The sequence below is a fragment of the Bacillus sp. RC251 genome, assembly GCF_044908765.1.
GTDB lineage: Bacteria > Bacillota > Bacilli > Bacillales > Bacillaceae_G > Bacillus_A > Bacillus_A wiedmannii.
Genome location: NZ_JBIYDP010000001.1, coordinates 1,499,244 through 1,556,914, shown reverse-complemented (window position 1 = coordinate 1,556,914; position 57,671 = coordinate 1,499,244). Strand labels below are relative to the sequence as shown.

General features: G+C 32.4%; 50 protein-coding genes and 4 pseudogenes (2 of these 54 cut by a window edge). 11 read left to right on the top strand and 43 right to left on the bottom strand.

Annotated elements, in window-relative coordinates:
• The 7 genes and pseudogenes from ABH961_RS07835 to ABH961_RS07805 all read right to left on the bottom strand — a co-directional run.
• Positions 1 to 1,914 carry the 5' portion of an ATP-binding cassette domain-containing protein gene (locus ABH961_RS07835; RefSeq protein WP_404519180.1) on the bottom strand. It extends 1,257 nt beyond the left edge of the window, so the window shows 1,914 of its 3,171 coding nt (coding positions 1-1,914); the start codon lies at positions 1,912 to 1,914; its stop codon lies beyond the left edge, outside the window.
• A gap of 79 nt (positions 1,915 to 1,993) precedes the next feature.
• Positions 1,994 to 2,473 carry an SRPBCC family protein gene (locus tag ABH961_RS07830; RefSeq protein WP_000881622.1) on the bottom strand — a complete coding sequence of 160 codons (480 nt, stop codon included), beginning with the start codon at positions 2,471 to 2,473 and terminating at the stop codon, positions 1,994 to 1,996.
• Positions 2,474 to 2,575: 102 nt separating this feature from the next.
• Positions 2,576 to 3,313 carry a hypothetical protein gene (locus tag ABH961_RS07825; RefSeq protein WP_001182539.1) on the bottom strand — a complete coding sequence of 246 codons (738 nt, stop codon included), beginning with the start codon at positions 3,311 to 3,313 and terminating at the stop codon, positions 2,576 to 2,578.
• 79 nt (positions 3,314 to 3,392) lie between these two features.
• Entirely contained in the window at positions 3,393 to 3,950 is a 558-nt protein-coding gene (locus tag ABH961_RS07820) for a class I SAM-dependent methyltransferase (protein WP_000985677.1), read from the bottom strand.
• A gap of 118 nt (positions 3,951 to 4,068) precedes the next feature.
• Positions 4,069 to 6,309, bottom strand: a complete 2,241-nt coding sequence (locus ABH961_RS07815) for a SpaA isopeptide-forming pilin-related protein (protein ID WP_404519179.1) — start codon at positions 6,307 to 6,309, stop codon at positions 4,069 to 4,071.
• Positions 6,310 to 6,462: 153 nt separating this feature from the next.
• Entirely contained in the window at positions 6,463 to 7,266 is an 804-nt protein-coding gene (locus ABH961_RS07810; RefSeq protein ID WP_000828079.1) for a class C sortase, read from the bottom strand.
• Between the two features lie 92 nt (positions 7,267 to 7,358).
• Positions 7,359 to 9,019 (bottom strand): annotated as a pseudogene (locus ABH961_RS07805) (SpaA isopeptide-forming pilin-related protein).
• 569 nt (positions 9,020 to 9,588) lie between these two features.
• On the opposite strand from ABH961_RS07805, the gene ABH961_RS07800 reads away from it, so the two are divergent.
• Positions 9,589 to 10,815, top strand: a complete 1,227-nt coding sequence (locus ABH961_RS07800) for an AraC family transcriptional regulator (RefSeq protein WP_048547005.1) — start codon at positions 9,589 to 9,591, stop codon at positions 10,813 to 10,815.
• A 298-nt stretch (positions 10,816 to 11,113) separates the two neighbouring features.
• Here ABH961_RS07800 and ABH961_RS07795 read toward each other — a convergent pair.
• The 7 genes and pseudogenes from ABH961_RS07795 to yqeK form a co-directional block, all read right to left on the bottom strand.
• A pseudogene (locus tag ABH961_RS07795) lies at positions 11,114 to 13,526 on the bottom strand (M4 family metallopeptidase).
• Between the two features lie 199 nt (positions 13,527 to 13,725).
• Positions 13,726 to 14,100: a hypothetical protein gene (locus ABH961_RS07790; protein WP_048547003.1), complete on the bottom strand. Its 375-nt coding sequence runs from the start codon at positions 14,098 to 14,100 to the stop codon at positions 13,726 to 13,728.
• Between the two features lie 108 nt (positions 14,101 to 14,208).
• Positions 14,209 to 15,057, bottom strand: coding sequence for a GNAT family N-acetyltransferase (locus ABH961_RS07785; protein ID WP_098131690.1), 849 nt, complete (start codon positions 15,055 to 15,057; stop codon positions 14,209 to 14,211).
• A gap of 102 nt (positions 15,058 to 15,159) precedes the next feature.
• Positions 15,160 to 15,795, bottom strand: a complete 636-nt coding sequence (locus ABH961_RS07780; RefSeq protein WP_098049449.1) for an SDR family oxidoreductase — start codon at positions 15,793 to 15,795, stop codon at positions 15,160 to 15,162.
• A 15-nt stretch (positions 15,796 to 15,810) separates the two neighbouring features.
• The gene (gene mtnN / locus ABH961_RS07775) at positions 15,811 to 16,548 is read right to left on the bottom strand and encodes a 5'-methylthioadenosine/S-adenosylhomocysteine nucleosidase (RefSeq protein WP_137015065.1); all 738 of its coding nucleotides are present in this window, start codon (positions 16,546 to 16,548) and stop codon (positions 15,811 to 15,813) included.
• Positions 16,548 to 17,222: a DUF3885 domain-containing protein gene (locus ABH961_RS07770; RefSeq protein WP_098077162.1), complete on the bottom strand. Its 675-nt coding sequence runs from the start codon at positions 17,220 to 17,222 to the stop codon at positions 16,548 to 16,550. The genes mtnN and ABH961_RS07770 overlap by 1 nt, the downstream gene beginning before the upstream one ends.
• A 13-nt stretch (positions 17,223 to 17,235) precedes the next feature.
• Positions 17,236 to 17,844: a bis(5'-nucleosyl)-tetraphosphatase (symmetrical) YqeK gene (yqeK, locus tag ABH961_RS07765; protein ID WP_404519175.1), complete on the bottom strand. Its 609-nt coding sequence runs from the start codon at positions 17,842 to 17,844 to the stop codon at positions 17,236 to 17,238.
• Positions 17,845 to 18,036: 192 nt separating this feature from the next.
• Here yqeK and ABH961_RS07760 point away from each other — a divergent pair, with 192 nt between their 5' ends.
• The 3 genes from ABH961_RS07760 to ABH961_RS07750 all read left to right on the top strand — a co-directional run bounded on the left by ABH961_RS07760 (position 18,037) and on the right by ABH961_RS07750 (position 21,077).
• Positions 18,037 to 18,732, top strand: coding sequence for a response regulator transcription factor (locus ABH961_RS07760; protein ID WP_001038818.1), 696 nt, complete (start codon positions 18,037 to 18,039; stop codon positions 18,730 to 18,732).
• On the top strand, positions 18,722 to 19,879 hold the full coding sequence (locus tag ABH961_RS07755) for a sensor histidine kinase (RefSeq protein ID WP_098077156.1): 1,158 nt from the start codon (positions 18,722 to 18,724) through the stop codon (positions 19,877 to 19,879). Before ABH961_RS07760 ends, ABH961_RS07755 begins: the two co-directional genes overlap by 11 nt.
• Before the next feature lie 181 nt (positions 19,880 to 20,060).
• The gene (locus ABH961_RS07750; RefSeq protein WP_098077153.1) at positions 20,061 to 21,077 is read left to right on the top strand and encodes a D-alanyl-D-alanine carboxypeptidase family protein; all 1,017 of its coding nucleotides are present in this window, start codon (positions 20,061 to 20,063) and stop codon (positions 21,075 to 21,077) included.
• A 58-nt stretch (positions 21,078 to 21,135) separates the two neighbouring features.
• On the opposite strand, the gene ABH961_RS07745 is transcribed toward ABH961_RS07750, so the two are convergent.
• From ABH961_RS07745 to exsK, 5 genes are all read right to left on the bottom strand, one after another.
• Positions 21,136 to 21,594 (bottom strand): DinB family protein, encoded by a 459-nt coding sequence (locus tag ABH961_RS07745; protein ID WP_048546986.1) that lies wholly within the window; start codon positions 21,592 to 21,594, stop codon positions 21,136 to 21,138.
• A 6-nt stretch (positions 21,595 to 21,600) separates the two neighbouring features.
• Entirely contained in the window at positions 21,601 to 22,341 is a 741-nt protein-coding gene (locus tag ABH961_RS07740) for an alpha/beta fold hydrolase (RefSeq protein ID WP_098077150.1), read from the bottom strand.
• Positions 22,334 to 22,894: a nucleoside/nucleotide kinase family protein gene (locus tag ABH961_RS07735; protein ID WP_098642375.1), complete on the bottom strand. Its 561-nt coding sequence runs from the start codon at positions 22,892 to 22,894 to the stop codon at positions 22,334 to 22,336. Before ABH961_RS07735 ends, ABH961_RS07740 begins: the two co-directional genes overlap by 8 nt.
• Positions 22,895 to 22,945: 51 nt before the next feature.
• The gene (locus ABH961_RS07730) at positions 22,946 to 23,485 is read right to left on the bottom strand and encodes a GNAT family N-acetyltransferase (protein ID WP_180236373.1); all 540 of its coding nucleotides are present in this window, start codon (positions 23,483 to 23,485) and stop codon (positions 22,946 to 22,948) included.
• A gap of 117 nt (positions 23,486 to 23,602) precedes the next feature.
• Positions 23,603 to 23,917, bottom strand: coding sequence for an exosporium protein ExsK (gene exsK, locus ABH961_RS07725; protein ID WP_000535565.1), 315 nt, complete (start codon positions 23,915 to 23,917; stop codon positions 23,603 to 23,605).
• A gap of 798 nt (positions 23,918 to 24,715) precedes the next feature.
• Here exsK and ABH961_RS07720 point away from each other — a divergent pair.
• Together ABH961_RS07720 and ABH961_RS07715 are read left to right on the top strand one after the other, a co-directional pair.
• Complete coding sequence (locus ABH961_RS07720) at positions 24,716 to 25,084, top strand: FtsB family cell division protein (RefSeq protein WP_048546974.1); 369 nt, start codon at positions 24,716 to 24,718, stop codon at positions 25,082 to 25,084.
• A gap of 197 nt (positions 25,085 to 25,281) precedes the next feature.
• Positions 25,282 to 25,338: pseudogene (locus tag ABH961_RS07715) on the top strand (exosporium leader peptide-containing protein); the annotation flags it as partial.
• A gap of 17 nt (positions 25,339 to 25,355) precedes the next feature.
• On the opposite strand, the gene ABH961_RS07710 reads toward ABH961_RS07715, so the two are convergent.
• The 10 genes from ABH961_RS07710 to ABH961_RS07665 form a co-directional block, all read right to left on the bottom strand.
• On the bottom strand, positions 25,356 to 25,622 hold the full coding sequence (locus tag ABH961_RS07710; RefSeq protein ID WP_404519171.1) for a hypothetical protein: 267 nt from the start codon (positions 25,620 to 25,622) through the stop codon (positions 25,356 to 25,358).
• Between the two features lie 45 nt (positions 25,623 to 25,667).
• A complete protein-coding gene (locus ABH961_RS07705) occupies positions 25,668 to 25,883 on the bottom strand; it encodes a hypothetical protein (protein ID WP_000237380.1) in 216 nt (71 codons plus the stop codon).
• A gap of 955 nt (positions 25,884 to 26,838) precedes the next feature.
• Positions 26,839 to 28,779 carry an AMP-binding protein gene (locus ABH961_RS07700; RefSeq protein WP_048546970.1) on the bottom strand — a complete coding sequence of 647 codons (1,941 nt, stop codon included), beginning with the start codon at positions 28,777 to 28,779 and terminating at the stop codon, positions 26,839 to 26,841.
• Positions 28,780 to 28,827: 48 nt separating this feature from the next.
• Positions 28,828 to 30,369, bottom strand: coding sequence for an acyl-CoA carboxylase subunit beta (locus ABH961_RS07695; protein WP_075306983.1), 1,542 nt, complete (start codon positions 30,367 to 30,369; stop codon positions 28,828 to 28,830).
• Between the two features lie 2 nt (positions 30,370 to 30,371).
• Positions 30,372 to 31,160, bottom strand: a complete 789-nt coding sequence (locus tag ABH961_RS07690; protein ID WP_048546966.1) for an enoyl-CoA hydratase — start codon at positions 31,158 to 31,160, stop codon at positions 30,372 to 30,374.
• Positions 31,161 to 31,164: 4 nt separating this feature from the next.
• Entirely contained in the window at positions 31,165 to 32,076 is a 912-nt protein-coding gene (gene mvaB / locus ABH961_RS07685; protein WP_048546963.1) for a hydroxymethylglutaryl-CoA lyase, read from the bottom strand.
• Between the two features lie 21 nt (positions 32,077 to 32,097).
• Complete coding sequence (locus ABH961_RS07680) at positions 32,098 to 32,313, bottom strand: acetyl-CoA carboxylase biotin carboxyl carrier protein subunit (RefSeq protein ID WP_001987345.1); 216 nt, start codon at positions 32,311 to 32,313, stop codon at positions 32,098 to 32,100.
• Positions 32,314 to 32,339: 26 nt separating this feature from the next.
• Complete coding sequence (locus ABH961_RS07675; protein ID WP_098077126.1) at positions 32,340 to 33,677, bottom strand: acetyl-CoA carboxylase biotin carboxylase subunit; 1,338 nt, start codon at positions 33,675 to 33,677, stop codon at positions 32,340 to 32,342.
• 15 nt (positions 33,678 to 33,692) lie between these two features.
• Positions 33,693 to 34,838 carry an acyl-CoA dehydrogenase gene (locus ABH961_RS07670; RefSeq protein WP_000397260.1) on the bottom strand — a complete coding sequence of 382 codons (1,146 nt, stop codon included), beginning with the start codon at positions 34,836 to 34,838 and terminating at the stop codon, positions 33,693 to 33,695.
• 216 nt (positions 34,839 to 35,054) lie between these two features.
• Entirely contained in the window at positions 35,055 to 36,023 is a 969-nt protein-coding gene (locus ABH961_RS07665) for a YbgA family protein (RefSeq protein WP_098077123.1), read from the bottom strand.
• 465 nt (positions 36,024 to 36,488) lie between these two features.
• Between ABH961_RS07665 and ABH961_RS07660 the strand changes: the two genes are divergently transcribed.
• Together ABH961_RS07660 and ABH961_RS07655 are read left to right on the top strand one after the other, a co-directional pair.
• Positions 36,489 to 37,004: a DUF3231 family protein gene (locus tag ABH961_RS07660; RefSeq protein ID WP_087986148.1), complete on the top strand. Its 516-nt coding sequence runs from the start codon at positions 36,489 to 36,491 to the stop codon at positions 37,002 to 37,004.
• A 172-nt stretch (positions 37,005 to 37,176) separates the two neighbouring features.
• Positions 37,177 to 37,476 carry a WGxxGxxG family protein gene (locus ABH961_RS07655; RefSeq protein ID WP_098077120.1) on the top strand — a complete coding sequence of 100 codons (300 nt, stop codon included), beginning with the start codon at positions 37,177 to 37,179 and terminating at the stop codon, positions 37,474 to 37,476.
• A 199-nt stretch (positions 37,477 to 37,675) separates the two neighbouring features.
• Here ABH961_RS07655 and ABH961_RS07650 read toward each other — a convergent pair whose 3' ends face one another.
• The 14 genes and pseudogenes from ABH961_RS07650 to ABH961_RS07585 all read right to left on the bottom strand — a co-directional run bounded on the left by ABH961_RS07650 (position 37,676) and on the right by ABH961_RS07585 (position 53,648).
• Complete coding sequence (locus tag ABH961_RS07650; protein ID WP_098077117.1) at positions 37,676 to 38,329, bottom strand: TetR/AcrR family transcriptional regulator; 654 nt, start codon at positions 38,327 to 38,329, stop codon at positions 37,676 to 37,678.
• A gap of 24 nt (positions 38,330 to 38,353) precedes the next feature.
• Positions 38,354 to 39,373: an ABC transporter permease gene (locus ABH961_RS07645; RefSeq protein WP_098077114.1), complete on the bottom strand. Its 1,020-nt coding sequence runs from the start codon at positions 39,371 to 39,373 to the stop codon at positions 38,354 to 38,356.
• Positions 39,370 to 40,095 (bottom strand): ABC transporter ATP-binding protein, encoded by a 726-nt coding sequence (locus ABH961_RS07640; RefSeq protein ID WP_098630524.1) that lies wholly within the window; start codon positions 40,093 to 40,095, stop codon positions 39,370 to 39,372. The genes ABH961_RS07645 and ABH961_RS07640 overlap by 4 nt, the downstream gene beginning before the upstream one ends.
• A 177-nt stretch (positions 40,096 to 40,272) precedes the next feature.
• The gene (locus tag ABH961_RS07635; protein WP_000548621.1) at positions 40,273 to 40,524 is read right to left on the bottom strand and encodes a hypothetical protein; all 252 of its coding nucleotides are present in this window, start codon (positions 40,522 to 40,524) and stop codon (positions 40,273 to 40,275) included.
• Positions 40,525 to 40,732: 208 nt separating this feature from the next.
• Positions 40,733 to 40,996, bottom strand: a pseudogene (locus ABH961_RS07630) (metallophosphoesterase); the annotation flags it as partial.
• A gap of 115 nt (positions 40,997 to 41,111) precedes the next feature.
• The gene (locus ABH961_RS07625) at positions 41,112 to 42,548 is read right to left on the bottom strand and encodes an MBL fold metallo-hydrolase (RefSeq protein WP_098077108.1); all 1,437 of its coding nucleotides are present in this window, start codon (positions 42,546 to 42,548) and stop codon (positions 41,112 to 41,114) included.
• Positions 42,549 to 42,614: 66 nt separating this feature from the next.
• Positions 42,615 to 43,814, bottom strand: a complete 1,200-nt coding sequence (locus ABH961_RS07620; protein WP_098077105.1) for an FAD/NAD(P)-binding oxidoreductase — start codon at positions 43,812 to 43,814, stop codon at positions 42,615 to 42,617.
• A 554-nt stretch (positions 43,815 to 44,368) separates the two neighbouring features.
• Complete coding sequence (locus tag ABH961_RS07615) at positions 44,369 to 45,013, bottom strand: HXXEE domain-containing protein (protein ID WP_098049438.1); 645 nt, start codon at positions 45,011 to 45,013, stop codon at positions 44,369 to 44,371.
• Positions 45,014 to 45,021: 8 nt separating this feature from the next.
• Entirely contained in the window at positions 45,022 to 45,609 is a 588-nt protein-coding gene (locus ABH961_RS07610; protein ID WP_098077103.1) for a TetR/AcrR family transcriptional regulator, read from the bottom strand.
• Between the two features lie 632 nt (positions 45,610 to 46,241).
• Positions 46,242 to 48,224: a serine hydrolase domain-containing protein gene (locus ABH961_RS07605; protein ID WP_404519321.1), complete on the bottom strand. Its 1,983-nt coding sequence runs from the start codon at positions 48,222 to 48,224 to the stop codon at positions 46,242 to 46,244.
• 907 nt (positions 48,225 to 49,131) lie between these two features.
• Positions 49,132 to 50,334, bottom strand: a complete 1,203-nt coding sequence (locus ABH961_RS07600; RefSeq protein WP_098067822.1) for an MFS transporter — start codon at positions 50,332 to 50,334, stop codon at positions 49,132 to 49,134.
• Positions 50,335 to 50,408: 74 nt separating this feature from the next.
• On the bottom strand, positions 50,409 to 51,458 hold the full coding sequence (locus tag ABH961_RS07595; RefSeq protein WP_060488893.1) for a Gfo/Idh/MocA family protein: 1,050 nt from the start codon (positions 51,456 to 51,458) through the stop codon (positions 50,409 to 50,411).
• 17 nt (positions 51,459 to 51,475) lie between these two features.
• Positions 51,476 to 52,336, bottom strand: coding sequence for an HAD-IIB family hydrolase (locus ABH961_RS07590; protein ID WP_098642372.1), 861 nt, complete (start codon positions 52,334 to 52,336; stop codon positions 51,476 to 51,478).
• Complete coding sequence (locus tag ABH961_RS07585; RefSeq protein ID WP_098642371.1) at positions 52,323 to 53,648, bottom strand: DegT/DnrJ/EryC1/StrS aminotransferase family protein; 1,326 nt, start codon at positions 53,646 to 53,648, stop codon at positions 52,323 to 52,325. Before ABH961_RS07585 ends, ABH961_RS07590 begins: the two co-directional genes overlap by 14 nt.
• Before the next feature lie 98 nt (positions 53,649 to 53,746).
• Here ABH961_RS07585 and ABH961_RS07580 point away from each other — a divergent pair, with 98 nt between their 5' ends.
• The 3 genes from ABH961_RS07580 to ABH961_RS07570 all read left to right on the top strand — a co-directional run.
• A complete protein-coding gene (locus ABH961_RS07580; protein WP_060488887.1) occupies positions 53,747 to 54,736 on the top strand; it encodes a LacI family DNA-binding transcriptional regulator in 990 nt (329 codons plus the stop codon).
• Between the two features lie 589 nt (positions 54,737 to 55,325).
• A complete protein-coding gene (locus ABH961_RS07575) occupies positions 55,326 to 55,895 on the top strand; it encodes a methyltransferase (protein WP_404519165.1) in 570 nt (189 codons plus the stop codon).
• Positions 55,896 to 56,303: 408 nt separating this feature from the next.
• On the top strand, positions 56,304 to 57,671 hold the 5' portion of the coding sequence (locus ABH961_RS07570) for a phosphatidylinositol-specific phospholipase C (RefSeq protein ID WP_098642368.1). The gene runs 48 nt beyond the window's last position; the window shows 1,368 of its 1,416 coding nt (coding positions 1-1,368); the start codon lies at positions 56,304 to 56,306; its stop codon lies off the right edge, out of view.

Genomic DNA, 57,671 nt, shown 5'->3' with positions numbered 1-57,671 from the left:
TAAGAAACTATATTGACTATATAAATGTCTTTCAAAATCAATAGCAACAACCGGTGCAATTGTATCAGATTTATATTCACTATAAATTAAACGGGCCATTGATGATAAACTTTTTAAAATACCACCCTTATAAATGTTTTCGGCATTTTTAAAATAGTGAATATGATTTTCTTCTAAATAGTGAACGCCTTCTTTATGCTTAAGTGCTGAAGAAATATGTATTTGCTCAGCTTTATTCACACTGCTTTTTTGACGATAATAATCTTCATGACTTACTACATCAAGATGCTTTATAGATTCAAGCTGTCTTTTCCCGAAATCTACAATATAATCAGAGCTTTCTAACATGTAACTATTATGTTCAATCATGATGATAGAAACTGATTCATCTTGTAATATCCCTCTAACACTATCTATAAATTGGTTTAAAATATTTTGTGATAAACCTTTTGAAGGCTCATCAAAAATAAATAATGTATGTGGATTTCTAGTGTTTGCAAATAATTCCGAAACTAAATGAACACATTGAAACTCACCTGTTGATAATGTTTGTGTTTTTCTTTCTAACGTTAAATACCCAAGTCCTAATTTAATGAGTAGACTCAAGCGTTTATACGCAATATCTTCATTTGGAAGTTCATCTATAATATCCTCAATAGAACGCTCAAAAATATCATCAATTTCTTCGCTATACTTTGTGAGTTTCTTTTTAATATCTAGGAAAGTGGCTACAGTTGATCGACTTGTAATGGATTGATTTCGATCTTGTCCTACCATAACTAATTTATCTTTTGGATATCGTTTCAAGAAATCTGTAGCTAAACATTCATTGACAAGTGTAGATTTCCCGCATCCAGATTCTCCTGTAACCGTCACAAGCCTATTTTTAGGAATTTGAAAATCCGCCATTTGGATATTACGGCAATATAATTCTTGGAATGTATAATATTCTGTTGGTACTTCTTTATTTAGATCCGACAGTATTGGTTTTGGTCTTGGCGATTCTTTCACAATTTGTCCACCATATTTTCCGCTACCAGGTCCAAAGAACAATTGCTCATCTGTTGTATCCAGTACAGTATCTGAATGATCAATGAGCCAAATTTGATTTTTACACCCTAACTGCTTAATCTCTTCTAATATTTGTAATAATGTTTCATGATCAAGTCCAACTGAAATCTCATCAATAATAATTACAGCATTTTCGCTTACTGCCATAAATTCAGCCAAATATAGTCTTGTTAACTCTCCACCTGACAACGTACCCATAATTCGATTTAATGTTAAATAACCAATGTTCATATTAATTATATTTTGCAGTATATGTTGTTTTGCTTCACTAACATTTAGCACTTCCGCTAACGAAAGAATAGACTCAACACTTAAATCATTAATATTTGAAATTGTATGTGGTTTAGCAAATAAATCTATCGTATGTTGTTCGATTTCTTCGCTATAACGTTTTCCCTTACATTTTTTACACTCAATATTTTTAGTAGTGCCTCGGCCTTTACAACCAGTACACCAACCTAACTGATTATTAAACGAAAAAACCTCAGGGGAAAGATGAAATACTTCGGCAAGTTTTTCGCGAACTTCAGTAAACACGCCAGTATGAGTACCTATCGTTGAACGCGGGTTGGAAGAAATCGATGATTTTCCTAGAAAAAGTACTAAAGGCATATCTTCCATCTTAATAGCACTAAAATTTGTTTCCATGATATTAGGAAATAAATATTGATATTCAGCCTTTGGCAATAAAGAAACTAATCGTTTTTTTGATTCTTCGCCAATCGTTTGGCAAAAAGTTGTTTTACCCGATCCTGATAAACCAGCGATTCCAAACGACTTATTAAATGGAATAGCTGTATCTAATTTATTTATGTTATTAGCAATTAATTGTTTTACTTTCATATTAACCTCTATTCTTATTTTTCATGAAAACCATTTTTACAATATAATAATTACATAATAAATATATTATCTTACGTAATTATCCTCTCACTTCAAGAACCTTATCCTTATATATTTCAAACCACTGTTGCCATTCATCTTTAGAAAATTCTTTTTCTTCTCCTTCTAGAACGGAAGAAAAAAGATCTAAACAAATATGCCACCCAGCTATATCTTTCGGTGTATGATCAGTTAATTCATGAATGTATTCTTTGAGAAGTAACAGAGTACAATTTTCATCTTTATGTATTTCAAATCGAACACGATCTTTATCCCAAGTAAATTCAAGTACTGAGTTTAGTTGACACTCTAAAATATCAATATTTATAAATGAACCGTCCATCATGTCAAACTTGATTATTCCACCTATTTTAAGGCTTTCAATCTGTAAATTAGACATCCATTTTTTTAGCTTACTGTTTTCTGTTAAAACAGACCAAACTTCTTCTATCGAATATGAAAAATAGCGCTCAAATTGCACTACATATTCATTACCTTGTTTATCTATTACTGCTAACATTATTAATTAACCTCCTTTTTGCCCGAACGAACGAATGTACGTTCTATATTTTATTTTACATGATTTCAATCAAAAAAGAAATCACTATTACATCCCATTAATTTAAGAGGTTTTTGTTAGCTCCAAAATTGAGTGACTTATTATATATAAGAGCTCTAATCTAGTTGACCATGCTTTTATAGGGTCAATAATATTATCTTGGTTAAGCTTGTTCACGTATTTTAAACCTTCTACCGCAGTGTAACGAATATTAAAATCTGTAAAAGTATTTATAATCATCGGCCATTCTCCATCAGTCATTCTGCATTTAGAGTATTTTATTATGTAATCAATTGCTCGTTTGGATAACGCACATGAACCAGCTGTAATATCTACTTGTTTCCCTAATTGTAATGACATAATTTTATTTGATACTGTTTCTGTAATTTTCCATTCTTCAGGATGTGTCTGAAAAGCTTTCTCCGTTCTGCCAATGATTAAGTAATCTACATCAACTATATTCTGAATGAACGAATTAAGCTCAGCTGGATATTCTTTAATCCAAGTTAGCAAACGATCAAAATCACAATAGTGATAGTAATCATGATTATAGTTACTAACAAACTTCAAAGAATCCCTACGTGCGTTCCCTACTCCTAATTTTTCTACTATATTTATATGGAAGTTACATTCTGCTAGTTCTTTTACAACCTCTTTAGGTGTTACATTACTAATTGTTATATATTTTTTATCATAATTTAAATTTAACAATTCCTCTTTTAGTTCTTTTATTGTAGATAATAAGCTCCCTGTTGGATCATGAGTAATGCATGTTAATGCCACTTGTTTTATAGGTTGCATAGTATATTCATCCCCTTTGCAAAATAAAAAGCAGAAAGAACACTTTCTGCTTTTTATAATTACTTGCTTGAAAAATTTATCATTTAATCGCATCAACAATTAAAGATGGAAAACCAAGTTTATCACCTTTATTTCTAGAATCATACCTTTTCGAACGGAAAATAACACCGTCATTTGCATCCCATTCGTTGTAATAAAATTGACCATTTTCATCACAATATTCAAGTAAAACTACCTCAAATCCAGCAGTTTCAAACATTTTCGTTAATGTTTTATAATTATGAACAATTTTATGACTTGCTGCTGGATGATCTTTCGGACCAGGTCCGCCTATTTGAACTATATTTTGGTATGCTTCGTCTCGGAAAAATGCATCAGGAACACCGCACCGAATGTGCCCTGCTGGCTTTAAAAATTCATAACAAATTTCTGCTGCCCTTACACCTTCTTCAAACGTAAGGTGTTCCCATACATGCTCAGCTAAAATAGCTGAAATAGAATTGTATTCAAATCTTTCTTCCCACGTAACTTTATCTAGTAAATTAAGTTCATCTTCTTGCGTTTGTATCCAACCTGGATTATTATTAAACACCCCAGCTCCGACTACTACTTTAATTTCGTCTTGTTTTATTGCCATCACTTTCACCTCGTAAACATTTTAATTATTAATATATTCTATGTTTACTATTATCCTTCCTTCTTCAACAAATTTAGTAGCATGAATCTAGTACAATGCCGAACTTATCCCCTAAAAACTATCTAATGTAACGATTTTTCTTACAGAAATATAGCACACCAAACATTAGCACAAAACCAGTCACGTAAAAACTTGTTGTTCCGCTGCCACCAGTATTAGGAATTACCCAATTATTTTTCACATTTTTCACTGTTAGTTTTTGTGTCCTTACCGCTTCTGTAATTTCTATTTCTATTGGATCTCTAAGTAACATATATCCGTTTGGCGCTTTTATTTCTTTAATCGTATACTTTCCAAGTACTAACTGGTTGGAAATCACCTTTCCTTTTTCATCCGTTGTTAATCTAGTAACTTCTTTACCTTCTTTATCTAATACTTGAAATACAGCACCTTTTAGTTTTAAATTAATATCCTTATCATCAACTTTCTCAATTTCAAATTGCCCAGTCGGGTCTGGTAATTTCTTATTCCCTATTTTAATTTCTACTACTTTATCTTTTTCTATTTTTACAGCTATTTTATCTTTTAATAATTCATAACCTTTAGGTGCTTCTACTTCCACTAGGGTATAGTTACCTATTGGCAATTCTTTTGATATCGCTTCTCCTTGTCCATCTGTTACTAACTCACCAACTACTTCTTTATTTGAATCTTCAATATGAAACTTTGCTCCTGCTAGCTTTTTATTTTTATCTCCCGTATCTACTTTCACTAGCTTCATTTTCCCCATCGGATCTGGTAATTTCTTATTTTCTATTTTAATTTCTACTACTGCATCTTTTTCTATTTTTACAGCTATTTTATCTTTTAATAATTCGTAACCTTTAGGTGCTTCTACTTCCACTAGGGTATAGTTACCTATTGGCAATTCTTTTGATATCGCTTCTCCTTGTCCATCTGTTACTAACTCACCAACTACTTTTTTATTTGAATCTTCAATATGAAACTTTGCTCCTGCTAGCTTTTTATTTTTATCTCCCGTATCTACTTTCACTAGCTTCATTTTCCCCATCGGATCTGGTAATTTCTTATTTTCTATTTTAATTTCTACTACTGCATCTTTTTCTATTTTTACAGCTATTTTATCTTTTAATAATTCGTAACCTTTAGGCGCTTCTGTTTCCACAAGAGTATAGTTACCTATTGGTAATTCTTTTGATATCGCTTCTCCTTTTTCATCTGTTACTAACTCACCAACTACTTTTTTATTTGAATCTTCAATATGAAACTTTGCCCCCATCAATTCTTTATTATCATTATTACTATCTACTTTTTTTATCTTTACTTTTCCTGTACTAGGCTTGTTCCAATGTTGCCAATTAAATTTGAAATTGTGAAATTCAAATCCACCAGTTTGTTGTACAGCACCGACAAATGCTTGTCCATTAATCGAACCGCCTTTTGTTTCTAATACAGCATTTGGAGCAAACACACTCCCAACGACACCATATCCCTCTGTTGTGATTTTTTTTGCATTAGGAAAAACCCAAATCACCTTCCCGTATAACTCAGTGAACGGTGAATTAGGAGAATAGGGTTGTGATGTAGGAATTATATCTGTAGCCCTACCAATATTGTTCGTGTCATATAAGATAGCACCATTTTTAAATGTAACCTCTATTGCATCTGAATACATAACGATAAAATCTTTTCCTTTAGCATTAGGTAAAAAGACATCTCTTATATCTAAATTGATTTTCCCTACCAATTCTGATGAAACATAAATATTAGGATTGTTTATATCTTTTCCGATTCCATAACTCATATTTGGAATTGGGGTATTCGTTTTATATTGACCTGCATTTTTACTAACTTGGTTCACTATGTTGTGAAATTCATTAAATTTCGCGTTAATTTCTAGTTTTTCTTTATAAACGATACGATCATAAGAAGATTGTATGATACGATCTGGATCACTCTCTTTTGTCATTACGACTATTCCGTTTTGAATGATAAAAGATTCCTCTCTTGACTTTTTAAATTTTCCAGACAATAACAAGGATGGATATCCCTCGTCATCCCATTTCCCCCCAACTATATTAGATGTTCCCGCTGCTGCACCTACAATTGTATAACCAGATGCATCCATATCACCTTGAACTGCAATTGCTCCTTCAATGTCGCCACCTACTGCTATATGGTTACCAAAGACAACAGCATTATAACGCGATATATCCCCTAGACCTTCTAAGTTAGTCGTGGATCCATATGCTTCTTTTGGTGCATATACGACAAAACTTACACATAACATTAACAAAACCATAAAATGAATACTTACCAACTTTAATTGTAACCTCAATTCCTTTGTTCCCACCTTTACCGTATTTTTTCTACAGTCGAATAAAGTGAAACTTTTTTCAGTGAGGATTTACTTCATCCCCTATATACCTTCTTTACTTATCTCTGGATTTTCGGTCCCACTGCCCATTAATACAGGATAAATAAATTCATTCTATCGAGTTAATTTTTTCTTATAAATTGCGACTAGTAACACACATAATAATAGGATTAAGACTACTACGGTCCACTTATTAAACATAAATATCTCTTTACGCATTTTTTGTTTTTCTTTCTCGTTAAACTCCACACGCTCACCTCGAACCAGTAATCTATTTGTGTTTACTCCATAAGGCGTACATGTAATTAATGTTATATAATCTTTCTTTTCCACAATTTTTAAATCGTCCGTTTCGTGTGGTAACACTACTTTAATTTGATCTACTTTATAAGCAAGAATTTTGTCTAAAGAATGAATATAAAAAAGATCTCCTTCACTCAACTTATCTAAATCTGTAAATAATTTTGCTGATGGTAAACCACGATGCCCTGTTAAAATAGTATGCGTATTTTCTCCACCTACCGGAAGTGAAGAATATTCTAAATGACCTACCCCCCGACTCAATACTTCCTCAGAGGTCCCTTGATAGATTGGCAGTTTTATATTAATTTTCGATATTTCAATATACCCCATTACATCACCTAAATTTAACGCATCAGCATATGCTTGATGATTATTTTTTTCTTCAGAAAATGGATCTGCAAATGTTTTCATGGAAGTTTGAACTTGTTTATTATATTCGGTTGCTTCTTTTTCCCTACGTTCAACTTCTTTCTTTTGTAGTGCTTTGATCTTCTTATCGTAGGAGCTAATCTCAGAATAATGTGCACGAGTCGCCAACCAATTACTAATAGTAGGATATAAAAAAATAGCTAATCCAAATAAAAAAATACCTCCTAAAACAAGATTTCGTTTCATATTTCCACCTCTACATATACTAAAATATTGAAAAGAGGGAAGCATTTTGCTTCTCCCCTTTTCACATCACTTGGTTACATGTTCCTAAAACCTTAATTATTAGCAACCTTTTTTCTAAAGAAAACAAATGCCGCTGTAGCCATTAACGCAAGACCTAGTACAGTAAATAGAGTCGTTCCGATACCACCCGTTACAGGAAGAATCCATCCACTTTTATTATTTTCAATCGATAATTTAACCGTTTGATTATTTTCGCTAATCTTTACATCAATAGGGTCCTTTAATAATTGATATGAAGCTGTTATACCATCTTCTTTTGTATAAATTGGTGCTTTCGTTTCAAAAATTTGATAGTCTCCATACGGAATGTTAGTCCATTTAATAACACCATTTTCATCTGATACACCTGTGACTTCTTTACCAGCCACAACAACTATTTTTCCATTTTTATCTTTAAGTACAAACTCCGCACCTTTTAATTTCTTCTTATCAGCACCATCAACTTTTGTTAACTCGATAATTCCAGTTGTCGGAACAACAACTACAGGTTTAGATTCCTTTTCTCCAATTACATCATTTTTATTTATAAAATCAATTTTTGCTGTATTTAAAATTTCCGAACCAGATAGTACTCCTTCTTTTACTTGTGATTTAATTTGTAAATGAAATTCTTTTTTACCATCTAACTTTGTGAAATCTTTTACTGTGGCTGTTACTTTTTGGCCTTCTACAGCTACCTCTACAATGCTTGCATTTACTTCCGCTCCATCAATTTTTACGACTGGTTTTCCTTGAATCATTAAACGATCGTCTAAAGTATCTGTTACTACATATTTTTTGTATTCTTTAATGTCTTCTGGAATTAATGTTTTGATATCATAATTGTAATTAGTTAACGGATTAATTGGTAACGCTTCCAAATTCCCGTTAATCTTTTTATCATATTTGGTTCTTCATAGTTTTGCACTTCTACTTTAACTACTGTACCAGAAGTAATTGTTCCATCTTCGTTAATAGTTCCGGAGGTCTTTATAAAAAACTCGTGTTTAGTCGGATCTAGTACATACCCTTTCGGCGCTTTTGTCTCTTGGAAATAGTATTCCCCATACTCTAATCCTTGCACGCGAATATGCCCATTACCATCTGTTGCTAACTCTTTTTTCACTTCTGTACCATCTTTTTTTAATAAAGAGAATACTGCACCTGCTAATGCTTTTTCATTTGCACCAGTTTTTACTAAATCAACTGCACCACGTTTAATCTCATTTTTCGGATACATATGAACATCATAGTTTAGTACCTTACCCTCTTTATTCGTTAATGGAATATCCACTGTATACGTATTTGGATTTAGGTTAACATGCGGAGGTCCTGCCACTTCTTTCACTTCATAACGTCCTAGCGGAAGATCTTTTAATACAGCTTGTCCGTTATCATCTGTTACTACTTGAGTTGGAGTTGCTCCCATTACAGGCTTCACATCTTCTTTCACGATTTTCCCATCGTTTGAAATTTTTTCAAACGACGCAACCCTTTTCACTTCAAACGTTACACCTTTTAACGGTTTCGCATTTGTTGGTACCTCTTGATTTGCAGAGCCATCACCTTCTAGCCCCGGTGCGCCATCTTTTTCTTGTTCATATTTATGAATCGTTAAAGTACCTTTGGATGGTGAAGCTGCCTTTACTAATACACTAGACCATGTAGAAAATGTTAAGAAAAATACTAAAAGCACACTAAATATTTTTTTCATTTCTCTTATCCCCTTTACTACTTCTATCATTTTAAAAATCTCTTTATTACTATTACCCTCTTAAAAGTAATAGTGTGCCAAGTACCAGATTTAAACGAGTAACCTAAAACATAGTCGTCCAACAATCCATTGTTTACAATCACTTATTCACTCTTCTTATTTTCTATTATTACGTTGTCTCTCCGTATGATATATGTAGTTTTCCCCCTGAATTGCACTTATATCTCTACTTCAAAAATCGTTACATATTAACTTCTATCGCAAATTTTCATTAATTACTTAACTTCAATTCATTAATCTCTCCCTTCCTATCCCTATTTAAAATCCAATCTTAATCATTTTTGATACATATAAACAATGATCAACGAATAAGTGTGACAATTCATATTTTACGTTACTCCCTAAAACTATTACCTGTATATTCAAATAATATGTGCTAATCATGTTAAATTATGGTATTATTCTTAGAAGTTTATAATTTTTATAGATAAAGTTTTTCCGTTTCTACTTATGAAAAAAAGGAATATATAAACATTCAACTATTACACACAACTGTAAGGAGGAATAATATGAATAAAAAGCTCAGTCTAGTTGAGATAGAGTACATTTGTAATATCTTTTTCCAATCTTTTGAAATTCCAGTTTGTTTTTTAGATTGTAATAAAAATATTCTTTTAGAATTTACATCAAAAGATGAATCACATTCGTTCTATAAATCAAAAATAGAACAGTTACATGTGCTTTTTCAAAAAAATGATTCAAATAATTCGCCCATCTTCAGATCTCACCAATATTTAGGGCACTTCATTTTAATTCACATAAAGAGTCATTATATGGTGAACGGTACTGTTATTATTGGGCCCTTGACACATGTAAATTTTTCTACAAGTAAAACGGATAGTAACCTTAATTTTATTTCGAATTATAAACGAACAAGAGATTATTATTTTTCATTGTCAGTCAAAGATCAAAATTTCTTTGTAAATATAGCAATATTGTTCTATAACATTCTCTACAAAAAAAAATCAGATGTACGTACCTTTTCAAATAACAGTGACTCATTTCATGTAAATCATAGCAATAACTTAAACGAGGATGTATATATTTCAATGCAAAAAAACGAATCTATCTGTCATAATTTGTATATAGAGAACCAACTACTTGGAGCTATAGAAAACGGGGATAAAGAAAGCGTACTCAAATATTATTACGAATTCCAACAAGAGACTCTTTCATCCTTATCTTCATTCCATCAATTAAGACGTCATAAAAACATTTGTATTTCATCCATCACACTTGCTACTAGATATGCTATAAAAGGAGGACTTCCTTCCGGGATTGCTTACAAGATTTACGATCTACACATCCAAAAGACAGAGGATTTAAAAGACACAGAATCTGTTTGGGATTTATTAAGAAATGTTTTCTGTACTTTTGCAGACCGTGTAAAAGCACAAAAAGTAAAGAAATACTCAAAGACTATCGCTATTTGCAAAAACTATATTTTTAAAAATATTTACAATCAAATATCAGTTAAACAACTTGCTAAATTTGCAAACGTAAATTCAGATTATTTATCTATATTATTCAAAAAAGAAGTCGGTATTTCATTAATTGAGTACATTCAACGTGAACGAATTGAAGAAGCAAAAAAATTATTAACTTTCACAACCTATCCCTTATCAGACATATGTGCTTCGCTCAACTTTAGTGATCAAAGCTATTTTACTAAAATTTTTAAAAAATTCACTAACGAAACACCTGGTAAATACCGAAAATCTCATGTTGTCATATAGAGTTAAACTTTCATTAAAACAAAGTGTTTTTAGTAACTTATCAATGGCAGATTAGAATTACTTCCACATCCATGACCTTTTAAATCTAGGCTATTTTTAAATCAAAAAAACACGTTACTATTCTTTTATTTGAATGAGAATAGTAACGTGCTTTATATGTAATGTAGGTCTGTAGGCAAAATAGCGCCCAAGCACAAATTTTTATAGATGCAAAATACACTACTTAAATACTAAAATCTTATTAAGTAAAAAATTCATCTAATAATTATTGTGTGAGAAATAATTATTAGATGAATTTTTATATCTGTCTAAATTTGCGAACCAAAGTGAGTACTGTACCGACAACAATCATCCATATGCCCATTGTTGCACTGTTAGTTGTACTTGCACCCGTGTTGGGAAGCTCTTTATATGTAGATTCTTTTTTATCGGTATTACTGTTGTTCGGGATATTACTGTTATTAGCAACGCCTTTAGCTTTTCTAGTATCTTTATCCTTCACTAATACTTTTTGTATTGCATGTACCTTATTACCTACAGAATCTGTGACACTATATATTATTTCAAAAGTACCAGCTTTAGTGATATCTCCAATACCTTCATATGCTACTTTAGAAGTAAGATCACCGTCTTCTAAAGTAGCTGATACTTTTTCCATTGGATCGAATGAATCTCCTACATGAATTGTCGCTGCAGTAGGCACTGTTAATGTAGGGTTTAAATCTAATACTTCTCCATTTCCCTTTACAATTACAGTCTGTGTAGCCGTTGCATTCCCCCCTTGAGAGTCAACGACCGAGTAGTTCACAATGTATGTACCTAGTTTAGAAGTATCTACATCGCCTTTATGTTTTACTTTATTTGTTAAATCACCCTCTTCTTTATCAACGGCTTTTACATTACTCATCGGGTCAAACGTATCACCAACACGCAGTGTAATTGTAAGCGGTACAGTTAATTCAGGGACTTAGTTTTCTGCAGTTTTTTCGTTTTCTTTCACTGTTCCTTTAATTTTTGCTGCATCAAAAGCTTTTTGGACCGTTTCAACCTCAATTGAGTTCGCTCCATATTTGTTTGTTGCAACTTTAAGACACGCTAATCTTAATTCAGAGAAATTAGAAGTCATGTTCAATTCATCAGTATTTGCATAATAGAAAATATCAAACATTTTATCTTCACCAATACCATTTACAGTTACACCGTTATGAGTGCCACCTTGTGCAATTAAATAAGCGACTTTATTAATAATACTTGAGTTGAAATGGACGCCCTCATTATCTTCTCCGTTTAAATCACTGTATTTGCTATAATCATCTAGATACGGTACTCCATCAAAAAAATTGATTGAAGATGGATTCTTCATATTACGTAGAACTGATCCGCTTTGTTCTCCTATTGTCCAATTAAATTCTCCATTATTTATATATTTCTCAATAGCCGTTCCCATAATATCAGATAACGCCTCGTTAATTGCTCCAGATTCTCCGAAAAATTCAAGATTAGATTCGCTAGATGTAACCGCATGCGTAAATTCATGGCCCGCTATGTCAAACGCTCTAACCATTGAATCACCATATATAAGCATACTAACATTGTTAACATTAGCACTAAATGCATTACTCCAATTTTTAGGATCATCTGTTTCTCCAGAATCCCATGCATGTACAACTGATATTACTTTGTTCCCCTTATTATCAAAACTATTACGCTTATATTTATCTTTATAAAAATCATATACCTTTGTTGCTAAAAAATGAGCACTTACCGCCTTTGGATCATTAAATGTTGTTGAAGTGCTAGTTGCTAATATACCAGGATAATATTTTTCTTCAAAACTAATATCTCTATAATTCACATCATATGTCTCAATTCCTTGCCCTTTTGTGTAATCTCCAAGCGCATATTTCCCATTACTTTGTTCAGAAATACCAAATGTGCGAGTTATCCCTAAATCATCTTTACCAGTTCCGGTTAATGATATGGAATTGCTTTTTTTAGTTTCCTTTAAAGATTCCACTTGCTCTTCACTTACTTTTAAGCTTGACTCTTGCACCATATTTTTCAACATATCACCATTATGAGCATTCACTAAATAAGTTCCAGATACATAGTTTGGTGTTGCAGCGGCAAATGTAACTTGATATGCATTGCTAGCCTGTCCATTATTTTCATTTACAAAAATAACTTCCTTGACTTCTGGCTCAGAAATAAATTTAATATTGTTTCCGTACTTCGTATAAATAAATTGTTTTGCTTCTTCTTTTGATAAATTACTAGTATTCTTTAAATCTTCTTGTGTTAAATTTTGTGCACTTTCTCTTGAAATACTTTTAATAATACCCTTTTTATCTACATGAGCAGTCAATTGGTGTCCATATACTTCTTTACCTTCATATATTTGTTGCATACGCACAAGTGTAGTCCCATCATAAGAACTACGTTTTTGAAAAACTTTGTAATCTCCCCCTTTGTCTCCACTCACTTGTTTTGGAGACAAAGCATGCTCCGTCTTTTCCTTAAGTGCATCTTTCACTATATTCTCTGGCGTCTTTTGTGATGGTTGTGTAAGTTCACCTGTACGGAACGAACCCTCTTATATCAATTTGCATTTGACCCGTTTCTTCTGCATAAACTACTCCGTATGGTGCTACACTTGTTAAAACTAATCCTGTTGTTAATGCAACTATAGCTATTTCTTTTTTATTCTTCATTTTATTTTCCTCGTATAATTTCCTAAAATATGAAACTGCTTAAATGTATTCCTATCAAAAATAAAAAGTACATCACATTTCGCAAAACTGTATTATAAAAAGATGACTTCTGTCATCAACAAAAGTCACCTCTTCAATATGTCATATCCCTAATATGTTTTTAATGCATACTTTCTATATGAAAAAGAAAAAGTATTCTTTAACGAGCGTTTTGCAATACTTTTATTAAGTCATTTATATTTTCAACTTTTTGCTGAAACTGATCAAATCTGCTATGTAGCAATGAAGGATTCCTATCTTCAGTTGAAATAACTTTTTTTAATTCTTGTTCTAATTTATCATATGTATGAAAGAAATTATCAAATTCTACACTTATAAGTTCTTCATTTTCACGATAAAATCTTTTTGCTTCTATATAAGTCATAAATGATTTATTTAAAAATCCTAATGAAATTAAATATTTAGAAGTGTTTTCTTGATAAATAGCAATATCACATGCTATTTTAATATCAGAATAAGTCTTTTGAACGAAACAATGCAATTCAAAAATCTTAAACTTTAATCCATTATTCATTTCATCCCCTCCCATCCTATCTATTCTACATAAAAAAAGAATATTATACAAAGTAAAATATCAATATAGCACAAAAATAAAAAGCGAAAGAATGACTCCTTTCGCTTTTTATAATAATACATACATTTCATATTGTGCTAATGAATTCTTTTCAAATCCAGTTTTCTTTAAAAACCCTTCCAGTAAATTGTTGTTTGGAAACCCAATTGATAAACTTGATACATTTAAGTTTTCTGTTGCTACTTGTAATAATTTTGATCCAATACTACGATTTCTATAGTCTTTGTCTACGAAAAGAAAACTAATTTTACCTTGTTCATTCATACATATAGAACCTTTTAAATCATTATCGACATATGCACCATAAAATGTATTGTTTGTTTTTCCGATATAATCCATATCATTTTGCCAATTTATATGGAAGTGTAACCATTTCTGAATTTCAACTTTAAAAGCTGGAAATTCTAATTGTTTTACTTCAATTCCCTTACAATCTTTATTTATTATTTTAGTCATATCTTTTAAATTATAATAAGATAGATCGTACACTTTTTCATAGCCTAATTTCGTATAAAAATGAATCGCTTGGTCATTGCCTACAATGACTTCAAGAAAAAGTTGCTTACACTCATTTTGAAGCGCCTCTTCTTTATGCAGTTCAAATAATTTTTGACTCACACCAATACCTCGGTAATTAGGATGAACCGCTAATGTTCCACAACGCATTGTTTTTATGTTTTCATAATCCTTTATCCCGCCAAGTATTACACCAACAGATTTGTTACCGTCTAAAGCAAGAAAGGAATGTTTTAGTGAATTCCCTTCTGGTCCCAAAAACCTTTTTATAAAATCTTCATTTGAAACTTCCATTTTAATAATGTAATCTGAAAATCCATCTTTAAAAGCTTCATACACTAAATCTATACTTACTTCACTGCATCTTTTGTATTGAATCATATAAAATTCTCCCCCACTTACTCGTGTTAAACTTAGCATTCAAATACGTAAAATGTACTAGTGCCAATCTACCCATCATTCTTTAACTTTTAATTAAACCATTTAATTTGAAATAAACGGGCACTTCCCTACATATCTCTCACTGTTAATTTGTTTTATAACAAATGGTGCAATATCACTATTTTGAATTTTGATTCCTGGCATATCTACTAAACTCTCTTTTATATTTCCAATGCTCTTCCCTTCCATAACAAATGGTAATCTAACAATTGTCCAATCTACATCACTACCTTGAATAGTTTGCAATTCTTTATATTTATCTTGCATCATCTTTGATAAAAATACTTTAAACAAGGTAGCTCCTATTTTATTTACAATTCCCTTTTGATCTCCTGTAACATCTAAAGAACCTCCAGAAATTAGTATATATCTTTTTATTTCAAATTCTTTCATTGCTTCTAAAATATGCTTCGTTACTGTGCTAAAAATATAAGATTCATTTTTGGGTTGACCTACCGCATTAATTATAGCTCGACACCCTTTAAGTAATTTGCGTATTGAAACAAAATCACGTGCATCTCCATTAATAATCTCTAAATTTTCATTTGTTATTTTGATATTATTAGAATTTCTTGTTAATATTTTTACTTGATATCCCTTTTCTAACGCTTCGTTTACAAGGAATTTCCCTGCGTTTCCGTTTGCACCCAGAATAGCTATTTTATTTGTACTTTCCAATATTAACCCCTCTTACTATCTATTATTTACTACATTAATCTCATGTACACGTAAAAAAGCAATTAAATGCTCGCACGCTCGTTCACACGCTAACATTTTAAAGATTTTTTGTTCCTCTTTCGTTTTATCATTTGCTTGATCTGATGCAGCTTTTAAACTAAGAAAAGGTTTATTATTGATTTGACACACATAAGCAAAAGCTGCCACTTCTTGATCAACCGCTAATGCTCCATATACAGTATGGAGTAAATATCTCATTTCTGAACTACGGATACGTTGATCTCCAGATAAAAATGTACCATAATGAATCGGATCATAAGATCGTATCTTTTTTATTCTTCTTACAAGTGACTTTGTTGTTTCAATAGGTGCTGTCCTACCATTATATAAATTAAAAATATCTTCCCCTGAACCAGCAGCAGTAACGTCGTGTTGTATTGCATTAAGGGCTACTACAATATGTCCATTTTTCACCTTATTTGATAGACTTCCGCATATTCCTGTCATAAACAACTCATCTGGCTGAAACTCACTAATTAATAATTGCACACAACTAGCACAACTTACTTTCCCAACTCCAGTTATCACGGAGATAACTTCCATATTATTAATATAATGAAAATGAAATTCCCAAGCTGCTCGTTTTTCAATACGTTCACTTGGATAATATTGATGCAAATACGTAAGTTCTGGTTCCCATGCGGATACGATTGCAATACGTTTCATTACATGCTTCACTTCCCCTATTGTTATCATGTAAATACTTTATCTATACTTTCTCGTTCATAATCTGGAATCCACTCTTTATATTTCTCATATAAATTTCGTATTGTTTCTTTATTCTTCGTAATTACTTCACATCCTCTATCATCGTATATAAACATGATATTATCTTTTGTTGCATTTATGAGAAATACATCTGGATAAGAAATTTCTTTTTTGCGTCCAAAACGAGGATAAAGACCTAGAAAATCTTCATGATTTGCAGCTTGAATAAGCGGTGTATACTTTATATCACAAGCAAAACATTTTAATGAAAATTGATAAGTACAATACAAGTCAGCTTCTTCTTCTTCAAATAAAAAAGGTATTGTTTCTTGCCTTATATGATACTTTAAATCTCTATTATGAATAAAACGTCTATATATATTAATTTTCTGCGGATTTTTCACATTTTCCTTTTTAAATCGATAAACATTTGTTACTAAAAAGACTTCATCTTTTTTTGAAAATATATCTTCAAATAAGTGTTTATTATATGTATAAAGTTGAGAGAAATATTCCATATTTAAATCGTCGGTGCCTTCTAGATTTTGATGTTTACCTTTTCCAAAATCAAAATACAAATAATTTTCCCACTGAAAGGATATATGTGGTACTAATGTAACCCCAGGAAATGTTTCATTCATATATTCTTTTAATCGCATTCTTAATTCCTTTCTACTCTACAATTTCTTTTAACTGCCAATATGCTTCTTCTAGCCATGGATGTAAAACTTTCAACGTGTCTTTTCTATCCCACAAATATGAAATATATATAAAAGCAGCATGTTCTAAAGATTTTTCTAATTCTTTTTTTACTTCTACTAAATATGGTGGTGCTCCATTTTGATCCCATTCTATTTTATCAGCAATAAATAACACTAAATCCATTTTCGTTGCATGTTTACGTAGTGTAGTATGGCAGCCAATTGCATTTAAGATTTCTTCATCATCCACTTTAAATATTTCTTTTGCAATTACTTTCGATAACTTTTGATGAATAATCATTGGAAATTCTCGTTCTTCTTGTAATATCTCTATTCCAAATTGCTCAGCAACTACAATCCGATCTTCATTCGGAAAGATTGCACTAATATCATGTAAATATGCTGCAATCGCTGCCTTTTCCCCGTTTTCATGATACTTAATCGCAATTTTTCGAGCTTCATTTGCCACCCGAATTGAATGTTTATATGTAAGTTCTTTATTGTATTTTAATAGAAAAGCTTTTATATCATTTTCAATTTTTCCAGTTGGAGTAAATGAATAGATATCTTTATTTAACATTGCAAATCCCCCTTATTCTTCACTTTCAGTATAATACATTATTTAAATATCTTTCTTCTTTGTATTCGTTATGAATGTTTTAATCCCCTTTTTATACGTTACATGAAATTTTATATGGAATCATTGCTACAAAATACATAAATGTTTGATATTATAGTAATGTTAATGATTTGTTAAGAAAGGAACTACATAATGAATAAAAACATATTAATTATTGATGATGATAAAGAAATTGTTGAATTACTTGCTGTTTATTTGCGAAATGAAGGCTATAACATTTATAAAGCATATGATGGCGATGAGGCATTACAAATGATTTCTACATATGAAGTTGACCTTATGGTTCTGGATATTATGATGCCAAAACGAAACGGATTAGAAGTTTGCCAAGAAGTGCGTGAAAATAATACTGTACCTATTCTTATGTTGAGTGCAAAAGCAGAAGATATGGATAAAATATTAGGTCTTATGACAGGTGCAGATGATTATATGATTAAGCCATTCAATCCATTAGAGTTAGTAGCTAGAGTGAAAGCTTTGTTACGAAGATCATCTTTCCAAAATGCCACTTCCTCCAAAAATGAAGATGGTATTATCCGTATTCGTTCTGCTGAAATACACAAACATAATCATACAGTTAAAGTCAATGGAGAATACATTAAACTTACATCCATTGAATTTGATATTTTATATTTACTTGCGAGTAATACGGGAAGAGTATTTAGTTCCGAAGAAATTTTTGAACGCGTTTGGAATGAAGATGGTTATGGTTCAAATAAAACTGTAATGGTTCACATTAGTAATTTACGGGATAAACTTGAAACAGGAATGAATGGAGAGAAGTTTATTCATACTGTTTGGGGAGTAGGCTATAAAATTGAGAAATGAAGCATTTGATATATTAAAAGATATCCCAAAGTGGAAGTTAATTTTTTGGTTCATGTTAGCTATCACACTTACCCCTATTACTGAATTAATTATATATCGTCTCGTTACAAGTGTAATTGAAAGTTCACTTACGTTAAGCGAACTCGGCAAAGAATTCATTAGAATTTTTGGATATGAAAAATATAAAGGAATAAAAGAATCTCTATGGATGATGATTGTATCTTATTTGTTTTTATTTTCTATTTTCTCATCCTACCTATACATTTTTTATCGTCATGAAAGAAAAATTTACTATGAAACTTGTATTAAAAAAATGATAGAAGAGATTCGTTATATTGCAGATGGCAACTTCAATCATAAAGTTTCTATCGTAAATCATAATTATCTGGAAGAGTTAGCGACCGGGGTAAATCAAATTGTTGAACAATTGAAGGTCTCAATTGATGAAGAAAGACAGGCGGAACAAGCAAAAAGTGAACTTATTACAAATGTATCGCATGATTTACGTACTCCCCTTACCTCTATAGTTGGATACGTAAATTTAATCCACCATGATAATTATAGAGATGAAGTGGAATTACGCCATTATATACAAGTCATTTACGATAAAGTAACTCGTCTTAACGCATTAATGAATGATTTGTTTGAATATACACGTGTTCAAAATAAAGAGCTAAGTTTATATTCTGTTCCCATTGATATTGTAGAGCTACTTGGGCAATTAACTGTTCAATTCCGCATACAAGTTCAAGAAGCTAATATAGAATGTCGACCTTCTTTCCCATCTCAAAAACTCATGGTATTAGCTGATGGAGACAAATTAGTGCGTGTGTTTGAAAATCTTATTATAAATGCTATCGCTTATGGAAACGACGGCGGATATATCGACCTTGCTGTCTATGAAAGCAATAATATGATTAATATAGATATAACAAATTACGGCCAACCTATTCCTAGTACGGATTTACCTCATATTTTTGAACGTTTTTATCGCGTTGAAAAATCTCGCTCTACGAACACTGGTGGATCTGGACTCGGATTGGCAATTGCAAAGAGTATTGTCGAATTGCATAAAGGAACAATTGAAGTTTATAGCGATGATAAAAAAACAACTTTCACTGTAAAACTTCTCCCATATAAATGTTAATATTATAATTTTTCAGGTCCAATTTCTTACCATATAAGAAATTGGACCTTTTATTTTCCATTAAAATCCAAAATTTAATAATCCTTTATAATTCTTAAGAAATTCTTTACCTTTTCTTTCTTCCTAATTAAGCATTCCTTTTTACAATAGTATTATTGATGTCATAGTAGGAGGATCGCTTATGCAATTCTTGAAAAAGTTCACAATTTTATTCTTATCTTTTGTTATTACAGCACTTATCGTTTTATATTTTTACCTCTATGTAAATGGTCCAATTATTCAAGCTAAATCAGCTATTTTAATAGATGCTAATTCAAGTGAAGTTGTTTATAAAAAAAATGAAGAAACTCCTATACAATCAGCTACTTTATCTAAATTAATGACAGAGTATATCACACTGGAACAACTGAATGAAGGAAACATACAGTTAGATGAATTAGTAAAAATAAGTAACGAAGTTTTCCGAGCAGAAACGAGTCCTATACAAGTAACTTCGAAAGATAAAACGACAGTTCGTGATTTACTTCATGCATTGTTTTTGACAGGGAATAATCGTTCCGCACTTGCCCTTGCAGAACACATTGCTGGAAACGAAGATAACTTTACACTTTTAATGAATGAGAAAGCAAAACAACTAAAGTTATCACAACCATCCCCGTTTCTAAATGCTACTGGAATGAATAACGATACAAATAAACAATCAACTACAACAGCTATAGACGTAGCTAAACTAGCAACACAATTAGTAAAAGACTTTCCAGATGTATTGAATGTTACGAAACTAACCTCTTACCAATTTACCTTCAAAGACTCAAAAGTTTTCAACACAAATAAAATGATTTATTCTCTTAATAAAAACATTAAACTCCAAGGTGTTGACGGCTTACAAACTAGTTTTTCAACTAATGGTAATTATAGTTTTGTCAGTACAGCAAAACGAGGAGATACTAGACTTATTTCCGTAATATTAGACTCCAATGAAGAAAATAGTACTTTTATTGAAACAAAAAAGTTACTACAGTACGGTTTTGATCCTTCCTCGTACTCTGCACTCCAAGCTTTTAAAGATGCTGTTACATCGTGGACAGTTTTGCTTCAATTTAAAAATTTGATCATACAAACATTGTTGATTTTCTTCATCATTACAATTTTAATGTTTTTACATATACGTCAGAAAAAATCCGAGGATTTCAACTAGGAAATCTTCTTTTATATAAAAACCGGCTTGCATTTACAGTGCAAGCCGGTTTCTAAATTTATAATCCTCTTCCAATTAAATTCGCTGAAACAGGCTGAAGATTTAATTCTCTCGCCCATATAGATAGCTGACCAATATGGTGAATTTCATGCACAATTACATGTCTTAAAACTTCACCGTATGTATATGTTTTATCTGTCCACGAAGCTTTTAATATCTTACATTCTAGGCTAGATGACCACAACTGTAAAAAATCTTCTAATTCTCGTATATATAAATTAGATAACGCTTTCACTTTTTGGATGGATTGATAATCTTTAAACTGCGGTTCATTATCTTCTTTTCCTTGAAGCGCACTAATCCAGCTGTACTCAACATCGACAATATGGAATAATGTTTCTAAAACACTCCCAACACCACCTACACGCTTGCGGAGTAATTCTTCCTCTGAAAGTTGTTCACACCACTTAAACCAATCATCCCTTACTTGCCAATTGTATTGAAATAACGTGTACATATATATTTATCTCTCCCCTACCTCAACAATCCACTTAACCGCATCTATTACATAATATGGTTCATCTTTTTGAATATAGTGACCGCTTTTTTCTGCAATTACAAATTTATGATTGTATGATAATCGTAATAATTCTTCTTGCAATTGTAACCATTTCATTTGTGCATCTGGCGAATAAAAAGCTTTTTTACCCGCAGCTAACACGACAAGTGGAATATCATTCATTAATTTACAATGTCTATCTACTTCACTTAAACTAAATGTAAACTCTTCATAAGAACTTTCATATACAAACTGTTTATAGTAAGCTTCTTGAAATTCTGGAGACATGATTGGCAGAAAATCTTCTTTATAATTTTCCGGTGTCGAATCAACCAAAACGATTCCCAGCAAATCTTTGGGATAAGTAGTCGCAAATAAACGTGCATTTATACCGCCAAAAGAATGTCCTACAAAAATATAAGGTGGTTTCAATTGTAGTTGCGCTAAGCAACTTATTAAATCTTTTACCATTTCAGAACTAATACGTCGCTTGGAACTCTTCCCACTTTTTCCTAAGCCCGCTCGATCATATGTAAGTACCGTCCCATATTCCGTCAACTCTTCAGCGATATGATCCCATGTCTTTGAATAATCACCATAACCTGCCTCCATTATAATAACTGGCTGCAGCTTCTTTCCTTGGAACTTTTTCGTATACATTTTAAAATCGTCAACTTGTAAATATTCTTCTATACATTTAACCATTGACAATCAATTCTCTCAGGCCAAGTTCCTCTACAGCATGATTAATTATTTCACTTACAGATAAAGAGCCATCCAATATAATATCCGAATTCGGCTTAACAGTATGAATTGCCTCTAAATATGCTTTTCTCGCAAATGTCATGTAATGTTTCAAATCATTATGTATTTCATCTATTGTATCTTCTTTAAAATCTCGCAAAATTCTTCTAGCCATCGCAATATCTAAAGGTGTATCGATAAATATAGTTACATCAATAAACTCTCGCATTTCACTATTTAAGTATGCAAAAGGATAATCTAAAATAATATAATCTACATTAGCCTCTCGTATAAGATGCTGAATATCATGAATTAATGGCGTAAGTACCCATTCATCATAATTTGCTCCATCATCAATCCATTTACAAATATCAGCAGGACAATTATCAAAGTCATAGCTATCAAAATATAGTGCTTTTGAATTCATTAACTTGTGAGTTAAACTTTCTGTAACAGTAGTTTTACCTCCTCCTGAAACAGCTGCAACTGAAATTACTTTAGTATTTTTATTCATAACTTCCCACCATACCCCTTTTAATTGACATAACATAATTATAAAAAACTATTATTTTTTATCACTCCATTCATATTCTAACATACTCATTTCCCATAAATTCCAATATGTTTCTCCTACTTTTTTGGATTCTCTTAATAAACCTTCTTTTACAAATCCTATTTTTTCATAACATGAGATGGCCGACGTATTAAAATCATAAACACCAAGAGTTACTCTATGTAGTTTTAATTCTTTAAATGCAATTTGTAATACTGCTTTCATCATATGTTTCCCTATAGAACGCCCTCGCATTTTCGTATCACCAACTAACACTTTTCCAATTCTTGCAGATTTATTTATATTGTCAATTTGCCCAAGTGAAATATGACCAATAACTGCTTTAGTCTCTTCATCCATTATTTTGAATGCCAATGTGTTTGCACATTCTGTATATTTCTCTAATTGCTGTTCATTTAAAGGATATGTAAATGCATTTCCCGACCATTGTATTAAAAACTCTTCGGAATTAATCCAATTTATTAATTGTTTGAAATCAGATCTTTTAAAGGGTACTAATTTAATCACTCTCATTCTCCTTTCGTACATCACTCTTTATAGCCTCAAACCTATTTCTATATAAAGAATATATTCTCCTTTTATACGAAATTAAAATAAAGCCATTCATAAGAATGGCTTTACAAAAAAAGGCATAATTATGCTATTTTCCTATGTCAACAAAAGTTCAATCGCTTCAATTTTACAAACAGAAATAATTACCGTAACTACCCCAGCACTATTAGCAAGCTTTACAACATCGCAAGTTACTGAAGAAACAGTTCCTGCATAATTATTTCCTACTGTAGTAATTCGCACGGCTCTGTTTACTAATTTTTTAAGCTCATCTCTAATTCCTTGTACACAGCAACAATCGCATTTTTTATTTTGTTCTTCTTGTTCTTTTTTACATTCTTCGAAAGCATCCCAACAATCATCCTGTTTACATGTACACTTCTTTTTACAATTATTAAATCGAGAACCCAAAACCTCACCCCCTAATCCTTTCTATTAGTAAAGTATGTCCACAAGCTTAAAAGTGTAAGAGACAAACACATAGAAAGGAAAAAACAAACAATTGTATTAGACATTCTTTTCTTTATTAACTATAAAAACAGGCCTCTAACAATTTGAAGCTTGTTTAATGAGGGGAATTGGATTTAATTCTGCTGAATTTAAAGTTTAGACAACCTCTTATAAGTCAGCTCCTTTAAGAATCCCCAGCTTTTCCTATTACTTTACAAATACCATATACATAGGCTTTGTTTGCATTAATATAGTACCTTTGCTGTTGTGAAATATACATTCAGAAAAGCGTACTCCAAGATAAGATATTATTTAAAATCTTAACGTTTCCTTCAACAAGTGTTTGTTGATTAATATCATAACCAGTAGTTCTCTCAACTATCTCTTGAAAAATTGTCCCCTCTGTAATAAAATAATCACCTTGATACAATGTATACTCGCTTGTCCCATGGAATCATCATTATTCCCCTCCCTATTAAAATAGCGTTTTTGTTTCAAATAATGCTCTCATTAATTTGGACGCATTTACCAGTATATTTACCAAAAAATTCATGATATCGTTAACTAGTCGAGTACGTCATTACTTGACGATTACCCTTAGGAGCCCCGCAGACAATCGGGGGTCCTTTTATTTAAATAAGGATTTTGTTTAAACCTTACAAAACTCACTTATATTAAACTATCTTCTAAAATTCCCATTGAACATTTATAATACTTTTAAACAGTTTAAATTCTACAATCAGTAATGGAGGCATTTTAATGGGAAACATCCCAAAAATATCATCACAACAATCAAATCCTAATATACCCTCACAGCAAGTGAACGCTAACACCAAACAAGGTAATAATAAAATAACAAGACGCCGTATTATAACTACTTTAGCTTTTATATTACCTATAATTTTTGTCCTTCAATATTCTCTTAATAACCAGCAAGAAATGATTAAAGAAAAACAAATCACGGTTAATACGGGGCAACAAAAATTATCTTCTTTAAAGAAGGATGGTCATACCCTTAAAAATGATGTTAAAGTTTTAACAGGTAGTGAAGAAGAAGTTTTAAAATTCGCAAGGAAACTGTATGGATTTTCCAAACCGAATGAAACTATATTTCAAATAACTGAATAAAATTACACTGCATTACCCAAAAAGGCGATTTGACGATAATCGCCTTTTTATATTTAATTTCTAAAATAAACATACTAATTTCTTTTTCTATCAAATAACTATTTTGTTTAATTTATTAAAATACAACCGCTTGTCCATTTCACTTTGCTCTATCATTACATTTACTATTAGTAATACGATTTTAGAGGTGATAAATAATGGACAAGTTTTTATCTTTTGCTGCACTTAATCCGGGTTCTATTGGACCTACACTTCCACCTGTTCAACCCTTTCAATTCCCTACTGGTCCCACCGGTTCTACAGGAGCTACGGGTTCAACCGGACCAACTGGATCAACTGGACCAACTGGATCAACTGGACCAACTGGACCAACTGGGCCAACTGGACCAACTGGATCAACTGGACCAACTGGACCAACTGGATCAACTGGACCAACTGGACCAACTGGACCAACTGGACCAACTGGACCAACTGGACCAACTGGATTTAATCTTCCTGCTGGGCCTGCATCTATTACTTTGACTTCTAACGAAACCACGACATGTGTATCCACTCAAGGAAATAATACTTTATTTTTTTCGGGTCAAGTATTAGTAAACGGTAGTCCTACTCCAGGAGTAGTGGTCAGTTTTTCATTTAGTAATCCTTCTCTTGCTTTCATGGTTCCTCTTGCTGTCATTACAAATGCTTCAGGTAACTTTACCGCTGTATTTCTAGCCGCTAATGGGCCTGGAACAGTAACCGTTACTGCTTCACTTCTTGATTCTCCTGGAACAATGGCTAGCGTCACTATTACCATTGTGAATTGTCCGTAATGGTTTTATCTTTAAGTACTAAGCAATTTCTGATAAGATGAGCACTGATTTACAGTGCTCATTTTATCATTGGGATGTTCCTTTCAAATGAAATTTCGAAACACCCTACTAAAATAAAACTTTTATTAAGAACTAATGATCTTTATATTTCTTCAGCTTGTCATCACAAGTGATTTTTATAATTAGTTAAATTCTCAATATAGTTTATGTATATAATTCCATTCAAAGATACATAATACCCACGTAACTATTTAAAAACACTTCGTTTTTATATCTAAGTTCAAAAAGGAGCTACATAACATGGATAAAAAAATCTATTAAGTCAACAGCTTGATTATGTGTCATCGGATGCGCTGAATACCCCTAGTAAAGCCCAAGAGCAAATGCAAGAAACATCTCAGGAGGCACATGATTCAAACAAAAAGGACAGTACTCAAGCTTTACATGACGACGATTTACCAATTTCAGATGTATATAGAACAACGAACAAGCAGTAAATTTAAAAGGGAAAAACCTTAAGAACGAGTGAACTTAATTCTTTTCCCTTTTCCTATTTAATTAACACTTTTATATGAAACCCGTACACATTTTTGACACATCCACTATCACAATCTCCTGAAAATTCGTGATAATATTAATTTGTCGAATACGCCAAATTTCGACATTGAACGACAATGATATCTCCCTTATTGAATCCCTGTCCCCCAGGGATTTCTCCTTTTATTTCTTACTTTTTTCTTCACTAAATTTTCATTCTTAACAAAATTCAATCACTCCATTGAATAGACAGCCATAGTATCCTATTTTGATAAAAACTAAAAACAAACACATATACTTAACACTAATAGTAGATTTTTTAACTTCAAATTTACTTTTTCTCTCTTATCTTTTTGTAAACATTAAAAATGAGCTCTATTTACATAGAGCTCATTCGTAATTTTATAGTTTGCTAGACTGTAACCCCTGAATAAACGGAACTACTTCAGGATTTACAAGTGATGATAAATCCCCTAATTCTTTTCCTAAGTAAGCAGCTTTAATGACGCGTCGCATTACTTTAGAATTACGTGTTTTTGGTAAATCTTCTACAACGTGAATATCTTTTGGACACAATGCTTTTCCGATATGAGAGTTTACTAAACTCATTAATTCTTTCTTTAACTCTCCTGTGAATGTTACATTGTCCCTTAATACTACAAAACAATGACAAACTTCACCTTTTACATCATCAGGTACTCCAATCGCGGCAGCTTCTATGACATCATTATGCTTCACAAGAATAGATTCATATTCTGCAGGTCCAATACGTTTTCCAGCAATGTTTAACGTATCATCTGAGCGTCCTGTAATAATATATTGCTCACCATCATAAATCACCCAGTCACCATGAACCCATTTGTTTTCAAAACGTGACCAATACGTGTTCACATAACGCTCATCGTCTTCCCAGAAACTTTTCGTCATACCAACCCAAGGTTTCTCTAAACATAATTCTCCAACTTCATCACGAATTGGATTGCCTTGATCATCGAGCACAACCGCTGCCATTCCTGGTAAAGATGCGTTAAAACTAATCGGTGCAATTGGTTTAATAAGGACGTTTCCGAAAATCCCACCAGAAATTTCAGTTCCGCCTGAATAGTTACAAATTGGTACATTATTTTTTCCAACTGTTTCAAATAGCCACATCCAAGGATCTGGATTCCAAGGTTCACCTGTTGATGCGAATACTTCTAAACTCTTGAGCGAATGTTTATTTACATACTCATCACCCTTTGCCATTAACGAACGAATTAATGTTGGTGATATACCGAGATGTGTAATTTCATATTTATCAACGGTCTCCCATAAACGATCTGCTTCTGGGAAATCTGGAACACCTTCGTACATAACCATCGTTGCTCCATTAATGAGAGAGCCGAATAATAAAAACGGTCCCATCATCCAGCCCATATCAGTTACCCATAATACGCGGTCACCTTGTTTGATGTTCATTCCAAATCCTGCATCAAATGCAGATTTCAAAGGGAAACCAGCATGTGTATGTACTGTTCCTTTCGGTTTCCCAGTTGTACCTGATGTATAAATGAGCATTAACGGATCATCACTATTCATCTCTTCAGCATGTGTAAATGGTTTTTCTTTTTCTAGCGCACTCCATGGGAAATCATAATTATGTGGTGTAAAATCATTTCCTGCATGACGAACAATAACAACTTTTTCAACAGTTGGACAATGTTCGCAAGCTTTATCTACTTCGTCTTTTAATGAAACAACTTTACCCCGGCGTGAAAAACCATCTGCAGTAATGATCATTTTTGATTCTGCCGCTTGTACACGAGTCATGACTGCATCAGACGCAAATCCTGAGAATATTGGTGAAATAATTGCTCCGATTTTCATAACAGCTAGCATTGCAACAACTGTTTCTGGAATCATCGGCATATAAATTGTTACACGGTCACCTTTTTCAATACCCGCATGTTTCAAACCGTTTGCAACGCGACTTACCCAGTTGTCAAGATCTTCATATGTAAATGATTTTGAAGTTCCATTTTCTCCCTCGTACTGTAGTGCTGGTTGCGTTCTTGTTTCATCATCTGCAAGCCAGCGTGATAAAACTGATTCTACAACGTTACATGTTCCGCCATTATACCACTGTGCAAACGGCGTACCATTTTCTAAATCTAGCACTTCTGTATAAGGCTTCATCCATTGATAGCCAACCGCTTTCTCAGCTTCTCCCCAAAACCAATCTGTTTCTTCAATAGATTTATTATAAAACGTTTCATAATCTTCATAGCCCAATGATTTCATCCAACCATATAAACGCGTTTTTTCTTTATATTCTTCTGTTGGAAACCAAACTGCTTGTTTCAATGTTTTCCCCTCCTTGACTTTTTGAGCAAGAAAGCCCTAAATAGGGCTTTAAACTGGATAAACAGGATGTTTACGATCTGTAAATACTTGATATTTACTCATATACATTTCGAATCGTCCTTTTAACTCTTCTCTTAAATTGTTTGGATGAACAATACCATCAATGACCATCTCTGATGCCAAATGGTAAATATCAATATCTTTCTTATACTCTTCGCGTTTTTCAGCAATGAAGCTATCACGCTCTTCTTCTGGTAAAGCTGCAATCTTATTTGCATATACAGCATTGACTGCCGCTTCTGGACCCATTACTGCAATAGAAGCTGTCGGTAATGCTAGGCAGCAATCTGGTTCAAAGGCTGGACCTGCCATTGCATATAAACCAGCACCGTATGCTTTACGAACAACGATAGAAATTTTCGGTACAGTTGCTTCACTCATTGCAGAAATCATCTTTGCACCATGACGAATAATACCAGCACGCTCTACTTTTGTACCAATCATAAATCCAGGTACATCTGCAAGGAATAACAATGGAATATGATATGCATCACATAAATTAATAAACTTCGCTGCTTTATCCGCTGAATCGTGGAATAATACGCCGCCTTTCATACGCGGTTGATTTGCAATAATACCAACTGGCTTACCATCAATACGTGCCAAGCCTGTAATTAGTTCTTGAGCAAATAATTTTTTCACTTCATAGAAAGAACCTTCATCAATAACTCTATTAATGAGATCTTTCATATTGAAAGGAGCATTTTGATTTTCTGGAATGATTTGTTCTAACGTTTTTTCGAATTGTTTCGGTTCTTGAGGTGTAACCAATGGAGTCTTCTCTAAGTAGTTGTTTGGAAAATATGAAATGTATTGTCTTGCTTGTGTAATCGCATCTTCTTCTGTTTTACATAAAACATCTCCGCATCCTGATACAGAGCAATGCATACGAGCTCCGCCCATCTCCTCTAAAGTTACCTTCTCGCCGATAACCATCTCCGCCATACGAGGAGAACCTAAGTACATAGATGCATTTCCTTCTACCATCATAACAATGTCACAAAAGGCTGGAATATATGCGCCACCAGCTGCCGAAGGTCCAAATAATAAGCATACTTGAGGAACTTTACCTGATAATTTCACTTGATTGTAGAAAATTCTTCCTGCACCGCGGCGCCCTGGGAACATTTCTACTTGATCTGTAATACGCGCTCCAGCAGAGTCAACTAAATAAAATAACGGAACACGTAATTTTTCTGCCGTTTCTTGAATACGTAAAATCTTTTCAACTGTACGTGCGCCCCATGATCCAGCCTTTACCGTTGAATCATTTGCCATTACGCATGCAGTACGACCATGTATTTTACCCGTTGCCGTTATAACACCATCAGCAGGTAATCCTGTTTGTTCACAATTTGCAAATAATGCATCTTCTACATATTCACCATTATCAAATAAAAGAGCTAAGCGATCTCGAACGAATAGTTTTCCTTTTGCTTTGTTTTGTTCATGATACTTTGGTGCGCCGCCTTGTTTAATCGCTTCAACTCGTTCTTCAAATGTATTCGATTGTTGTTTTTGGTCTAACATATTTACTCCCCCTTATACATTGGTGTGCGTTTTTCCTTGAATGCTTGTAATCCTTCTAATCTATCTTTCGTATGGATTACACCTTCATACGCTTGTTTTTCCATTTGTAATCCGGTATGTAAATCAACTTGAATACCGTTTGAAATTGCTTCTTTTGCTAATCGAACAGCAATAGGACCATTACTAGCAATTTTCTCTGCTATTTCAATCGCTTTCTCTTCAAGTAAATGAGCTGGTACAACAAATTCTACTAAACCATATTCTTTTGCTTCTTGCGCTGAAATACGTCTGCCTGTATAAATTAATTCTTTCGCTCTACCAACACCAATTAATCTTGGTAAACGCTGCGTACCACCTGCTCCTGGTATAATTGCAAGTGTAGTTTCAGTAAGACCAAGACTTGCAGATTCAGCCGCAATTCTAAAATCACAAGCTAAACTTAATTCCGTACCGCCACCAAGGGCGATTCCGTTTATGGCAGCAATAACTGGCTGTGGTAATTGTTCAACCATCTCCATAGTAGTGCGAATCATACTAACAGCATGGCGAACTTGTTCCTCATTCATACCAGCACGTTCTTTTAAATCAGCACCAGCACAAAACGCTTTTTCACCAGCACCTGTTAAAATAACTACACGAGTATTGGACTCTTCACTTATTTGAGTTAATATGTTTTGTAACTCTTCTAATAACGCTAAAGATAATGAGTTTGCTTGTCTTTCACGATATAACGAAATCTTTACAACGTGAGGTGTTACATAATTAACTGAAATGTTTTGTAGTTGTAGCATCTTCTCACCTACTTATCGTTTTATGTTGAAGCGCTCTATACACATGACTCGGTAATTGGATATTTAATTTACTTTGAATGAATTGACTCGCTTTCAATAACTTCTCTTCATCAATATTCGTTTGGACCCCTAACTTATGGAGCATATGAACTAAGTCATCGGTTGCAACATTGCCTGATGCTCCTGGTGCATATGGACATCCACCAAGACCACCACAAGAACTATCAAATGTTGTAATACCATATTCTAATGACTTAACTACATTCGCCAGAGCCATTCCATACGTATTATGGAAGTGCATTGCAAACTGCGAAGCATCATATTTCTTTAATAAATGCTCTAATACTCGCTCTACTTGTAGTGGATTCGCTACACCAATCGTGTCACCAAGAGATACTTCATAAATGCCGTATGAAAATAGTTGATTACATAATTCGTCAACTGCTGTGGCACTTATATCCCCTTCATAAGGACATCCAAATACAGTAGAAACATAGCCTCTTACCTTTTTCCCTTCGAATAATGCCTGTTTTGTTATATCTTCAATTACAACTAATGCTTCTTTAATTGATTTATTAATATTACTTTTATTATGAGATTCACTTGCTGATAAAAAAACATTCACCTCATCTACATTTTGCAAAAAAGCTCGTTCCAAACCATTTTGATTTGGAACAAGCGCTGCATATGTCACATTTGGTTCCCTTTTTAGCTCAGAAAACACATCATTTGCATCTGCTAATGCAGGGACCCATTTAGGGTGAACGAATGAGGAAACTTCAACGTACGATAATCCCGCCTCTGTAAGTAGTTGAATCCATTTTACTTTATCTTTTGTGCCAACAATCTTTTTTTCATTTTGTAAGCCATCACGTGGCCCGACTTCTTTAATGACAGCAAAATTAGGTAGTTTCAATTCGCTTCCCCCTATATCTCCCTATTCAATTTCTAGTAATACATCTCCTTCATTTACAAAATCGCCTTCTTGCACATTAATTTTCATAACTGTGCCAGCTTCTTCTGAAATGATTGGAATTTCCATTTTCATAGATTCCAAAATGACGACATCTTGCTCTTCCTCTACTGTATCTCCTACTCCTACAACAATCTTCCATACATTTCCTGCCATCGATGCATATACTTTCGTCATCATTTTTTCCCCCTTAATATTGTTAAATCTTATTTTTTAACAAGTTGTTTCGTTACAAAACCTGTTGTATAAATACCACTTTTGAACACATCGTCTTCCAATACTTGAAGTAACATTGGCGTGTTCGTTTTAATACCTTCTACTTTTAATTCTTCTAAAGCATCATGTAATTTTGAAATTGCTTCTTCACGAGTTTCACCATGAGCAATGACTTTCGCAATCATTGGATCGTAGAAAGGTGTAATCGTGACTTGATTCTCCAAAAAGTGATCAATACGTACATTTGATGGAAGCGTTAAATTTGTAATTTTCCCAGGTGATGGGAAGAAAGTTTTCGGATCCTCTGCATAAATACGTGCCTCAATGGCATGACCACTACGTTTTACATCATCTTGTGTAAATGATAGTTTCTCACCGTATGCAATTAGAAGTTGTTGTTCTACAAGATCTAAACCAGTAATTTCTTCTGTAACCGGATGCTCTACTTGTAATCTCGTATTCATCTCTAAGAAATAGAAGTTCTTCTGATCATCTACTAGAAACTCAACTGTACCAGCATTTGTATACCCTAGAGCTTTAGCAGCTTGTACAGCAACTTCACCCATCGCTTTTCGTGTACCTTCATCTAAAAATGGTGAAGGTGCTTCTTCAATTACTTTCTGATTTCGGCGCTGTACTGAACATTCACGCTCCCATAAATACACTGTGTTACCATGTGTATCTGCTAAAAGCTGAATTTCAATATGATGTGCATCTGCAATATAGCGCTCTAAATACATTTCTCCGTTACCGAAGAAGTTTTGTGCTCTCGTTTTGTTGCTTTCAAATGCTTTGGTGAGCGTTTGCTCAGTTTCCATCAACTGCATTCCAATGCCTCCGCCGCCTGCGGATGCCTTCAACATTAATGGGTAACCAATTTGTTTAGCAATTTCAATTGCTTCTTCAGCAGTTTCAATATTTGTAGTAATGCCTGGAACTACTGGGACATCTGCAGCTTGCATCGCAATACGTGATTCGATTTTACTTCCCATCTTCGTTATAATTTCTTCTGAAGGACCGATAAATACGATTCCTTCTTCTTTACAGCGAACCGGAAAAGATGGATTCTCAGATAATAATCCATATCCCGGATGGATTGCTTCAACATTTGTCTTCTTAGCTATTTCAATAATTTTTTCAAGGTTTAAATAGCTTTCTTGGACACGCGGCCCACCTACTAAGTAAGCTTCATTTGCCATTTTTACATGTAAGGCATTTTCATCTGCCTCAGAATAAATAGCAACAGTGCGAATGCCAAGTTTTTGACAAGTTTTCATAATACGAACTGCGATTTCCCCGCGATTGGCAATTAATATTTTTTGAAACATAGTGATTCCTCCTTTTTATCTACATCCTAAATGTCTAGCAATTACGAGACGTTGAATTTCAGAAGTTCCTTCACCAATTTCTAATAGTTTTGCATCACGAATATGTCGTTCTACTTCATATTCACGCATATAGCCGTATCCACCGTGAATTTGTACCGCTTGATTTGCAATACGACTAGCAGCCTCAGATGCGAAAAGTTTTGCCATAGCCGCTTCTTTACCGAAAGGTTTATCGTTATCTTTTAACCAAGCTGCTTTATGTACTAAATTACGGGCTAGCTCTACTTCAGTCGCCATATCAGCTAATTTAAATTGAATCGCTTGGAAATTAGAAATTGACTTTCCAAATTGTTGACGTTCTTTCGCATATTGCAGTGCACGTTCAAATGCTGATTGTGCAATACCTACTGCTAATGCTGCAATTGAAATACGTCCTCCATCAAGTGTATATAAGAATTGTTTAAATCCTTTATTTACATCACCAAGAATATTTTCTTTCGGTACACGTACACCATCAAGTACGATTTCACATGTATTAGAAGCACGAACACCCATCTTATCGTAAGGACTTGAAATCGTTAATCCTTCACTTGTAGTCGGTACGATAAATGCCGAAATACGCTTTCTACCATTATCTTCAACACCGTTGATAGCGGTTACAATAATTGTATTTGCATACTCTGCATTTGTAATCCAACACTTTTCACCACTAATAACATACTCGTCTCCATCTAATACAGCTTTCGTTTGTGTACCACCTGCATCAGATCCAGCGTTCGGCTCAGTTAATCCGAAAGCACCTAAAGTTTTACCTGATGCCATTGGAATTAAATATTTCTGTTTTTGTTCTTCTGTACCGAAATAATAAATTGGAGAAGCACCTAATGAAATTGTTGCAGCGTAACTTAATCCTGTCCCACCACAAGCACGACCAATTTCTTCAACTGCTAACGCGTACGATACAGTATCGCCACCTGAACCTCCATACTCTTCAGGGAATGGGATTCCTAATAATCCTAGTTCGCCCATTTTTTGAAATGTTTCATATGGAAATTCCGCAGTTTTGTCATAATATACAGCTTTCGGTGCGATTTCCTTTTCAGCAAAGTCACGTACCATTTCTTTAATCATTTGTTTTTCGCGAGTTAGAGTAAATTCCATTCCGCTACACACCCCTTATCGAATATTGAGTTTCGACAGCGTGCGAGTTTCTACTACAAACATTACGAATTAAAAGACACGAATATTAGTTAGATAATTGCTATAATTCTGTCATAACTTAATTTTAAAACAGATTCTGTACTAATGCACAAAAAAATTCCTACATTGTTCTACAACAACATAGGAGTTTTCTTGTCGAATTATGTAGTTTATCGTTTAATAATCTCTACCTTTTCCCGAATCAGAAATTTCTACTAAAGCTTCAGGGTAAGGTTCAAAATATGTTTGTCTTAATAAATACTTTTCGTCAAATCGAATGGCCCATGATTTTAAAATTGCAAGTAAGCTACTAAGCGGGATTTTCTTTTCTATATACTTTTGTATCAAATCTAAAAAATGATCTTTTTCTTGTTTTTTCAGCTTAGTTTTAAAATATCCAAAAATATGCTCACATACATTTACATTCGATGTATAGCGGGGTGTGCGCATAAATAATTCATATAAAGTCTTCTCATAGTTTTCAAATACCACTTCAATCGTTTCATTTTTTTGATTTGCAATAATACGCCCTAATTCTTTTTGTTTCACTTGATTATATGCCATAAATAAATACTTATAGTCTGATTGAAATGATACGAGTTCTTTTATGTTTTTAGTATGTTTAATCATTTTATAATGCGCGATTGTAAACAGCCTTGTAAAGAAATGTTCTCTAATAATAAAATTCGACAATCTACCCTCTTCTTCAATTGGAAGATGCGAAAAATTTTTTATTACTGCTCCGCCAAATAAACCAGATCCCTTTCCTTTTGCTGGTGCTTTTTCAAAACTAGAATAAATTTTCACATCACGCGTACCACAACTCGGCGAACGATTCTTTAAAATAAAACCATCCACATCAGATATCGTTTGTAAAAAGACATTTGAAAATTGCTCCATTTTTTCAGTTACATCTTCTCGTGTCGACGGCTGTACAAGCCTATTCACACCATTTTCTTCTACAATTCGTATCGTTTCACGAGGAGTCCCTAATCCGATCTCGACTTCTGGACAAACAGGTATAAATGTAACAAATGGCTGCAAATTTCGTATTGTTACATCTGGTATCATCTCTGCATTATAACGACAGGCGTCAAATTCTAAACATTTACTTACAACTATTGTTGGTTTTGCAAATTGCCGCATTTCATTACCTCCATTGTATCAATCCATACAATCTAAATTGTACTGATATTAGTATCTTAAGCAAAGTCTGTTTATATTGATTATTTTTATAATAACTATAAATTTAATGCTATATCAACTGCAATTCAAATCTATTTCGTATATGTATTAACAAGTTCTTGTACAAACTTGTTAATACATTTTTGTCTAAACACAATCCATCTTTACTAGCATAGTTACAGATTCTTTCCTCTCCTCTTTACATTTAAATTAAAATAAGTCTTAATACGAATTTTAATCCCAAGTTATTTGGAATATATTCTTTATATTTGTACATTATAGACTGAGAAAGTATTACTTGTAGTTAGGGTGTTCCAAATGAATTTTAGAAACCTACTTTCTTTATTACGGAACATTTTCAGAAGCATTTTTTCTTTGGTAAAAAATATTTCAAAAAATCCATTCATTTTAAGGAGGCATATTAAAATGGGAGTATTAAGTGGTAATCCCCAAAATGAACCAATGCATTACGGAGAAGTCTTTGCCATTTGGAGCTATCTTGCAGGGGCACAAGGTGCAATTGCTGGTTACCAAGTTCTTGTCAATCATTCTGGAGACGAGGACTTAAAAAAGTTTTTAGAAAATCTTATAGAAAATGATATCCAATCAGAAGTTGAAGAACTAAAAAACTTGTTAAAATCAAACGGTGTGGCATTACCACCAGCACCTCCAGAGCGTCCAGTTGCATCTATTGAAACAATCCCTCCTGGTGCTCGTATTAATGACGCAGAAATTGCAGCTAAAGTTTCTATGGATCTTGCTGCTGGACTAGTAGCATGTAGCCAAGCGATGGGACAATCACTTCGAGAAGACGTAGGAATGATGTTTGGACAATTCCATATGAAAAAGGCACAAGCAGGTGCTACCTTACTACGGTTAAATAAGAAAAAAGGCTGGATTATTCCTCCTCCTTTACATGTTCTTCAATCTGATCAAGCATAACATGGAGTAAGCGGTTAACTTTTGTTAACCGCTTCGTTGTATTTACCTGTCCTTTTAATAATGGAGATTAAAGATAGTTCTAATAATTTTAACTTTATGATTTAGATACTGTGATACGAATAATGTACAAAAGCAATGGAGAAATTAATACATAGGAAAGGAGGGGAAATTTATGAGGAAAAAATTATCATCTATTTTAAGTGTTTTAGCACTATCTATTATGTTTTTAGGCACATCCGCCCAAGCTGAATACGATGGAAATCATATGAATAGAGTTAATAACACTGATATGTCAACTCGAGTTAATGATAATAACTTGAACAGAGTTAATAATGATGTGAGAACTCGAAATGTAAATACGACAAATGATATAAATAATAATCATGATAGAAATAATAATTGGGCTTGGCTGGGTTTATTAGGTCTAGCAGGATTATTAGGTCTTAGAAGAAGAGACAAAGAAGTACGTTAATCTAGAATGTTTTTCGTAAACAAGTACTTATCTATCAAAATTGTATAATGAATATAAATCGCCTTTTTAAAGGCGATTTATTATTTGCTTAAAAATAGTATATGTAATTCACACATCAACATATTTTTACTTATGATTAAACCTATTAAATTACATTTATTTAAATACCAAAAATCAAACCCCTAAAATGTTGTTATAGTTAGATTCGTGGCGTTAATCCATACAATATAAATTGAATCGTATTTTCAATTTCCACTTCATCATCCCATTTTTCTTCAGGCAATAATAAAAATCGTGTTAATAGTAAACCTAATACAGCTGATAAAGTAAGACGTAATACAGAAGATGGTGGTATCTCAATAATTTCTCCTTTTTCTTGAAACTTCACAATCAACTTTTTGAAATGTGAAAAAAGTTCCGTTTCTAATAATTGTTGTATTTCATTTTTTAGCTCTGGTTGAAATGGTACTTCTTGAATTAATATTTTAATCATAGGAAAGTGCTTTTGAGCAAATTCAAATCTATTATGAATGACAAATCGTAAAAGTCCCTCATATGATTCATACTTCGATTTAAATATTTCCTTTGCAAAGGCTTGTACGAAAAATGGTGCAGCAAACTTTGTTAATGTCGGCATGACGACTGCTAACAATAAATCTTTTTTCGTTTTATAGTAGCGGAAGATTGTTCCTTCCGCTACACCAGCACGCTTTGCAATTTCACTTGTAGAAGTTGATGCATATCCTTTTTCTCCAAACATATCAACAGCTGCCTCTAAAATACGCATTTGACGTTCATTTCGTTTATCCGTATTAGTTGCGGCAATTAATTCATCCAACCAATCCTTCTTCATCTATAATGCCCCTTTGTATCATCATTATATTTTCCGATGTTTCTTTAATGCAAATACATTCCCTATTGCAAATAATAGAGAAAAAAGTAGTAATACAGTTAGATTTAACGCAATCTCTGTAAATCCTTGATTTCGAATCATCACTTGTCTCATTGCGTCAGCTCCATATGTGAGCGGAAATAATTTCCCTAACATTTGTAGCCACTTATTCATAGATTCAATTGGAAACAACCCAGAAAAGAAAATTTGTGGCACAATGACAAGCGGTATAAATTGAATCATTTGAAATTCATTATTTGCGTATGCTGATAAAAATGTCCCTAAAGTTAGTGCTGTTAAAGAAAGCATACATGTAATAAGTAGCGTTAGCCATATGGAGCCAGCTACATACAAGTCTAAAATATAAACTGAAAAATTCACGATTATAATTGATTGTATAAATGCAAAGATTCCAAAACCAATAATATATCCTACAACTATTTCCCATCTTCTCACTGGAGTGGACAATAACCTCTCTAATGTACCACTTAAACGTTCTCTAACAAAGGAAACTCCAGATAATATAAATACAAAGAAAAATGTAAAGAAACCAATCAATACGGGGCCAAGCCCATCAAACATTGTAAAGTCTTTAGAGCCATGTAAGTAATTTACTTCAGGCTTCATAACTGATACATCATTCTTTTCTGAACTCTTTTGTAAAACTTGAAGTACAGCACGATTTTTTGATGAATCACTTCCTTCTAATAAAACATTCATTTTCCCATTCTCTAAATAAATTACTGCATCTACCTTTTGCTGTTCTAACTCTGAAATTGCTTTCTCTTTGCCGTATTCATAAATTGAGGCTTCTTGAGTTTTCATTGTTTTTACAATAGGAGCAGGCACATCAACTACAGCAATATGCGGTACATAGTCTTTTTGTGTAAACACTAGAGACAATAACCAAAGTAATAACATTGGTGCCCCAAACATCATCGCTAACGAACGTTTATCTCGAAAAAATTGGCGAATAATACGAATGATTACACCAGTAACTCTTATGATAGGGCCACCTCTTCCAACAAAAAGACATCTTCAATCCGTCCTGATGATACCCGTTTTTTCAATTCTTCAGGTGTTCCAGTCGCAACTAGCTTTCCTTCTCTAATCAACCCTAAATGCTCACAAAATTCAGCTTCATCCATAATGTGCGTCGTTACAATAATAGTTGTGCCTTTCTTTTTCAAATCATAAAATTTTTCCCAGATTGTTTTTCTAAGAAGTGGATCTATCCCCACTGTTGGCTCATCTAAAATTAATATTTCAGGTTCATGAAGGAGTGCTATCGCTAATGATAAACGCTTCTTCATCCCACCTGAAAAATGCTGCACTTGCTGTCTTATATGTTTTGATAATTGTACAAGGTCAAAAACCTCTTCGATTCTTTCTTTTTTATGTTTTCCTTTTAATCCATACATCGTTGCAATAAAATCTGCATTTTCATATGCTGATAGTTCTTCATATAATGCATCAGCCTGAGCCATATAACCAATTCTTTTCATTTCATTTAAATTAGGCATGTTCGTGTTGTATACAAGCACTTCACCTTTCGTTGCCTCATTAATACCTGCAATCAATTTAATAAGAGTCGTTTTCCCTGAACCTGAAGGCCCAACTAAACCAAATATCTCTGCTTTTTCAACTTGCAATGAAAGATTGTGTAAAACTTCTTTTTTCCAAAAACTTTTTGACACGGTTCGTAAAATAATGGCAGGTTGCTGCATGTATTCTTCTCCCTTTTCAAAATGAGTGAGTACTCACTTTCATTTTACTCTTGCGTAATTATATGTCAAACTTCATTGATTAGTATGTATTTTCAATCTTAAACAATGAAACAGAGTCGACATTAGAATTTCATTTCTTAAAGTCGACTCTGTTTCATTTAAATTATATATTTCATTTTACGTTTTTAAATTCATATATTTTCTAATTCTAGCAACATCTAAAGAATATTCGATAACTAATTGCTGTAACGGTAATATAACTGTGTCGGGATATAAATGGGCATATTGTAATGTTTCTGCATATTTTTCTAACCTTTTTTCTAAATACTTTATAATTTGATCAGGATGACTTACTAATAAACATTTACAATAATAATGTATTTGTTCCTCAATCGCCGTATACTCTTCAATTTCATATTCTTTATGCATGTGTACACCCCTTTAAGTTTTTTACTGAATTGCTTATCACACTTTTCACTCGACTAATTTTTAAGTTTTTTGATTATTTACACTATAACAAACTCTCCGGGTCAAATTTTGTTACTTTATGTAACGTAGAAAAATTTTAACAAAACTGTAATGTTAACTTGTATAAAATGCATATGGCCTATTTTTTCTGTACAAAAAATCGTACAGTTCAATTTAACTGTACGACTACAAGTTCTGGCCTATTAAAAATTATTTGCGGAATGATACTATTGCCTAATCCTCTACTTACTACCATAGACGTATTTTGTTTTTCATATAAACTGGTTGTATATTTAGGTAAAACACCTTGATTTGGAACCACTAATTTGCTGATAAATGGTAACCTAAATTGTCCACCATGAGCGTGTCCTGATAAAACTATATCTATTTGCTCATCAGCATAATTCTGAATAAATTCAGGTCTATAGAATAAATCATCTATTTCTCCTATTTTAATACACTATCTAACTGTATTGCTCCTATATATAGATATACTCCTATGTAATCCGCAATTTTCCTTATCGGATAAATTAATAAAAATTATTTCCCTACACATTGCGATTACATGTTATATAAGGAAGCCCTTCTTTTTTCCATGCAAGAAATCCTCCCTTTAAATTCACTACTTCCTTTATACCTGCTCTTTGTAAAATACTAGCTGCTATAGCGGAACGCAATCCGGTTCGACATTGTAAAACTATTGGGCAATCTTTTGGTATACAATCTAGCTGCTTAAATAGATTTCCTAAAGGGATATGTATTGCATTATGAAGATGTCCTTCCTCCCACTCTTTTTTACTACGCACGTCGATTACCTTAACACTTCCACCTTTTATATGCGGATATAATTCGATTGATGTGTCTTCTTTGTAACTTTCTAATCTATTAAATCTTTGTATTACCTTTACAGGTACAAAAGCAATAATATTATCGAGCCCAATAGATTCAAAGTCTCTAATAACTTCCTCCACTCTAACCTTTTCCTCATCTAGAACGATTAAAGTTTCTGTTTTATAATCTAGTAACCATCCACACCAAGTTGTAAAGGAATTGTTATGCGGTATGTTAATTGATTTCTCGATGTGACCAGAAGCAAAACTCTCTACCTCCCTTATATCAACTATTTGCTGAACGCTTGTCATAACTTCTTGAAGTTTTTCTACTGTATCAATAGCAATAACTTCTCTCTTCTTACGAATTGGAGGACCAGACTTATTTAAATTCTTCATTAATGAAAAATACTTTGGAGGCTCTGGTTGTCCCCTCAATAAAGTCGATACAAAATCACTTTCTTCATTACACTGAAATGCCCAATTGAACATCTTTTCATAACCTAATGTAGAAGTTGGAATTGCTCCTAATGCTTTTCCACATGCGCTTCCTGCACCATGTGATGGCCATATTTGCAAATAATCAGGGAGTATTTTTATTTTTTGTATAGAATTAAATAATTGTTTCGCTCCTATTTTTGCAGTATTTTTCATACCTACAGCAGTTTCTAATAAATCCGGTCTTCCTATATCTCCTACAAATATAAAATCACCTGTGAATATTCCCATTGGCTTTTCATTCGTATAATTATTTTGACTTGTATCCGTTACTAAAAAAGAAATACTTTCAGGCGTATGCCCTGGGGTGTGAATTACATTAAATTTTATATGACCTATTTTAAACTCTGTGCCCTCTCTAACCAATTTGTATCGACCTTCGTTAAGATATTGATATTTCCAATCACAATCTCCTTCATCAGATACATATAACTTTGCATCATAAAGATTAGAAAGTTCTCTAGACCCAGAAAGAAAATCTGCATGAATGTGAGTTTCAGCCGCAGCAATTACTTCCATTCCCTCTTTCTTAGCAAATTCTATATATTGTTCTATATAGCGACCTGGATCAATTACAATTGCTACGCCTTCCTTCTGACAACCGACCAAATAGGAAGCATGTGCTAATTTTTCATCATAAAAATATTTTAAAAGCATAGCTATTCCCTCCAAATAGTTATTTCAAAGTACTTTTCAATTTGTATAACTGCTTTCTATCTTCTCCTATAGCATCCCTTTCAACATAAAATTCCAATACATATAGGGCAACATATATCTTTTAAGTAAAAACATACTATATCGTTCTTTCGCTTGATTAAACGGAAATGTTTCTTGAGGCTCATGTTCATAGTTAAATTCAGCGAGTATAAGACTTTTATAACCTGTAACAATCGGACAGGATGTATATCCATCATATTTAGCATGCAAGTCTCTTCCGTTAAGTACGTCCATAATATTTTGTTTTAAGACAGGTATTTGTTTTCGAATTGCCGCTCCAGTTTTAGAGGTGGGTAAATTGGTACAATCTCCAAGTCCGAAAATATTCTTATACTGTACATGCTGCAAAGTATAAGGGCTTATATCTACCCACCCCTGAGAATCACTTATCTCACTCTCTTTAATAAAATTAGGTGGCCCCATTGGTGGAACAACATGGATCATACTGTATGGTACAGTTTCTCTTTTCAGTGTTTGCGTATCTTCAAAAATTGCTTCTCTTTTTCCGGCAATAATTTCTACTAAATTTTTATTATAATTCGTTATAATTTGCTTTCTTTCTAGTACTTGTTCTAATGTATTAGCATAACGTGGAACCTGAAATATATTAGCGTTCGCCGTATAAAACATTACTTCACTTTTGTTTCTTACACCGCTATTACAAAAATACTCTTCTGCTAAATACATAATCTTTTGTGGAGCACCACCGCATTTAATAGGAGTGTTTGGGTGGGTAAAAACTGCATTTCCTCCTTTAAATTTTTCAATTTCTCTCCAAGTAGAATCAACATATTTATAAGAGTAATTGCTACAAACCCCATTAGTCCCAATAGACTCCTTCAAGCCTTTAATACCATCCCAATTTATTTGTATACCGGCTGCTACAATAAGAATTTCATACTCAAGCAGCAGTCCATCATCTAAAAGTAGCTTATTTTCTTCCGGAAACAACTTAACGACACTTTTAGGAATCCACGTTGCACCTTTTGGAATAAGCACTTCTTGATCACGCATCGTACTTTCCTTTGAAACAATTCCTCCCCCTACTAAACTCCATAGTGGTTGGAAATAATGTTTTTTTGATGGATCAATAATTGCTATATCTTCTTTCAATAGGGGTACATTTCGTAACAAATGTGCAGTAGAAGATATTCCTGCCGTCCCAGCACCAATTACAATAATTTTATAACTATCTCTGGTCTTCATTATCCTCTTCCCATCTAAATTTGATTTTTAAAACAACTAATTCGCAGCCGTATTTTCATTGTATTAACATTATTATAAGTTAAAAGCACCACATATTTATCTGAATCAAATGAAAATTTTGTTAATTTTACCATCGATATTACTTTATGCGTAAATCCCCTATGCTACTTCCATCTTTTATATTTTTCAATACTAGTCTTTACCCGATCTTACTTTTATTTCAGTTTCTCTCTACGCTCAAAGCTATCTTTAAAGACCCATGTGATTTCATATGTAAAAAAGCCCCTTTTTCATCTAAAGGAGGCTAAGGATTATTCTTATTAAGCTAACACTTTGAGGTATCCCTAAAACAAAAATTTTATATAACTACAACCATTATTTATGAGAATTCAGGTCATTTTATTCGTTTTGAGGAACAATGAATTTCTTAGGTTGATGGGCATGAGACGCTACCCCAAAATACAAAAATCTCCTTCAAACAAAAGAAAGGCGCCTACGCACCTTTCTTTTGTAACTCACTTGTATTCTCTTAAGCATCCAAAATTCCTTCTGAATCACTTTAATGCATCATTATACGGACCTAATTGCTTTTTAGAAAAGTAATGAATTGTCTCCTTACTTTTCAGTAACATATTTCCTTTAATAATTAAAAAATAGGTAGCTACTAGAAAATAGATTAGTCCTAATATCCAATCCAAATTTGTAGCTAGATTGTGTAAAAGAACATATCTCATATATGCATAACCAATCGGAACATGTAGTAATACAACCGCACCTAATCCTGGGTTGTATATTGTTTTAGCCTTTATATTCGCAAAAATACCATGCCATATGAATTGAAAAAATCCCATTAAAATAGGTGCCAACCCAAGCCATATAATATTTGGAAAGAAAACCGGAAGTAAATAAAAAACATACGCAATCAAAATATTTATTACCATAGCAGATTGCGTGTTTAATGGATAGCGATCTGGTATATCACTTTTAAATATAACTACATTAAACAGACCAGCGAAATAACCCGGCCAACGATACTCTTCAAATTGATGCACTAAAATGGCTACAAAACTTAATGCTAACAGTACTTTTATTTCACTCATTTCTTCAAAATTTGCGACTAAACAACCTACGACAACAATTGCCATAACTAATCCTACATCACACCAATGCTTTCTAAAAAAACTAATCATCTCAATCACCCACTATCTCAATTTTTATAAAAATAGCGTTCAAATAGGAAATCAATTTGTTTTTCTACAGGCAGTATTCTTATGTCTGCCCCTGATTCAAGAATTGGCATCATTAATGCTGGAAGAAAAATGGATCCGAATATTTGCACTGTCAACATCATTAAAATTTCCTGATCCGTTTCATTTGTTATTTCACTCAAAATATCCTTCACTTTACTAAAACCAATCCTCTTCAAAAAATCTCCATATTCGTATTGAGATGTAAATACCGTAGTTCCCATTGCAATAATTTTCCTAACTAACTCAGGGTATTGCTGAATTACAAGTACATAATCAAGTAAAAATATTTTTAATCTTTCTTTTGCTGGCACATTAATATCATCTAAAATAGAAAAAGCGCCTTGAAAGCTAATTAATAAGACTTTAATCGTCTCATTAATCAACTTTTCTTTTGAGCCGAAATGGTAATTTACAAGCGCAATATTTGTATCTGACAATGCCGCAATTTTTCTTATTGTTACGCTTTCGAAGCCTTTGTCTTTAATTAACTCCAATGTTGTATTTAAAATCTTTTCTTTCGTAGATATGTTTTCATTTCCACTCAACTTATCTCCTCCTCTAAAATCCATCAATTAAACAATGTTTTAAACAATGTTTAATTTTATGGTATCACCTTCAATTTTTAATAACAACTTAATTCTTTCGACATTTCCAATGACCTATTTTTTTATCTTTGTTATTAAAGTTTATACATACATTTGAGAACGTCTTTGTTGTTTTCCAGCCCCTCAATAATGTGAGCAGTAGGTAATATTAATAAATAAACTGTTGTGTAAACAATCGTATCAACTAATATTATTTTCCTTCAAAAAGAAAAAAGATGAAGACAATTTTTTTATCCATCATATTAGTTGGTAACTAATGTATTACTGTGACCTGGTTTGACCTATCTTGGACTAAATCCCCTTAGTATAGATTTTTATTTTGTTATTAATAATTACGGTACATGAAATTATTGATAATAAAATAAAAAAAGCCCCCTGAAAGGAGCTACTTACATTACAAAACACTTAAGAAATCCTTCTAATAACAGCTCTACTTAAGATTTTGGGTATGGTGATCACTCATCCACCCTCTGTTTATTACGATAAACAATTGCTCTAAGACTATTCTCTTTCTGTGAATTATTTCAAGCTCTCTTGATTTTCTCTTTTTGTAAAATTTACCTCAAAACAAATTAACTAGATAACAAAACGTAAAATAACAATGCAGCTGCCTCTTGTCGTTTCATACTTTGTTTTGATAGATAATCTGCTGATCCATCTTCATTATATATAACCTCAGGACCTACTAAACGATGACCTACAATGTTTTTCACGGATTCTATTGCCCAATCATCAGTTTCTCCCTTTAATGTTGCATCTGCAGATGGCGCTCCTAACATTTTTAAATACTGCCAGGTAATCCATGCTGCTTCTTGTCTAGTAATTGCACGGTCTGGATGGAATTGTTCCCCTTCTTTTTCATATAAAATACCAATCTCATATAACTTTTGAATATGTGGTGCATACGGATGATTTTTCACATCAGAAAACACTGGTTCTTTTTTTGAAGGTGGCGTAAAGTAAGCAATTTGAGATAACCAATATGCAAATTCTGCTCGTGTAAGAGAAGATTCTGGAGTGAAATTCCCCTCCCTATTTGCTTGTAATACCTCGTATTGATGTAAAGGATTTATAAACTTAGCATACGGATGATTTTCATCTACGTCTTTAAATCTCTCGGGCTCACTTAACTTCACCGCTGAGCTGCCAGAGTTCCAATGTATCATTTCTTTCACAGTACCATCTTTGTGAAGTTTAAATGCCATATAATTTCCTTTTTCATCCTCAAATAGTAAAGGGTCTATTTGTTTTAGCTCCTGTTTACCATATACTTTATCACTTACATATAACTTTCCTTCACTTATGTTTACATGTGACATTAGGTTTTTTAATCTCAAATCTCGGTAAACACCTTCAAATTTCTTTAATTCTTCTTCATTAGGGTTTAAATATTCAGGCTTTGTTTTATCTGGGAAATAGTTATTCATAAAATCATCAAATACTTCAACAGGAAGTGCTGAACTATCTTTATTTGTAACAACAAAAACTCCAATTTTATGCTCTGGAATTAACCACATTAAAGATGAAAAGCCTGATATATTTCCACCTTTACCAAAAACATATTGCCCATTATGGCTTTGTGGTGAAAAGAACTCAAATCCGTATGTCATATTAGGGTATTTGGGATGTAAAGCAAATTTTGTTTTTTGCATATCTTCTGCGGTTTCTTTTTGTAGTAATTGGTTATTTTTAAATTTACCATTATTCAATTGAGCAATCATGAAATTGGCTACATCACTTCCTGTAGAAAACATACTGCCTTGTGGCATGTCTGTTGGTCTTGTTTGATAAAATGGGATGGCATTGCCTTTAGCATCATAGCCTGTTGCAAGCTTTTCTTTAATAAAATTAGTCATAACAAAACTACTATTATGCATTTCTAGAGGGTAAAAAATATTTTTGGCCATATATTTGTAAAAAGGTGTATTTGTCAAATTTTGAACAATATACCCTTGAAGCATAGAAGCGAAATTATCATATGTATATGTATCTCCTGGCATTCTCACTACTGTGGGCATATTTTCTTCTACATAGTCTTTAAGCATTGTATAATCATTATCTTGATAATGGATATCCTCTGGTCTTGGATCTACGTAATCAAACCCTGTTGTATGGGTAAGTAAATGCTCCATTGTAACTGGTTCACCCATGTTATTTTGGTACTTTAATCCCCCCATATAATTTACTATATCTTTATTTAAATCAATTTTTCCTTGTTCAACTAACTGCATGACAGCACTAGCAGTAAAAACTTTTGATATTGACGCTAATCGAAAAACTGTTTTTTTAGGATCGATAGGAGTATTCTTTTCTTTATCGGAAAATCCGAATCCCTTTTGAAATAAAATTTGATTATCCTTTACAACGACAAGAGCTACACCAGCTGCATTTTCTTTTTTCATTTTCTCTGGAATTACTTTATTGGTGAATGCTTCTACATCTTTAGGATTTAATGTTATAGGTGCAACAGTTTCGGCTTTTGAATAATTGCTCCCCAGAAAAACTAACAAAAAACAAACACTTACAGCTACTAACCTTTGAAAATAAATTTTCATTCTTTTGTTCCTATTCCCCAAATTATTTCCCCCTTTAAAACTAGATTTATTGATTATTCATCTATAAGTTCACCAACCATATTCTACCATTATATAGGTATTTTTTCTAATTTTTTCTATTCTGTCATTTATTAACCGTTCCGCTTTTGAATTAGTATATATATATCATTAGGTCTTAGTTGTAGAGTGTGCTATAGCATACAAAAAAGCGGGACCGCCTTTAATATAGACTTTTATCGGCAGGTTTTCATAACATCCTACTTAGAGAAAACACCCATCCTTTATTATCAATAAAATTGGATGGGTATTTTGTAACGCATTACTTATTTTATTCTTACTGGGTACTAAGAGATCTAAAATGATATCTTAGGTTTTCAATTGTCATTTAAAATCTATTAACTGTATATATCTTTCTCTATATTCTTTAACAACATTTCTAACCTATCCTTAGTAACTTGATTATAATGTGGATTTAATTCCTTTATTATGAATTCAAGTAACTCATAGCTTATGTATTCACCCAATTCCAGTGAATACTGTTCAGCTAAAAAAGACTTAATTTTTTAGAGATATCAACCTAATCCTTTTTACTTATCTTTATCTCCATTCGATAACAAACCCCTCTTAGATTAATCTTAAATGCTAATTAAAATAACTTTTTAATACTTATGAAAATATGTTTTTACTACCTTATTGTATATACAACAAGGTAACCTTTTCATGTCATAACATTCAATCAACTGAGAACTGGTCACTGGTGCAAATCATTTTTATTGTTGAAGTATCTCTGTTTTATATATTACACATTACAATATTTAAAAAAAACTCCAAATACAGAATTTTTAACTTTATCAATCTTTTTGGAAATCCCAAATATAATTATCTTTTTCACATTATAAAAATTTTTCTATAAATTTTTCATATTTTCTACTTTTTTGGCACTTTCATTACTGTAAGTGGAAATTTTTCTCATTTTTAAAATAATACAACCTAAACTAAATGCGAAAAGTGAAAATATCCCAAAAGTAACCTTTATAGTATTTAAGGACAGACTCCAGCTAATTAGAAAAGATACTAGTGCCCCCCCTAAACTGGCCGATGCAATAAATAAACTAGTCACTTCATCAATATTATTTTCCATAATACGGGAAGCTAAGATTAATGTTATTGGAAAAACACCCGCTATAACTAAACCAATAATGAAGATGATAAACAAATACATACCTGTACCTTGAACAAAGGGGAATAGAAATAATAGAATCACTAATGTAAAGCAACTAGATGTAATGTATGTCCAATAATTAAATTTATGAGCAAACTTACCTACAAGTATTCTTCCTATAACTATGGCTAGCCAAAAACAAGATATACTTACTGAACTGATTAATTCATTATTGGTAAGAATCATTATTGTAGATAAAAAATTTGCAAGATTGGTTTCTATGCCTGCATATAAGAATGCAAAAAGTGAAATAAATACTATAACTTTAATCTTTTCACTTTTAAATTTAAGAGTGAATGAGGAAAGGGATGCTCCTCCCTTTTCATTTTTTTGAGGAGAAAAATTTAGAAATTTTGTACGTCCAAGCATGTACCAAACAAATAGTGTAAAAATAAAGAATAGTAATATCCCATAAAGAATAAAATACCATTCATAAAATTTTGTAATATAATTAACTAGTAACGGAAACCCTAGCGCCCCAACCCCAAACCATACTTCGAGAATACTAAATTTAGCAGCACTATTCCTTTCTGCTGAAATAATAAAGGAACCCACCGTAGTTTCTAACAAACCTGCTCCATAGCCTAATACAAAGCAAATAACGGCTAAATATGCCCATTCTTTAATATATATAAAACCTCCTAGGACGATGGACATTACTAAAACACCTAATGTTATTGTTTTAAAGTAATGATACTTTCTTACTAGTATGGGTGAACTTAGAACACCAAATAAAAAACCCGTAAATTGAAAAAATATTAAAACACCTAATTGATCAGGGGTTCTTCCATAATATTGTATTAATGAAGGAATTAAACTACCTATGCAAACATGTATTATTCCTACAATAAAATAAAACAAGCAACCATAATAAAATATTAACCGCACCTTTTCTCAACTCCAATCCAAAATAAAAACAGGGATTTAAGTAAAAGTTTTAAACCCCTGTTTTTACCATAAAACTAAATAGTTGCTACAGATCGTTCTTTATTACTACTGCTTTTATCAAAAAACATATCCAATATTACTTGTGAACGAAATCCATCTTCAAATGTTGCTACAGACTTATTTGGCCCACCTTCCGCAGCCTTAGCCCATTCTATAATTTCACTTCTAAAAGAATCAGACCATTCAAAAATCTCGTTTTCTGGATCGACTAGTAAAGGTAATGGTAACGGGATTTCATGTTTTTCCAATCCATCAAAGAGTATATATTTATTTGGCTCTTTAGAAGAATACTTATATTCTTTCTTCGTACCTATTACCTCTATACTAAAACCACAATCGTCAAGAAATGAACTTTTAGATGTTGTAATATTAACAAAAACCTTATTTTTCAATTGGCCATAAACCTCAGCATAGTCATCAACAAAAACTGGTTTACTTTCTTTTTCCTTAACATTTGTTTTAATTTTAGTTCGAACAGTATCCTCTCTAAAATCACTCTCAAATAAAAACCATAATAAATCTATTAGATGAATTCCTAAATCTCCCAAGGCCCCGCTAGTTCTATTACTTTGAAAATCATCTCGCCAAGTAAACGAAGTTCTCCTAAAAGCGCTATTCTTTTTAAAATGCAATCTTACCACTACTATTTCCCCTAATTCTTCATTTTGAATTAATTGTTTTAAAGCCTTAACATAAGATAGGTGGCGATAGTTAAACCCCATTGAAGCGACTAAATTAGTATTTTTTGCTATTGTCATCATGTATTTTGCTTCTTCACAAGAAATTGCCATTGGCTTTTCACATAACACATGTTTGTTTTTTAATAACGCTTGAACCGCTTGAGATCTATGACAAAAATTCGGTGAAGATATTATTACCCCATCAACTACTTCAAGTAACTCTTCATAGCTATTAAAAACCTTCCCACCAAAATTCCCTACCAACTTTTGGGCATTCTCATTATTAACATCATATACTCCAACTAATTTACAACTATCAACAGTTGATAATGCTCTAGAATGAGCTCTTGCAATACTTCCTGCACCTATAATTCCAATATTCATTATATGAACATCCCCTTTTAATTAATAATGTGCTTTAGAGTATTTAAAATTCCAATCGAGTATTCACCTTCAGCTAACATTGAGTGTGTGTGTTTGGCTTCTTCTGTTGCATTTTCTACTAAATAACCATGTCTTACAGCTTGTAGCATTCTTAAATCATTCCCACTATCTCCAAAAGCAATAGCATTTGTTTTATCTAGTTCGTACTTGTCTAAAATAAACTTCACTATCTCATCTTTACCTGTTCCAAGTGGAATAAAATCTACATCATAGCAATTTTCTGGATCACCAGCTAGTGGATTACATTTGTTAATATTAACTCCCACTTGGAATATTTCTCCGATTTCTTCTATCTTTTCTAAATTCTTTGCATCAATAAATTCATTTTGCTCTTCATAATAAAAATTAAATTTGTACTTAGAACTTCCTAATTGTGTCTGAGGTCTTAAAAAAATTTCATATTTTGATTCTAGCAATTTAAGAATTCTTTCAATCTTTGAAGAATCAAAACCACCCCCTATAATTCTCTCCTCCCAAATTTGATCATCTATAGTAGTCCCATTACTATCAAAGTACGTTATTTCTGTACCTAACCCACTCGCCACAAAATGAGGGAAATACTGAATACCACCCTTTTTCATTTTTTCAACAATTGATTCTAAACTACTTCCCGTTACCCAACCAATTACTAAATCCCCTTTACTTCCCTGTTCATACAAATACTTTTCTAACACTTTCATATTGCTTCTTTTAGAATCATCCATGTTATGAGGATAATAAGTTTCATCAAAATCACAGAACACTACATATTTAGGATTTTTAACCTGTGGTAGTCTTTCAAAATTTAAAGACTTTAAAACTTCATTACTTATTGACATTGAATAATCCCTCCAAAACGAAATTTTGCTCTTCTAACATCATATTTGGGTGTAAAGGTAAATGTAATATTCCTTTATGAACTTGCTCTGTATTTAATATATTGTTTTGCAAATTATTTTCCTTTGTCCACTTAGTATTTTGTTTATGAGATAATACCGGATAATAAATATCTGTTTCAATGTTATACATTTGGTACAATTTATTTTTCAACTCGTCTCTTCTTCCATTTTCAACTCTAATCGGAAAAAGGTGCCAGACATTATCTTCTGTCATCATAGGTAGCTTAATTAATTCTCTATCCTCTAATTCCTTTAAATCACGTATATATCGTTGAGCTAAATATGCTCTTTTTAAATTGTTATATGATAAGTACTTAATTCTTTCCAAACCAATAGCTGCTTGCAAATTATCAATTTTAGAATTGAATCCAAAGTCTAATACCTTTTTATTTTTTTTATCAATCTCAAATCCATGATAACTATATTGATTGCAACGAATTGCAAGAGTTTCATTATTAGTAACTATTGCACCTGCCTTACCACATACACCAAAATTCTTATATGGATTAAAACTAAGGACAATTATATCTCCATATTCTCCAAGATTTGAAGAACCAATAGCTTGACATGCATCTTCAATAACTGTTAATTGATATAGATCCGCAATTTCACGAATTTTTTTCATTTCACATTGTTTACCATACAAATGTACAGGTAAAATGCATTTAGTTTTTTTGGTTATAGCTTCTTCTATTTTAGATGGATCAATACAATAACTCTGCTGATCTATATCTACAAATATAGGTTTTGCTCCGACTGCTAACACGGCATTTTCAGTAGCAGCAAAACTATTAGCTGGCATAATTACTTCATCCCCCGGCTGGATACCGATAGATAACAATGACACCATAAGAGCATCTGTACCACTACTTGTTGCAATTACAAACTTTTTATTCAAATAACTACCGATTACTTCTTCTAGTTTTTTTGAAAATGGTCCACTTGTGAATTGACCTGTCGGTAAAACATCTTTTAAAACCCCTATAATTTTTTCAACCTCATCTTGAGAAATCAACCGATTAACTGGCATAAATTCTATTTTCTGTATATTTTTTCTGCTATAATTGAAAATATCTTTTTCTATATCAATATCTATTTTCAATTTGTTTTCTCTAAATAATTTCTCTTTCATCTTGTGATTCGGTAATATATTACTAATTTCAAATTCTTTTTCTTTTGTTTCCCCCTGTAGGCACTTTAATAAAGCTAAATTGTCTTTACTATGTCCAGAAATTGTAGTAAGAGTTTTCATGTTAAATCACCTCTAAGAAATTATTTTGAAAATCATGAGTAGACTATATTTTATGTTATCGATTACATGTCAACATATTTTTTACGGAGGGTTTCTCTATGGTAACAATTAATGAAATAGCTAAATTATGTAATGTATCAAATGCTACGGTTTCAAGGGTTCTAAATAATCATCCTTATGTAAATTCAGAAAAACGTGAGAAAATAATAAAAGTAATGCAAGAATTCAACTATACTCCTAGTTCTATTGCTAGGAATCTTAGGATAAATAAGACACAAACCATTGCTCTATCAATTCCAAATATAGATCATCCTTTTTTCGGAAAATTAGCTAGAGAAATTTCTAAAGAATTATTAAAACACAATTACAAATTGCTAATTTATCAGACTTTTTATGAGAAAAAAATAGAACTAGAATTACTTTCATTACTAAAGAATAAAGCTGTAGATGGTGTAATTCTCGCATCCCTAGAAAATAGTTGGGAAAATATAGAGCATTATTTAGCATATGGGCCCATATTACTTTGTAATGAGTATGAGGAAAATGCACCTATTCCAATAATTTGTTACGATGAATTTGAAGCTGGATACAAAGCTGTTAAACATTTAATAAACAAAGATCATAAAAAAATTGGCTTTTGTTTTGATTCTCTTAATAGTCAAGCACAATTAAAACGCCAACAAGGATATTTGCATGCCTTAAAAGAAAAGCAATTACCATTCAATAAAAATTGGCTGTTTGGAGATGCAATTACTATTAAAGATGGATTTAGAATTTTTGAGAAATTAGATAAATTAAAAGATAGACCTACTGCATTATTTACTGGAAATGATCAAGTTGCTGCTGGAGTCATTAAAGGAGCTACTATAAAAGGATATTCTATTCCAACTGACTTAGCTGTTTGTGGTTATGATAATCAATTAATTTGTACAGTTACAACTCCAACAATTAGTACCATTGATATTCCAATTGTTGAACTGAGTAAACGTACCGTTAACGAGATTCTACTATATATAAATACAGATGAATCTATTAAACGTAAAATTATTGAATATCCTACAAACTTAATTATCCGTGAATCGACATAATTAAAACAAAAGTTTCTGCTTAAACTTATCTAATAAATAAAAATAAAAAGAGGACGTAAATAATAATGCGTCCTCTTTTTATATCAAATTAAAATAATCCATCAAAATGCTTTTCACGAAGCTAGATAGATAATGTTTTTAAGAAAGATAAGAACTTACATATTAGCTGTTACAATAGGTGGCATCACATAATTCACACCTATTACAAGCATTACATATCACTCATATACCGTTACCTTTTTTAGATATATATAATGATTAAAAATTGTGAAATTTTATAGCATTATGTAAAACATTTAATATCAAATATATTACATTCACTATGAAATTAGTTTGTTTATAGGATTTCTATAGATAAACAAGGTACTAAATTGACTCTTAAGAAGTCATTACTATTACATTTATCTAAAAATTGAAAAAACATGTGTAGATAGATATCATCTTAAATACATATATAATTAAATTTAATTCTCTGACATAATTCCACATAATTCTTAAACCAGTTTTTTGTGCATTATTAAATAAAATATTGCACAATGTCAGTTTTTAAAAGATTATATATCAAAACTTTAAGAGAGGAAGAAAAACTATGAAGATAAAAAGAAAAATCATGATGACAACAGCACTTGCAGCTACATTAGCTACAGGTGCACTACCAACTACATCAGTGTTTGCTGCAGAAAAAGAGGCTCCTATCCAACAAAAAGAGGCTCAAATGAGTATTCAACCATTAGCACAAAATAATTTAGAAACAGCTGTTAATGCTGCCTTAAATGGTCCAGAAGTCAAAAAAATAAAAGTATTTGAGCATGAATTTAACGTAAAAGAAATAGAAGTAGTAAATTTAGGTGCAGGAAAAAAATATGTTAAGGGACAAATTTCTCATCATTTAAGTTTCCGTCCAGATGATCAATTTTATTATGAGTTTACTGTGCAAGATCGAAAGGTAGTAGATAAGCCTGTATTTAATATTGATAGAGGTGGTTGGACACCATTTGCTGCTCCACTTTTATCAATTCTTGCTGCGTATAATGGAATTCCAGTTAATCCAAATGATTTAAATACACTTGGTCAGCAGATTGGTAAAGTTATAGATGGAAGCTGGGAACATGCAGCCCAATCTATCGCAACTGTAGTTAGTCTAAGTTTTAATGAGTAGAATGTTTTAATTTTTATTAGCATTGTAGGGACCACTTTTCCTAAATAGCCTTGTTATAAGTAATTCTGAAACAGCTATAAATAGATTTTTACCGCTCACTCACATTATCTTAGTTTGTTAACCACCTTATCATTCATAATATGTCACAAAATAGAAGTCTTTTTAAGGCTTCTGTTTTGTTTGTATGCAATACAGCAACAAGCTTGTTTTTTATCTATCTTTGCTTCAATTCTTTAAGAGTCCGTTTGGCTATTAGATATAATTTATTGCAGTAAACTAATAATATCTCAAGTTAGCTCACTACCCCTTTTTTAATTACAAAAATTCATTACATTAGGAATAGAAAACAATAAATATAGTAAAAAACCATCTTATTATAGCTATTGTTTAAAGGTTAGGAGAGATAAAATGAACAAAATAAAAATGAAAAATTTCTTTAAAGTTAGCATCCTCACTTGTTTTACACTAGCAAATTTAGGTACACCATCTACTATTTTAGCTGATAGTAATCCAGGTTATTCCTATGAATCCAATATAGGTTATCAAAATCCATCATGGATGTCAGAAGTAGCAGATTCAACAAAATTAAGTGAACTATCTATTCCAGGAACTCATGGTACAATGGCTTTACATGGAGCAAGTTTTCTTGATGAAAATTTGACAAGAAATCAAACTATGAGTCTATCCCAACAATTAAATTCCGGAATTCGATATGTAGATATGCGTGTTAAACGTGTAAAAGATTCTTTTGCAATGTATCATGGCGTTGTAAATCAAAAAGCTGTGTTTGAAGATGTATTAAAAGAGACCATTCAATTTTTAAAAGATCATCCAACAGAAACAATATTAATGCGCTTAAAAGAAGAAACTACTCCTGAAAGTGGATCTCTATCATTTGAGGAGATATTTTTAAAATATAAAAACGTTAATGCTTCATATTTTTGGGATCCTAATTCCGTACCAACTTCAGATAGAAATAACCCTACTTTAGGAGATACCCGCGGGCAAATTGTAATCTTACAAAACTTTACATCCTCTCAATTGTACGGGATTGATTACGAAGGTTTGAATATACAAGATAAATTTGAAATTGGAAGCGGACCAGACGAAATATATACAAAATGGATTGCGATAAAAAACCATCTACAAAATACAAATACTAACTTTAATAATGGAAAAATTTATCTCAACCATTTTAGTGGTACGGGAGGCGCAGCCGCATTTTTAAATAATGTATATCCTTGGTTTGTTGCAAGCGGAAAAGAGAGCAGAAATACTGACAGTAGTCCTAAATTGATTCAAGCGAATTCCACTAGTGCGTGGAGTGATTTCCCTCGCGATAGAAACGGACAAGTATACTATGGGGGGATGAATACACTTGGGACCGAACTCTTACAACAAGGCGCAATTAAACATTCTGGTATCATCGCAGCTGATTTTCCCGGTCCAGGTTTAATTGATAGTATCATTAAATTAAATGGTATACATTCAAATGAAAAAGAAATATTAATTTCACAAATATCATCTGAATCTAGTCCTTTATCCGGACAAAAAAATCGATCCAGTCAGAACTTTAAAATTGATAGTTTACCTGTAGGTACCAAAGAATTAAAATGGGTTATTGAACCTTCAGAAAAAGATCATCCTTCTACTATCTCTTTCAATGTAATGATTGATGTTTCCCTAGGTACCGATTCTATTCGTTGGAAAAATATCTCACATGGATCTAGGACTGAAGCTTACACAAATACTAAATATTATATCGCAAGTCCAATT

Excerpts from the sequence above, each read along its gene's own strand:
- ABH961_RS07830 (WP_000881622.1), bottom strand. The coding sequence starts at position 2,473 with ATGTTAGCAGTAATAGATAAACAAGGTAATGAATATGTAGTGCAATTT.
- ABH961_RS07825 (WP_001182539.1), bottom strand. The coding sequence starts at position 3,313 with ATGCAACCTATAAAACAAGTGGCATTAACATGCATTACTCATGATCCA.
- ABH961_RS07820 (WP_000985677.1), bottom strand. The coding sequence starts at position 3,950 with ATGGCAATAAAACAAGACGAAATTAAAGTAGTAGTCGGAGCTGGGGTG.
- ABH961_RS07810 (WP_000828079.1), bottom strand. The coding sequence starts at position 7,266 with ATGAAACGAAATCTTGTTTTAGGAGGTATTTTTTTATTTGGATTAGCT.
- ABH961_RS07800 (WP_048547005.1), top strand. The coding sequence starts at position 9,589 with ATGAATAAAAAGCTCAGTCTAGTTGAGATAGAGTACATTTGTAATATC.
- ABH961_RS07790 (WP_048547003.1), bottom strand. The coding sequence starts at position 14,100 with ATGAATAATGGATTAAAGTTTAAGATTTTTGAATTGCATTGTTTCGTT.
- ABH961_RS07785 (WP_098131690.1), bottom strand. The coding sequence starts at position 15,057 with ATGATTCAATACAAAAGATGCAGTGAAGTAAGTATAGATTTAGTGTAT.
- ABH961_RS07770 (WP_098077162.1), bottom strand. The coding sequence starts at position 17,222 with ATGCGATTAAAAGAATATATGAATGAAACATTTCCTGGGGTTACATTA.
- yqeK (WP_404519175.1), bottom strand. The coding sequence starts at position 17,844 with ATGTTAAATAAAGATATCTATTCATTTACTCCAACTGGAAAAATTGAA.
- ABH961_RS07760 (WP_001038818.1), top strand. The coding sequence starts at position 18,037 with ATGAATAAAAACATATTAATTATTGATGATGATAAAGAAATTGTTGAA.
- ABH961_RS07750 (WP_098077153.1), top strand. The coding sequence starts at position 20,061 with ATGCAATTCTTGAAAAAGTTCACAATTTTATTCTTATCTTTTGTTATT.
- ABH961_RS07745 (WP_048546986.1), bottom strand. The coding sequence starts at position 21,594 with ATGTACACGTTATTTCAATACAATTGGCAAGTAAGGGATGATTGGTTT.
- ABH961_RS07740 (WP_098077150.1), bottom strand. The coding sequence starts at position 22,341 with ATGGTTAAATGTATAGAAGAATATTTACAAGTTGACGATTTTAAAATG.
- ABH961_RS07735 (WP_098642375.1), bottom strand. The coding sequence starts at position 22,894 with ATGAATAAAAATACTAAAGTAATTTCAGTTGCAGCTGTTTCAGGAGGA.
- ABH961_RS07720 (WP_048546974.1), top strand. The coding sequence starts at position 24,716 with ATGGGAAACATCCCAAAAATATCATCACAACAATCAAATCCTAATATA.
- ABH961_RS07705 (WP_000237380.1), bottom strand. The coding sequence starts at position 25,883 with ATGGTAATAGTGACGCTAGCCATTGTTCCAGGAGAATCAAGAAGTGAA.
- ABH961_RS07695 (WP_075306983.1), bottom strand. The coding sequence starts at position 30,369 with ATGTTAGACCAAAAACAACAATCGAATACATTTGAAGAACGAGTTGAA.
- ABH961_RS07690 (WP_048546966.1), bottom strand. The coding sequence starts at position 31,160 with ATGCTACAACTACAAAACATTTCAGTTAATTATGTAACACCTCACGTT.
- ABH961_RS07680 (WP_001987345.1), bottom strand. The coding sequence starts at position 32,313 with ATGATGACGAAAGTATATGCATCGATGGCAGGAAATGTATGGAAGATT.
- ABH961_RS07675 (WP_098077126.1), bottom strand. The coding sequence starts at position 33,677 with ATGTTTCAAAAAATATTAATTGCCAATCGCGGGGAAATCGCAGTTCGT.
- ABH961_RS07670 (WP_000397260.1), bottom strand. The coding sequence starts at position 34,838 with ATGGAATTTACTCTAACTCGCGAAAAACAAATGATTAAAGAAATGGTA.
- ABH961_RS07665 (WP_098077123.1), bottom strand. The coding sequence starts at position 36,023 with ATGCGGCAATTTGCAAAACCAACAATAGTTGTAAGTAAATGTTTAGAA.
- ABH961_RS07660 (WP_087986148.1), top strand. The coding sequence starts at position 36,489 with ATGGGAGTATTAAGTGGTAATCCCCAAAATGAACCAATGCATTACGGA.
- ABH961_RS07655 (WP_098077120.1), top strand. The coding sequence starts at position 37,177 with ATGAGGAAAAAATTATCATCTATTTTAAGTGTTTTAGCACTATCTATT.
- ABH961_RS07650 (WP_098077117.1), bottom strand. The coding sequence starts at position 38,329 with ATGAAGAAGGATTGGTTGGATGAATTAATTGCCGCAACTAATACGGAT.
- ABH961_RS07640 (WP_098630524.1), bottom strand. The coding sequence starts at position 40,095 with ATGCAGCAACCTGCCATTATTTTACGAACCGTGTCAAAAAGTTTTTGG.
- ABH961_RS07635 (WP_000548621.1), bottom strand. The coding sequence starts at position 40,524 with ATGCATAAAGAATATGAAATTGAAGAGTATACGGCGATTGAGGAACAA.
- ABH961_RS07625 (WP_098077108.1), bottom strand. The coding sequence starts at position 42,548 with ATGCTTTTAAAATATTTTTATGATGAAAAATTAGCACATGCTTCCTAT.
- ABH961_RS07620 (WP_098077105.1), bottom strand. The coding sequence starts at position 43,814 with ATGAAGACCAGAGATAGTTATAAAATTATTGTAATTGGTGCTGGGACG.
- ABH961_RS07605 (WP_404519321.1), bottom strand. The coding sequence starts at position 48,224 with ATGAAAATTTATTTTCAAAGGTTAGTAGCTGTAAGTGTTTGTTTTTTG.
- ABH961_RS07595 (WP_060488893.1), bottom strand. The coding sequence starts at position 51,458 with ATGAATATTGGAATTATAGGTGCAGGAAGTATTGCAAGAGCTCATTCT.
- ABH961_RS07590 (WP_098642372.1), bottom strand. The coding sequence starts at position 52,336 with ATGTCAATAAGTAATGAAGTTTTAAAGTCTTTAAATTTTGAAAGACTA.
- ABH961_RS07585 (WP_098642371.1), bottom strand. The coding sequence starts at position 53,648 with ATGAAAACTCTTACTACAATTTCTGGACATAGTAAAGACAATTTAGCT.
- ABH961_RS07580 (WP_060488887.1), top strand. The coding sequence starts at position 53,747 with ATGGTAACAATTAATGAAATAGCTAAATTATGTAATGTATCAAATGCT.
- ABH961_RS07575 (WP_404519165.1), top strand. The coding sequence starts at position 55,326 with ATGAAGATAAAAAGAAAAATCATGATGACAACAGCACTTGCAGCTACA.